At 72.4% G+C, this 55,455-nt stretch carries 56 protein-coding genes (2 of these 56 cut by a window edge); 18 read left to right on the forward strand and 38 right to left on the reverse strand.

Annotation, left to right across the window (positions count from 1 at the left end; translation table 11 throughout):
- A protein-coding gene (locus ACFWY5_RS24510) for an MmgE/PrpD family protein (RefSeq protein ID WP_379626552.1) crosses the window boundary here: on the forward strand, window positions 1–330 show its final stretch. 1,077 nt of this gene lie to the left of the window's left edge; only the last 330 of its 1,407 coding nucleotides appear in the window; its start codon lies beyond the left edge, outside the window; its stop codon occupies window positions 328–330.
- Here ACFWY5_RS24510 and ACFWY5_RS24515 read toward each other — a convergent pair.
- Window positions 327–800: an NUDIX hydrolase gene (locus ACFWY5_RS24515; protein ID WP_379626554.1), complete on the reverse strand. Its 474-nt coding sequence runs from the start codon at window positions 798–800 to the stop codon at window positions 327–329. The two genes, ACFWY5_RS24510 and ACFWY5_RS24515, sit on opposite strands and share 4 nt — an antisense overlap.
- 16 nt (window positions 801–816) lie before the next feature.
- Entirely contained in the window at window positions 817–1,413 is a 597-nt protein-coding gene (locus ACFWY5_RS24520) for a TetR/AcrR family transcriptional regulator (protein ID WP_379626556.1), read from the reverse strand.
- Between the two features lie 64 nt (window positions 1,414–1,477).
- Here ACFWY5_RS24520 and ACFWY5_RS24525 point away from each other — a divergent pair, with 64 nt between their 5' ends.
- Window positions 1,478–2,503 (forward strand): FAD-dependent oxidoreductase, encoded by a 1,026-nt coding sequence (locus tag ACFWY5_RS24525; protein ID WP_379626558.1) that lies wholly within the window; start codon window positions 1,478–1,480, stop codon window positions 2,501–2,503.
- Between the two features lie 9 nt (window positions 2,504–2,512).
- Here the strand turns inward: ACFWY5_RS24525 and ACFWY5_RS24530 are convergent, their stop codons facing one another.
- From ACFWY5_RS24530 to ACFWY5_RS24585, 12 genes are all read right to left on the reverse strand, one after another.
- Window positions 2,513–3,676 (reverse strand): acyl-CoA dehydrogenase family protein, encoded by a 1,164-nt coding sequence (locus tag ACFWY5_RS24530; RefSeq protein ID WP_379626560.1) that lies wholly within the window; start codon window positions 3,674–3,676, stop codon window positions 2,513–2,515.
- 6 nt (window positions 3,677–3,682) lie between these two features.
- Window positions 3,683–3,997 carry a Zn-ribbon domain-containing OB-fold protein gene (locus tag ACFWY5_RS24535; RefSeq protein WP_379634552.1) on the reverse strand — a complete coding sequence of 105 codons (315 nt, stop codon included), beginning with the start codon at window positions 3,995–3,997 and terminating at the stop codon, window positions 3,683–3,685.
- A complete protein-coding gene (locus ACFWY5_RS24540) occupies window positions 3,990–5,132 on the reverse strand; it encodes an acetyl-CoA acetyltransferase (RefSeq protein ID WP_379634554.1) in 1,143 nt (380 codons plus the stop codon). The genes ACFWY5_RS24535 and ACFWY5_RS24540 overlap by 8 nt, the downstream gene beginning before the upstream one ends.
- The gene (locus ACFWY5_RS24545) at window positions 5,129–5,509 is read right to left on the reverse strand and encodes a MaoC/PaaZ C-terminal domain-containing protein (RefSeq protein ID WP_379634556.1); all 381 of its coding nucleotides are present in this window, start codon (window positions 5,507–5,509) and stop codon (window positions 5,129–5,131) included. The genes ACFWY5_RS24540 and ACFWY5_RS24545 overlap by 4 nt, the downstream gene beginning before the upstream one ends.
- Complete coding sequence (locus ACFWY5_RS24550) at window positions 5,506–5,952, reverse strand: MaoC family dehydratase N-terminal domain-containing protein (protein WP_379634558.1); 447 nt, start codon at window positions 5,950–5,952, stop codon at window positions 5,506–5,508. Before ACFWY5_RS24550 ends, ACFWY5_RS24545 begins: the two co-directional genes overlap by 4 nt.
- On the reverse strand, window positions 5,949–6,953 hold the full coding sequence (locus tag ACFWY5_RS24555) for a RidA family protein (RefSeq protein WP_379626569.1): 1,005 nt from the start codon (window positions 6,951–6,953) through the stop codon (window positions 5,949–5,951). The genes ACFWY5_RS24550 and ACFWY5_RS24555 overlap by 4 nt, the downstream gene beginning before the upstream one ends.
- Window positions 6,950–8,449, reverse strand: a complete 1,500-nt coding sequence (locus ACFWY5_RS24560) for an MmgE/PrpD family protein (protein ID WP_379634560.1) — start codon at window positions 8,447–8,449, stop codon at window positions 6,950–6,952. The genes ACFWY5_RS24555 and ACFWY5_RS24560 overlap by 4 nt, the downstream gene beginning before the upstream one ends.
- The gene (locus tag ACFWY5_RS24565; protein WP_379626573.1) at window positions 8,446–9,645 is read right to left on the reverse strand and encodes a CaiB/BaiF CoA transferase family protein; all 1,200 of its coding nucleotides are present in this window, start codon (window positions 9,643–9,645) and stop codon (window positions 8,446–8,448) included. The genes ACFWY5_RS24560 and ACFWY5_RS24565 overlap by 4 nt, the downstream gene beginning before the upstream one ends.
- Entirely contained in the window at window positions 9,642–10,727 is a 1,086-nt protein-coding gene (locus tag ACFWY5_RS24570; RefSeq protein ID WP_379634563.1) for an LLM class flavin-dependent oxidoreductase, read from the reverse strand. Before ACFWY5_RS24570 ends, ACFWY5_RS24565 begins: the two co-directional genes overlap by 4 nt.
- Window positions 10,724–11,242, reverse strand: coding sequence for a MaoC family dehydratase (locus ACFWY5_RS24575; RefSeq protein WP_379634565.1), 519 nt, complete (start codon window positions 11,240–11,242; stop codon window positions 10,724–10,726). The genes ACFWY5_RS24570 and ACFWY5_RS24575 overlap by 4 nt, the downstream gene beginning before the upstream one ends.
- A gap of 292 nt (window positions 11,243–11,534) precedes the next feature.
- Window positions 11,535–12,146, reverse strand: coding sequence for an ACT domain-containing protein (locus ACFWY5_RS24580; RefSeq protein ID WP_379634567.1), 612 nt, complete (start codon window positions 12,144–12,146; stop codon window positions 11,535–11,537).
- Window positions 12,147–12,237: 91 nt separating this feature from the next.
- Window positions 12,238–13,614, reverse strand: coding sequence for an ROK family protein (locus tag ACFWY5_RS24585; RefSeq protein WP_379634569.1), 1,377 nt, complete (start codon window positions 13,612–13,614; stop codon window positions 12,238–12,240).
- A gap of 58 nt (window positions 13,615–13,672) precedes the next feature.
- Here ACFWY5_RS24585 and ACFWY5_RS24590 point away from each other — a divergent pair, with 58 nt between their 5' ends.
- Complete coding sequence (locus tag ACFWY5_RS24590; RefSeq protein ID WP_379634571.1) at window positions 13,673–15,334, forward strand: beta-N-acetylhexosaminidase; 1,662 nt, start codon at window positions 13,673–13,675, stop codon at window positions 15,332–15,334.
- Between the two features lie 155 nt (window positions 15,335–15,489).
- Here ACFWY5_RS24590 and ACFWY5_RS24595 read toward each other — a convergent pair whose 3' ends face one another.
- From ACFWY5_RS24595 to ACFWY5_RS24620, 6 genes are read right to left on the reverse strand one after another with little or no spacing between them, the layout of a single operon-like run.
- Window positions 15,490–15,963, reverse strand: a complete 474-nt coding sequence (locus tag ACFWY5_RS24595; RefSeq protein WP_379634573.1) for an SRPBCC domain-containing protein — start codon at window positions 15,961–15,963, stop codon at window positions 15,490–15,492.
- Window positions 15,960–16,298 carry an ArsR/SmtB family transcription factor gene (locus ACFWY5_RS24600; RefSeq protein ID WP_379625411.1) on the reverse strand — a complete coding sequence of 113 codons (339 nt, stop codon included), beginning with the start codon at window positions 16,296–16,298 and terminating at the stop codon, window positions 15,960–15,962. Before ACFWY5_RS24600 ends, ACFWY5_RS24595 begins: the two co-directional genes overlap by 4 nt.
- A 37-nt stretch (window positions 16,299–16,335) precedes the next feature.
- On the reverse strand, window positions 16,336–17,334 hold the full coding sequence (locus ACFWY5_RS24605; RefSeq protein WP_379634575.1) for a LacI family DNA-binding transcriptional regulator: 999 nt from the start codon (window positions 17,332–17,334) through the stop codon (window positions 16,336–16,338).
- Window positions 17,331–18,179, reverse strand: coding sequence for a sugar ABC transporter permease (locus ACFWY5_RS24610; RefSeq protein WP_379625407.1), 849 nt, complete (start codon window positions 18,177–18,179; stop codon window positions 17,331–17,333). The genes ACFWY5_RS24605 and ACFWY5_RS24610 overlap by 4 nt, the downstream gene beginning before the upstream one ends.
- A complete protein-coding gene (locus ACFWY5_RS24615) occupies window positions 18,176–19,099 on the reverse strand; it encodes a carbohydrate ABC transporter permease (RefSeq protein ID WP_379625405.1) in 924 nt (307 codons plus the stop codon). The genes ACFWY5_RS24610 and ACFWY5_RS24615 overlap by 4 nt, the downstream gene beginning before the upstream one ends.
- 30 nt (window positions 19,100–19,129) lie before the next feature.
- Window positions 19,130–20,419 (reverse strand): extracellular solute-binding protein, encoded by a 1,290-nt coding sequence (locus ACFWY5_RS24620; RefSeq protein ID WP_379625403.1) that lies wholly within the window; start codon window positions 20,417–20,419, stop codon window positions 19,130–19,132.
- Between the two features lie 216 nt (window positions 20,420–20,635).
- Here ACFWY5_RS24620 and ACFWY5_RS24625 point away from each other — a divergent pair, with 216 nt between their 5' ends.
- From ACFWY5_RS24625 to ACFWY5_RS24635, 3 genes are read left to right on the forward strand one after another with little or no spacing between them, the layout of a single operon-like run.
- Window positions 20,636–20,950 carry a hypothetical protein gene (locus tag ACFWY5_RS24625; RefSeq protein WP_379634577.1) on the forward strand — a complete coding sequence of 105 codons (315 nt, stop codon included), beginning with the start codon at window positions 20,636–20,638 and terminating at the stop codon, window positions 20,948–20,950.
- Window positions 20,951–20,957: 7 nt separating this feature from the next.
- A complete protein-coding gene (gene pulA / locus ACFWY5_RS24630; RefSeq protein WP_379634579.1) occupies window positions 20,958–23,573 on the forward strand; it encodes a pullulanase-type alpha-1,6-glucosidase in 2,616 nt (871 codons plus the stop codon).
- 9 nt (window positions 23,574–23,582) lie between these two features.
- A complete protein-coding gene (locus ACFWY5_RS24635; RefSeq protein ID WP_379625397.1) occupies window positions 23,583–24,143 on the forward strand; it encodes a TetR/AcrR family transcriptional regulator in 561 nt (186 codons plus the stop codon).
- Here ACFWY5_RS24635 and ACFWY5_RS24640 read toward each other — a convergent pair.
- From ACFWY5_RS24640 to ACFWY5_RS24695, 12 genes are all read right to left on the reverse strand, one after another.
- Window positions 24,103–24,411 (reverse strand): hypothetical protein, encoded by a 309-nt coding sequence (locus ACFWY5_RS24640; RefSeq protein ID WP_379625395.1) that lies wholly within the window; start codon window positions 24,409–24,411, stop codon window positions 24,103–24,105. The two genes, ACFWY5_RS24635 and ACFWY5_RS24640, sit on opposite strands and share 41 nt — an antisense overlap.
- A 113-nt stretch (window positions 24,412–24,524) precedes the next feature.
- Window positions 24,525–25,217 (reverse strand): Crp/Fnr family transcriptional regulator, encoded by a 693-nt coding sequence (locus ACFWY5_RS24645; protein WP_379625393.1) that lies wholly within the window; start codon window positions 25,215–25,217, stop codon window positions 24,525–24,527.
- Window positions 25,214–25,633 carry an ester cyclase gene (locus tag ACFWY5_RS24650; RefSeq protein WP_379625391.1) on the reverse strand — a complete coding sequence of 140 codons (420 nt, stop codon included), beginning with the start codon at window positions 25,631–25,633 and terminating at the stop codon, window positions 25,214–25,216. The genes ACFWY5_RS24645 and ACFWY5_RS24650 overlap by 4 nt, the downstream gene beginning before the upstream one ends.
- Before the next feature lie 39 nt (window positions 25,634–25,672).
- Entirely contained in the window at window positions 25,673–26,620 is a 948-nt protein-coding gene (locus ACFWY5_RS24655; protein ID WP_379625389.1) for an ABC transporter substrate-binding protein, read from the reverse strand.
- Between the two features lie 10 nt (window positions 26,621–26,630).
- Complete coding sequence (locus ACFWY5_RS24660; RefSeq protein WP_379625387.1) at window positions 26,631–27,389, reverse strand: ABC transporter ATP-binding protein; 759 nt, start codon at window positions 27,387–27,389, stop codon at window positions 26,631–26,633.
- Complete coding sequence (locus tag ACFWY5_RS24665) at window positions 27,386–28,198, reverse strand: ABC transporter permease (RefSeq protein WP_379625385.1); 813 nt, start codon at window positions 28,196–28,198, stop codon at window positions 27,386–27,388. Before ACFWY5_RS24665 ends, ACFWY5_RS24660 begins: the two co-directional genes overlap by 4 nt.
- On the reverse strand, window positions 28,195–29,040 hold the full coding sequence (locus tag ACFWY5_RS24670) for an ABC transporter permease (RefSeq protein WP_379625383.1): 846 nt from the start codon (window positions 29,038–29,040) through the stop codon (window positions 28,195–28,197). The genes ACFWY5_RS24665 and ACFWY5_RS24670 overlap by 4 nt, the downstream gene beginning before the upstream one ends.
- Window positions 29,037–29,546, reverse strand: a complete 510-nt coding sequence (locus tag ACFWY5_RS24675) for a DoxX family protein (RefSeq protein WP_379625381.1) — start codon at window positions 29,544–29,546, stop codon at window positions 29,037–29,039. The genes ACFWY5_RS24670 and ACFWY5_RS24675 overlap by 4 nt, the downstream gene beginning before the upstream one ends.
- Window positions 29,547–29,559: 13 nt before the next feature.
- On the reverse strand, window positions 29,560–30,618 hold the full coding sequence (locus tag ACFWY5_RS24680; protein WP_379625379.1) for an LLM class flavin-dependent oxidoreductase: 1,059 nt from the start codon (window positions 30,616–30,618) through the stop codon (window positions 29,560–29,562).
- 23 nt (window positions 30,619–30,641) lie between these two features.
- Window positions 30,642–31,145 carry a flavin reductase family protein gene (locus ACFWY5_RS24685; protein WP_379625377.1) on the reverse strand — a complete coding sequence of 168 codons (504 nt, stop codon included), beginning with the start codon at window positions 31,143–31,145 and terminating at the stop codon, window positions 30,642–30,644.
- Window positions 31,146–31,210: 65 nt separating this feature from the next.
- The gene (locus ACFWY5_RS24690) at window positions 31,211–32,437 is read right to left on the reverse strand and encodes a dihydrolipoamide acetyltransferase family protein (protein ID WP_379625375.1); all 1,227 of its coding nucleotides are present in this window, start codon (window positions 32,435–32,437) and stop codon (window positions 31,211–31,213) included.
- Window positions 32,438–32,443: 6 nt separating this feature from the next.
- Window positions 32,444–34,615 (reverse strand): thiamine pyrophosphate-dependent enzyme, encoded by a 2,172-nt coding sequence (locus ACFWY5_RS24695; protein WP_379634581.1) that lies wholly within the window; start codon window positions 34,613–34,615, stop codon window positions 32,444–32,446.
- Between the two features lie 45 nt (window positions 34,616–34,660).
- Between ACFWY5_RS24695 and ACFWY5_RS24700 the strand changes: the two genes are divergently transcribed.
- Window positions 34,661–35,152 carry a VOC family protein gene (locus ACFWY5_RS24700; RefSeq protein WP_379625371.1) on the forward strand — a complete coding sequence of 164 codons (492 nt, stop codon included), beginning with the start codon at window positions 34,661–34,663 and terminating at the stop codon, window positions 35,150–35,152.
- Here the strand turns inward: ACFWY5_RS24700 and ACFWY5_RS24705 are convergent.
- The 3 genes from ACFWY5_RS24705 to ACFWY5_RS24715 are packed head-to-tail and all read right to left on the reverse strand — an operon-like array spanning window position 35,142 to window position 38,714.
- Window positions 35,142–36,560 (reverse strand): NAD-dependent succinate-semialdehyde dehydrogenase, encoded by a 1,419-nt coding sequence (locus tag ACFWY5_RS24705; protein WP_379634583.1) that lies wholly within the window; start codon window positions 36,558–36,560, stop codon window positions 35,142–35,144. The two genes, ACFWY5_RS24700 and ACFWY5_RS24705, sit on opposite strands and share 11 nt — an antisense overlap.
- Before the next feature lie 14 nt (window positions 36,561–36,574).
- Window positions 36,575–37,813, reverse strand: a complete 1,239-nt coding sequence (locus ACFWY5_RS24710) for a M24 family metallopeptidase (protein ID WP_379634585.1) — start codon at window positions 37,811–37,813, stop codon at window positions 36,575–36,577.
- A complete protein-coding gene (locus ACFWY5_RS24715) occupies window positions 37,806–38,714 on the reverse strand; it encodes an NAD(P)-dependent oxidoreductase (protein ID WP_379625365.1) in 909 nt (302 codons plus the stop codon). Before ACFWY5_RS24715 ends, ACFWY5_RS24710 begins: the two co-directional genes overlap by 8 nt.
- A gap of 117 nt (window positions 38,715–38,831) precedes the next feature.
- Here ACFWY5_RS24715 and ACFWY5_RS24720 point away from each other — a divergent pair, with 117 nt between their 5' ends.
- From ACFWY5_RS24720 to ACFWY5_RS24740, 5 genes are all read left to right on the forward strand, one after another.
- Window positions 38,832–39,674, forward strand: coding sequence for a hypothetical protein (locus ACFWY5_RS24720; protein ID WP_379625363.1), 843 nt, complete (start codon window positions 38,832–38,834; stop codon window positions 39,672–39,674).
- Window positions 39,671–40,831, forward strand: a complete 1,161-nt coding sequence (locus ACFWY5_RS24725; protein WP_379625360.1) for an MFS transporter — start codon at window positions 39,671–39,673, stop codon at window positions 40,829–40,831. The genes ACFWY5_RS24720 and ACFWY5_RS24725 overlap by 4 nt, the downstream gene beginning before the upstream one ends.
- Window positions 40,828–41,856 (forward strand): LacI family DNA-binding transcriptional regulator, encoded by a 1,029-nt coding sequence (locus ACFWY5_RS24730; protein WP_379625358.1) that lies wholly within the window; start codon window positions 40,828–40,830, stop codon window positions 41,854–41,856. Before ACFWY5_RS24725 ends, ACFWY5_RS24730 begins: the two co-directional genes overlap by 4 nt.
- A gap of 90 nt (window positions 41,857–41,946) precedes the next feature.
- Window positions 41,947–43,326, forward strand: a complete 1,380-nt coding sequence (locus ACFWY5_RS24735; protein ID WP_379625415.1) for a sensor histidine kinase — start codon at window positions 41,947–41,949, stop codon at window positions 43,324–43,326.
- Window positions 43,327–43,358: 32 nt separating this feature from the next.
- Window positions 43,359–44,180: an SAM-dependent methyltransferase gene (locus ACFWY5_RS24740; RefSeq protein ID WP_379625356.1), complete on the forward strand. Its 822-nt coding sequence runs from the start codon at window positions 43,359–43,361 to the stop codon at window positions 44,178–44,180.
- A 110-nt stretch (window positions 44,181–44,290) separates the two neighbouring features.
- Here the strand turns inward: ACFWY5_RS24740 and ACFWY5_RS24745 are convergent, their stop codons facing one another.
- Complete coding sequence (locus ACFWY5_RS24745) at window positions 44,291–45,628, reverse strand: cation:dicarboxylate symporter family transporter (RefSeq protein WP_379634587.1); 1,338 nt, start codon at window positions 45,626–45,628, stop codon at window positions 44,291–44,293.
- 100 nt (window positions 45,629–45,728) lie between these two features.
- Here ACFWY5_RS24745 and ACFWY5_RS24750 point away from each other — a divergent pair, with 100 nt between their 5' ends.
- The 6 genes from ACFWY5_RS24750 to ACFWY5_RS24775 are packed head-to-tail and all read left to right on the forward strand — an operon-like array spanning window position 45,729 to window position 53,153.
- Complete coding sequence (locus tag ACFWY5_RS24750; RefSeq protein ID WP_379634590.1) at window positions 45,729–47,177, forward strand: ATP-binding protein; 1,449 nt, start codon at window positions 45,729–45,731, stop codon at window positions 47,175–47,177.
- Window positions 47,174–47,839 (forward strand): response regulator, encoded by a 666-nt coding sequence (locus ACFWY5_RS24755; protein WP_379634592.1) that lies wholly within the window; start codon window positions 47,174–47,176, stop codon window positions 47,837–47,839. Before ACFWY5_RS24750 ends, ACFWY5_RS24755 begins: the two co-directional genes overlap by 4 nt.
- A 60-nt stretch (window positions 47,840–47,899) precedes the next feature.
- Entirely contained in the window at window positions 47,900–49,948 is a 2,049-nt protein-coding gene (locus ACFWY5_RS24760; RefSeq protein WP_379634594.1) for an N-acetylneuraminate synthase family protein, read from the forward strand.
- A complete protein-coding gene (locus ACFWY5_RS24765; RefSeq protein WP_379625346.1) occupies window positions 49,948–50,925 on the forward strand; it encodes a glycosyltransferase family 2 protein in 978 nt (325 codons plus the stop codon). Before ACFWY5_RS24760 ends, ACFWY5_RS24765 begins: the two co-directional genes overlap by 1 nt.
- A complete protein-coding gene (locus ACFWY5_RS24770; RefSeq protein WP_379634596.1) occupies window positions 50,922–52,163 on the forward strand; it encodes a polysialyltransferase family glycosyltransferase in 1,242 nt (413 codons plus the stop codon). Before ACFWY5_RS24765 ends, ACFWY5_RS24770 begins: the two co-directional genes overlap by 4 nt.
- 42 nt (window positions 52,164–52,205) lie before the next feature.
- Window positions 52,206–53,153, forward strand: a complete 948-nt coding sequence (locus tag ACFWY5_RS24775; protein WP_379634598.1) for an FkbM family methyltransferase — start codon at window positions 52,206–52,208, stop codon at window positions 53,151–53,153.
- Window positions 53,154–53,434: 281 nt separating this feature from the next.
- Here ACFWY5_RS24775 and ACFWY5_RS24780 read toward each other — a convergent pair whose 3' ends face one another.
- Both ACFWY5_RS24780 and ACFWY5_RS24785 read right to left on the reverse strand, forming a co-directional pair.
- On the reverse strand, window positions 53,435–54,616 hold the full coding sequence (locus ACFWY5_RS24780) for a DUF6716 putative glycosyltransferase (protein ID WP_379634600.1): 1,182 nt from the start codon (window positions 54,614–54,616) through the stop codon (window positions 53,435–53,437).
- Window positions 54,613–55,455, reverse strand: the 3' portion of a protein-coding gene (locus tag ACFWY5_RS24785) for a hypothetical protein (protein WP_379625338.1). The gene runs 78 nt beyond the window's last position; only the last 843 of its 921 coding nucleotides appear in the window; its start codon lies off the right edge, out of view — the gene reads right to left on this strand; its stop codon occupies window positions 54,613–54,615. Before ACFWY5_RS24785 ends, ACFWY5_RS24780 begins: the two co-directional genes overlap by 4 nt.

The raw sequence follows: 55,455 nt of genomic DNA on the forward strand, positions 1-55,455 counted from the left end.
GACGACTTCGCCGAGCTGCACCCGGCGCGGCTGGCGCTGGCCGCGCGGGTGCGGTGCGTGGCCGACGCGCGGGCGACGGAGATCTTCCCGCGCGCCTTCGCGGCCGTCCTGCGGGTACGGCTGGCCGACGGCACCGAGCTGGAACACCGCGTCGACTCCTCCCGGGGCGGTCCCGAGCATCCGCTGACCGGGGAGGAGCTGGCCCGCAAGTTCCGCGACAACGCCCGCCGCGCCCTGCCGGAGGAGCGCATGGAGGCCCTGGTGGCGGCGGCCCGTTCCGGGGCCCCCGCCTCGGCCCTGCTCCCCCTGACCGTGGCCTGGAACACCTAGATCACCGCGGCGCGGCCGTCGGGCCCGTCCGGCCAGGTCCAGTAGCGGACCGGGCCGGCGGGCTCGCGCAGGCAGGCGGTCGCGGGCTCGCGCATGACGGCCAGCGGGAAGTCCGCCATCCGCGCCAGCGCCTGCCCGACCGGCACCCAGGCCGCCTCCAGCACGTCCCCGTCGGGGTCGGCGGGCGCGAGGTCCTGGCCGCGCGGCCGCTCGAAGGCGAAGTACAGGGCGGTCAGCGTCGCGGGAACCGGGAACTGCACGACCGCCACCAGGCGCGTGGGCGGGCCCACCTTCAGCCCGGTCTCCTCGGCGACCTCGCGGGCCGCCGCCCGGTCCGACAGCTCGCCCTCCTCGGCCATGCCGCCCGGCAGGCCCCAGATCGGGTGCGGGTCGCCGGCGTTGCGCTGGTGGACCATGAGGACCTCGCCGTCCCCGAGCACGACCGCGCTCACGGCCAGAAGTGGTTTCACCCCCGCATTGTCCTTCCTAGAGTTCCGTATCCGGGTAGGCCGCCCGTAGCACGCCGCGGACGAAGGCGGCCGGATCGGCCAGCCCCGCCGCCGCCAGCGTGTCCGCGCCGCCCGACAGCAGGTGCGGCAGCGCCCCGTGCAGGGCCAGCGTGACCAGCGCGGCGCGTTCGCGGGTGACGGGCAGCCCGGCCGCCCGCTGGGCTCGCTCGAACCCGGTGAAGTCCCCGGCCGCGATCGGGTCGAGGATCTCCGCCAGCCACGGCCGGCGGGCCGACTCGGCCTGCAGTTCCAGGTAGGCGAGCAGGCGGTCGCGGCCGGGCCCCGCCGCGTCGCGCAGCAGCGCCTCGAACATGGCGATCAGCCCGGCCGCGTCGGCGGGCGGAGCGGCCGGGACGGCGCCCTGGTAGAGCTCCAGGCAGCGCTCGGCGACCGCGCGCAGCAGGGCCTCGCGGGCCGGGAAGTAGTTCTTCGCCGTGCCGCCGGGCACGCCCGCCTCGGCGTCGACCGCGCGATGCGTCAGGCCGCGCCCGCCCTCGCGCGCCAGCACGTGGATGGCCGCGTCGCGCAGCAGGTCGCGCCGGTCCTGGTTCGCCATGCTCCGCCTCTCGCTCACGTTTTGCCGATACTACCCCAAACGTGGTACCACAGATGTGGTAGTCGAGTCGTGGAGGTGTGACATGGCCGGAAAGGCTGTGGTGGTCGGGGCGGGCGTGGGCGGGCTGGCCACCGCGATCGGGTTGCGGCGCGCGGGCTGGTCGGTGCGGGTGCTGGAGCGGCGGACCGAGATCGAGAGGTACGGCACCGGCTTCGGCATCCACCCGACCGCCCAGGGCGCGCTGGAGCGGCTGGGTGTGGGGCAGGGGTTCCGGGAGCGGGCGGTGCCGTACCGGGACGGGCGCATCCGGACCCCGGACGGCACGGTGATCGCGAACCTGCCGCTGGAACGCATCGAGCGCAGGGCCGGGCGGCCGGAGCTGCTGATCGCGCGGCCGTACCTGCTGGATGCGCTGACAGGGGCGCTGGACGTGCCGATCGAGTTCGGCAGCCGGGTGCGCGACGTGGAGGATCTCGCGGCCGGTCACGACCTGGTGGTCGGCGCGGACGGCATCCGCAGCGCGGTGCGGGAGGGGCGCTTCGGCGGGCGCAGCGGCCCGCGCCACGTGGGGACGGTGGCATGGATCGGCATCGCCGGATTCGACAGCGGCATCCACGGCGAGACGTGGGGCACGGGGCGGTTCTTCGGGATGACGCCGGTCGAGCCGGGCAAGACCAACTGGTACGCGACGGTGCCGGAGGCCACCACCGCCGGGGAACTGCGTGAGCTGTTCCGCGGCTGGCACGACCCGATCCCCCGCATCCTGCACGAGACGGATCCCTCGGAGTGGATCCGCTACGAGATGCGCCACCTCCACCCCGCCCTGCCCTCCTTCACCAGCGGCGGGAACGTGGCGCTCGTCGGCGACGCGGCGCACGCGATGACGCCCAACCTGGGCCAGGGGGCGTGCACGGCGATCCTCGACGCCGAGGCGCTGACCAGGGCGATCGCCACGCACGCCACGCTGCCGGCGGCGCTGCGGGCCTACGACGCCGAGCGGCGGCGCAGCGCGCAGCGGGTGGCGTTCGGCTCGCGTAGCCTGCACCGGTTCATGACGGTACGGCGCACCGGGCTGCGCGACTCGCTCCTGCGCCTGCTGCCGGCGTGAGCCGGGCGCTCACCAGCCGACCTTGCCCTTACCGCTGATCAGGGCTTTGGCGATCACCAGGCGCTGCACGTCGTTGGTGCCCTCGCCGATGGCCATCAGCGGGGCGTCGCGGTAGAGGCGCTCCACGACGTACTCCTGGCTGTAGCCGTAGCCGCCGTGGATGCGCATCGACTCCAGCGACGCCTTCAGCGCCACCTCGGAGGCGAAGTACTTGGCCATCGCGGCCTCCATGTCCACCCGCTTGCCGCCGTCGGCCTGCGAGGCGGCCCAGTAGGTCAGCAGCCGCGCGGCCTGGATCTCCGTGGCCAGGTCGGCGAGCTTCAGCTGGACCGCCTGGAACTCGGCGATCGGCTGCCCGAACGCCTCGCGCTGACGGGAGTAGGAAAGGGCGGCGTCGTAGGCGGCCTGGGCCACCCCGACGGCCCTGGCGGCGATGTTGACCCGGCCGATCTCCAGGCCGGACAGCACCTGCTGCATGCCCCTGCCTTCCTCGCCGCCGAGCAGGGCCGAGACCGGGACCCGGACGTCCTGCAGCGCGACCTCGCAGGTCTCGGTGCCCTTGTAGCCGAGCTTGGGCAGGTCGCGGCTGACCGTGAACCCGGGCGTTCCGGCGTCCACGAGCAGCACTGACATGCCCTTGTGCGCGGGCTCGGTGATCGCGGTCTTGACCAGCACGGGAAGCGGGTCGGCGTGGCGGGCGTTGGTGATCCAGGTCTTGACGCCGTTGACGACGTAGTGCTCGCCGTCGCGGACCGCGCGCGTCTGGATGCCCTGCAGGTCCGTGCCCGCTCCCGGCTCGGTCAGCGCCAATCCGGTACGGCGGGCGCCGCTCGCCAGATCCGGCAGGTAGCGGCGTTTCTGCTCCTCGGTGCCGTGGCGGGCGATCATCCAGGCCGACAGCGAGTGGGAGCCGATGGTCCCGGCCACGCCCATCCAGCCTCTGGCGATCTCCTCGAAGACCAGGGCGAAGGTCACCATGTCGGCGTCGAGCCCGCCGTACTCCTCGGGGACGGTCAGCCCGAACAGGCCCATCTCCTTCATCTTCGCCACGATCTCGGTGGGATATCTCCCGGAGTGCTCCCACTCGGTGGCCACGGGGACGATCTCCTTCTCGACGAAGGCGCGCAACGTCTCCCTGAAGGCCCTCTGGTCGTCGGTCAGCTCGAAGTCCATGGCGCGTTACTCCTTCTCGAAGACGGGCAGCCCTTGCCACCAGGTGAGCCGTACCCGCTCGTCGCAGGCCCACGGGCCGGGGCCGGCCAGGCGGGTGAGCAGGACGGGGCCCTCGTCCAGGCGGACTCGGGCGATCACGTACGGGGGTTGGAAGTCCTCGGACGGGGCGCGGCGGACCTCGGTGAAGGTGTCCACGGAGCCGCCTCCCTCCGCCTCGCGCGGGGCCAGGTCGGCCGAGCCGCAGCCGAGGCACAGCGGCCTCGGGTAGTGCTGGCGGCGGCCGCAGGCCCGGCACTCCTGCAGTTCCAGGCGGTCAGCCACGGTCGGCTCCCAGCAGCACGGTGGCGTGTGTGGACAGGATGCCGCCGGTGCCGTGGGCCAGCGCCACCTCGGCGCCGGGCGCCTGGCGCGGGCCGCACTCGCCGCGCAGCTGCCGGACCGCCTCGACCAGCAGGAACAGGCCGAACATGCCCGGGTGACAGTGGGACAGGCCGCCGCCGGTGGTGTTCAGCGGGAACGCGCCGCCCGGCCCCGCCTCCTTCACGAGGTCGCCGGCGCGGCCCGGCTCGCAGAAGCCCAGGGCCTCCAGGGTGAGCAGGACCGTGATCGTGAACGAGTCGTACACCTGGGCCACGTCCACGTCGCCCGGTGAGAGGGCGGCCATGGCGAAGGCCCTCCGGCCCGCTTCTGCGGCACCGGTGTCCAGGATGTCGGGGGCCTGGGACATGCTGGCCGTCGCGGTGGCCTCGCCGTACCCGAGGACCGTGACGGGGAGCTTCGGCAGGTGGCGGGCGCGGTCGAGGGCGGTGAGCACGATCGCGGCGCCGCCGTCGGTGACCAGGCAGCAGTCCGCGGCGGTGAGCGGCGTGGAGATCATGGGCGCGGCGAGGACCTGCTCGACCGTCAGGGGACCGGCGGCGTGGCGGTAGGCGCGCGGGTTCAGCAGCGCCCACTCGCGGGCGGCCACGGCGACCTGGGCCAGGTCGGCCCGGCTTCTGCCGTACTGGTGGAGGTAGCGCTGGGCGGCCATCGCGTAGTAGGAGATCGGGTAGAGCGGGCCGTACGGGGCCTCGTGGGTGGTCTGCGGGACGTCGCCCTCGTGGACGCCGGACAGGGAGCGGGTGCGGGCGCTGCGCTGGTTCGAGCCGTAGGAGATCAGCACCGTCGCGCACTGCCCGGCCTCGATCGCCTGTACGGCCCGCGCCACGTACATCTCGAAGGCGGACCCGCCGGCGAACGTGGAGTCGGTCCAGGCCGGGCGCAGCCCCAGGTACTCGGCGACCTGGGTGGCGGCGAACCTGCCCACGCCCGCGGTGGCCAGTCCGTCGACGTCGCGCAGGGTGAGGCCGGCGTCGGCCAGGGCGCGGGTGGCCGCCTGGGCCTGGAGTTCGAGCGCGCTCCTGCCGGTGACCCCGAGATCGGACTCGGCCGCCCCGACGATGGCCACCGCGGTCATGGCCGCCTCTTCACCACGGACGTCGCGGGGGCCACGGCGACTCTGGGGTTGTCGCCGATGACCTCGACCTGCTGTTCCACCGTGAGCAGGCCGTCCTGCTCGGCCACCACCCGCCCGGTGCAGCGCACGGTCTCGCCCGCGAACACCATCGAGCGAAGCCGGAAGCTCATGCGGGTGATCCGCGCCCTCGGGCCGAGCCAGTCCTGTAGGTGCTCGGCCAGGAGCGCGCCGAAGAGCTGGCCGTCCACGACCGGCGCCGGCAGGCCCCTGTCCGCGGCGTAGGCGGAGTCGTGGTGGAGGCGGTGCCAGTCCCAGGTGGCCCCGGCGTACGCGATCATGCCGGCCCGGTCGATCTCGCGTTCCAGAGGGGGGATCACGGGGCCTCCAGCGGCACGTAGATCAGGGTCTCCTCGTTGACGGCCAGCAGGTCGGCGTGCTGGTTGGTGTAGGTGGCGGTGGACGTCACGAAGATCTTGCCCGCCTTGCGGACGATGTCGCCCAGGCGCCAGGTGACGGTGATGACGTCGGCGGGCCGTACCGGCTGGTGGAATTCGTAGGTGTTGCCGCCGCGCACGAGGCGGGTGCCGGGGAAATCGAGGTCCCAGGTGTGGCCGCAGTAGCCGTCGGGGTCGCGGGACAGGCCGGTGAACTGGTTCGTCTCGAAGATCAGGGTGGGCGGGGCGATGACGCCGTCGTAGCCGTGCTCGCGGGCGTAGGCGTCGTCGGTGTAGAGCGGGTTGGCGTCGCCCACGGCCTGGGCGAAATAGCGGATCGCGGCGCGGCCGAGCTCTTCTGGGGCGGTGTAGGTGACCTCGTTCACCGGAGTACCGCCGTGGGGACGACCTCGATGAGGAACTCGGGGCGGAGCAGAGCCGTGCAGACGACTGAGGTGAGGGCCGGGCGGTTGGGGAAGTGGCGCTCCCTGACCGCCACTATTTCCGGATATTTCGTGATGGCGGGTGGGGTGATGTATTCGACCAGTCTGACCACGTCCGAGCCGGTCAGGTTCTCCTCGCGCAGCACGGCGGCGATCGCCGTGTAGGTGTACTCGGCCTGCGCCACCAGGTCCCCCTCGAACAGCGAGCGCTGGGTCGCCGGCTCCAGCGCGCCGAAGCCCGACATGAACAGCGTGCCGCCCGCCGCCACCCCCGGCTTGTACGTGAGCGTGTCGTAGCGTGTCCAGCCGGGGTTGACGGCGCGCAGCGGCAACCGCGAGCCCACCGCGTCCAGCGTGACCTTCGCGCCCTCCACGGCGGCGCGGTCCACCAGAATCCCAGCCGCGCCCGGATGCACGGGCCGCCCGTCGCTACCCTCGCCGCCCAGCAGGTCCTTGCGGGGGCGGCCGCAGCGCGGGTAGTCGGCCCGGGTGGCGGTCGCGGTGTAGTCGGTGGTCTGCACCAGCCCCTCCGGCCCGATCCCGGCCACCTTGAGCAGCTCGGCCGCCACCTCCAGGCAGGAGCGGTACTGCTCGCCGAACCCCGCCGACAGGTCGGCCGGGACGACGGCGGGCAGATACACGATCTCCCCCGCCACGGTCACCACGCCGCGGCCGGTGGCGAACCGCTCGCCGCCCCCTCGGCAGGCCGTCACCTCGACGGCCACCTCGTGCCCGTCCTCCAGCACGCCCTCGACCGCGATCGCCGACAGCGTGACCCCTTCCGGCCTGGCCGCCGGGTCCGGCCGGGCGCTCGCGTACTCCCGCACGTGCACCGCGTCCGCCCACGTCAGCCCGAGCGCGCCCAGCGCGACGCGGGCCCGTTCGTAGGCGTCGCGGGCGTCGGTGCCGGTCAGCGCGGGCAGCCGCACGGTCCTGTCCCTCACATCGGCTCCTCCATCACGCTCAGCTCCTTCACCAGGTCGTCGAGGGCGGGCAGTTCGTGCAGGCGCAGCGCGAGGTTCACGGCGCGCTCGCTCAGCCCGTTTTCCAGAGCCTTGCCGGTGACCAGGCGGTCGATGCGGGGATCGCCGGGTCCGCCCGAACCGCGCGCCACCTCCGCGACCACCCTGCGCCCGTCCGTCAGCAGCGCGCGCAGCCGTCCGTGCTGGTCGGCCGCGGGGCCCCGGCGCCCGGATGGCACGTGCCGTACCCTCGCGGCGAGATCACACACGTCGGCGCGTCCGGGCCGGGCGAACGTGCGCGCGGTCAGCTCGCCGTCGACCAGCATCGCCGCCACGCACCAGGCCAGGCTGAACTTCGCCGCGTACGGCGTGCGCGGCCGCTCCTTGCCCGCCCCGCACACCAGCGCCGCGGCGTCGTCGTGGACCTCCGCCTCGATCTCGGCCACCTCCTCCGCGGCGGCCAGCCCCCGCAGGACCTTCGCGGCGTCGACGGCCGCGTGCAGCAGCCGGCAGGCGGGATACGGCTTGATCGTGATCCGGCCGACCTCCCAGCCGCGCCCCAGGTCGCCGAACGGGTCGACGCCCGGGCGGCCGAGCAGCGCGCCGTACAGGCCGTGCTCGCCCTCCACCACCGTCGCGGGCCCGCTCGCCCCCGCCCGCGCCAGCCGCGCGGCCAGCACCCCCGCCTGGGCGGCGAAGCCCGGGTGGAGCTGTTTGGTGGAGGCCCCGGTGTTCAGGAACTCCAGCAGGCCACCGGACATGCTGCCCGCGATGCCCAGCGCGGCGACCGCCTCGCGGTGCGCGAGCCCGTACAGCCGGGAGGCGACGAGCGCGGCGGCCAGGGGTCCGCAGGCCGAGGTGGCGTGCAGGCCACGAGCGTGAAATCCATGCGGTACGGCACCGCCGAGCCGGCAGATCGCCTCATACCCGGCGAGGGCGGCGGTGAGCACCTCGGCCCCGCTCGCCCCGGTCTCCTCCCCCACCGCGAACGCCACCGGCAGCACCGGGGCGGTGGCATGAACCAGCCCCCGGGCATGGGTGTCGTCGAAGTCCAGCGCGTGCACCAGCGCCCCGTTGGCCAGCGCCGCCGCCACCGCCCCTACCCGGCGCCCGGTCCCGAACACCGTCGCCTCCGGCGGCCCGCCCATCTCCCCGGCAACCCGAACAGCAGCCCAAGCCCCGCCGTCCCGCACCACCCCGCCGTCCCGCACCACCCCGTCGTCCCGCGCCGCTCCGTCTTCTCGTGCCGTCTCCCCCGCGGCCCCTCCGGGCCACGCCCTTGTGTCCGCCCCGGGCCACGCCCTGTCCCGCGCACCGTCTTGGGAGGCTGCCTCCGGCCGTTCGCCTTGCCCCGCGGCCGCGGCGGCGCAGCCGAGGCCGTCGAGCAGGTGCCGCAGGGCGGCGGCGCGCGCCTCGTCGGGGACGTCGTCCAGCCGGAGCCCCAGCCCCCACGCGACCAGCGTCTCGGCGGCCGTCATCCCGGCTCCCCGAAAGCGCCCGCCCCGGCCAGGGCTTTGACGTGCGCCTGCGTGTATCCGAGCAGCCCTCGCAGCACCTCCTCCGCGTGTTCTCCCAGCCGGGGCGCCCGGTGATGCCCGGCCGGCTCGCCGCCCACCCGCACCGGCGACCGGAGCTGCAGCACCCGGCCGTAGCGGGGATGGGCGGTCTCCACCACCAGCCCCCTGGCCGTGGTGTGCTCCTCGGCCAGCGCCTCGTGCACGGAGTTGACCGGCCCGCACGGGATTCCGGCCGGCCGCAGCACCGCCAGCCACTCGTCCACGGTCCTGGTCAGGAAGACGTCGGCGAGGGCGGGCAGCAGCCGGTCGGCGTTGCGCCTCCGGCCGGCGAAGTCGGCGTACCCGGGATCGGTGTCGAACGGCGCTCCGAGGATCGCGGCCAGCCGCCGCCAGAACTTCTCCTTGGCGCATCCCACGACCAGCCACCCGTCGGCCGCGGCGAAGTTCTGGAACGGCACCAGCGACGGATGCGCCGACCGCGCGGTCCGGGCGGGCTCGTAGTCCGTGTTCAACGCCCAGGTCCCGACATAGGTGAGCATGGTGATCGCCGTGTCGTACAGGGACAGGTCGCAGTCCAGCCCCACCCCGTCCCTGCGCGCCGCGTGCACCCCGGCCACCAGCGCGAGCGCCGCGACCAGCCCGCCGGAGTAGTCCACCAGCGAGAGCCCGGACTTGGCCGGCGGACCGCCGGGTTCGCCGGTCAGCGTCATCCATCCGGCCAGGCCCTGGAGGATGTAGTCGTAGCCGGGCTCGGCCGCACGCGGCCCGGTCATCCCGAACCCGGTCAGCGAACAGCAGACCACGCGGGGGTTGAGATGCCGGAGATCGGCGTAGGTGAGCCGCATCTTGGCCGGGACGTCGCCGCGCAGGTTGGAGTAGACGGCGTCGCCGTGCCGTACCAGATCCTCGAGGACCTCCCGCCCCGCCGCGCACCCCAGGTCCAGCGCGATCGACTTCTTGTTGCGGTTGAACGTCTCGAAGAACAGCGAATCCCCGCCCTCCGCATACGGCGGAACGTACCGCCCCACATCGCCTCCGGCCCGGGGGTCCTCGACCTTGATGATCTCCGCGCCGAGGTCGGCGAGGTGCACGCTCCCGAACGGCCCGGCGCCGTACTGCTCCAGGCTGATGACCCTGACGTCCTCCAGCGGCCTCATGTCAGCTCCTTGATGAGCGCGATGATGCGGGCCTGCGACTCGCGCACGGCCTCGGGCGGCCGGCCGTACACGGGCGGGGTGAGCTTGATCGTGGTGGCGAGCCCGCGGTAGGCGTCGATCCCCGCCGCGACCTGCGCGGGCGTGCCGGCCAGCGCCAGCCGCTCCACCATCCGATCCGGTACGGCTGCCGCCAGCCCGTCGGCCGGCGTCCCCGAGCGAAAGGCCTCGATGACCGCCTCCTGCTCTTCGGCCAGACCGTGGAAGGCGAAGAAGTCGCGGTAGGTGGCGACGCTGGCGTAGAAGCCGAGGACGCCCTTGGCCTGCCGGCGCGCCTCGGCAGGGTCGGCGTCGATGGCGCAACAACCCGAAACCACCACATCCACCCCCGGCCCGGCGGGCAACCCCGCTCCCGGGTCCGCCCACACACCGGGCGGCACGTCCGCCCCCGAGTCCTTTCCTGGATCCGGGCTGTTGCCGTGGTCAGGGGCTGGCGCCCGGCTCAGGTTGGGCAGGACGTGCTCGCGGACGTAGGCGGGCGAGCACAGCTCATGCGAGATCCACCCGTCGGCGATCCGCCCGGCCAGGCGGGTGAGCTGGGGCCCCACGGCGGCCAGGTAGATGGGGATGGCGGCACGGACCGGCCGGTGCGGCCGCCGGAACCCGCGCAGGTCGGCGCGCCGCGTCTCCCCCTCGACGACCGGCGGCGTACCCGCGACCACGGCCCTGATGATCTCGACGGTCTCGCGTAATCGGGTGACGGGACGGTCGGCCGCGACGTGATGCCAGCGCTCGTTCAGGCGGCGCGCCCCCACGCCGAGGCCGAGCACGAACCGTCCGCCGGTCAGCTCGTCCAGGTCGAGCGCCTCCAGGGCCAGGGTCAGCGGGCTGCGGGTGAAGGCCAGCGCGACCGCGGTGCCGACGCCCGCCCGGCTCAGCACCGGCGCGACGGCGGCGGCGGTCACGGTGGCGCTGCGGTGCAGCTCGGGCAGCCACACCACCTCGGCCCCGGCCTCCTCGGCGGCCCGCGCCGCCCCGGTCAGTTCGGCGAGCGTCTCGCCCCACGGGCCGTAGGTGATCCTCATGTGGTCATGGGACCGTTCTTGGCCTGGGGGAAATAGTCCTTGTCGTGCGGGGCGTCACGCTTGTACACCATGACCGTCCTGGTCCAGGACATGATCTCGTCGCCGTCCTGGTTGAGCCCGCGCGTCCGTGCCGTGACGATCCCCGCGTACGGCCGCGACCGCGACTCCCGCTTCGCGGTGACCAGCGATTCTGCGTAGACGGTGTCGCCGATGAAGACGGGTTGGGTGAGCTTGATGTCCTCCCAGCCCAGGTTCATGATCGCGGTCTGGCTGACGTCCATCACGGACAGTCCCAGCACGATCGCCACCGTCAGGCCCGAGTTCACGATGACCTTGCCTACGGGGGCTTTGGCGGCGAAGTGGGCGTTGAAGTGGTTCTGGTTCGTGTTCATCGTGAGCAGCGTGAACCACGTGTTGTCGGCCTCGCTGATCGTGCGCCCCAACGGGTGCTGGTAGACGTCGCCGACCACGAAGTCCTCGTAGTAGCGGCCGATGGCCGCCTCATGCACGGTCACCTTCGCCACGTTAATCGTCAGACGTTTTCCCGGTCAACGCCCCACACCCACCCCCTCCCCACCACGCCGAACCCACCACCCCCGAGAACCCACCCCCAGCCCCACCGGCACCCGCACCGGCAGACACCGCAGTCGATCACGGCCCGCCACCCAAGCACGTGTTCCTCCCACGCGGGCCACACCCCGCACGAGCGCCCATCCAACGCAGGATCCACCCGCGCAGGAGCCGTCCCTCGCGTGGACACACCTCGCACCGCCCCGGGGCCGGCTTGTGTGCGTGGGGCCGGTGGGCTTAGGGCTGGTGGGTGGTTTCTGGGGTGCGGCCGGACAGCTTGGCCACTACGTCGGCGATGCGGGTGGCGCGGTGGAGTTCGGCTCGGTGGAAGGCGGGGCCGACGGAGCGGGCCACCACGATGTGGAGTTCGGCGACGGGCAGCACCATGAGGCGTAGGTCGGTGCCGGCTCGGGCGGCGGGGCGCAGGGGTGGGTCGGGCAGGTCGAAGGCGGAGGGGGCGGCCAGGCTGGCATGCCGTACCACTCCGTCGGCCAGCGCGAGCGCCCAGTCGGCCCCGCACAGGCCGGGCAGGGCGTCCACCAGCGTCGCGAGCCCGCGCGCGGGGTCGGCGGCCACCTGCGTGAGGACGTCGTAGTCGGGCGCGGAACCCGGGACCTCCTTGGTCGGCCAGCAGCCCTCCACGCGCACGCCGGGCGCGCCGGACAGGCGCTCGCTCACCTCGCCCGCGGCGGCCGGCCAGTTGACGGTGAACTCGTCCAAGGCCCGACCGGCCTCGCGTTCCAGGACGGTCACCTGAAGGATGTCGGCGCCGAGTGCGCCCAGTGCCCTGGCTACCTGGCCCAGTCCACCGGGCCGGTCCGGCAGGGACACTCTGATCCGAAGCAGCATCGTCCGCCCCCTTTCGTGAGGGTCCACGGTGCCGTGTCGAGGTTTCCACCACGTTCCACGGAGATGTCACGCATGATGCGGCTATCTCGCATTATTGCTGGTCGAACATCTGGGTGTAGAGCCGTTCCAAGGCCACCACGACCGCGCCGCGCAGTACCGGATCGCCCTCGACCGTTCCGGGCACCACCCGCGTGGGCAACGGGATCAGCGCCGCCAGCCGCTGCTCCACCCTGGCCGCCAGGTCTTCTCCTCCGGCCCTGCCGATGGTCCCCGCGAGGATCAGAACACCGGGGTCGAGCACCGCGCAGACGGCCCGCGCCCCGAACACGATCCGATCGGCCAGCGCGTCCAGAAACGCGGGTGGCGCCTGCCTGACGACCTCACCAAGCTCCTCCGCCCCCAGCCGCCCCACGGCCAAGCCACCTGCCTGTCGGGCATCGGGTGAAGGGGTGCGGGGCGTGCGAGCAGAAGGCCAGGAGATGGCGGCCGAACTGCCGAGCGTGGGGTCAGAAGCTCCGAGTGGTGCGACCGCGCCGCCGGGAGCGTGGGGCGCGGAGGAGCGTTCCGGCGACGCGGAGGTGCCGCCCGGCGGGTTGGGTGTGGCTTCGCGTGGGGTGGGAGGGGCCTCGGCGGGGGTGGAGGTACCGGTGGGTGGGGTGAGGCCGTGGGTTTGGGCGAGGGTCAGGAGGGCGGGGGCGGCTACCAGGTCGGGGAAGGTGGAGCCGGTCAGACCCAGGGGGAGGTAGGAGATTTCGCCGGCGCCGCCCGATCGGCCCCGGTGCAGGCGGCCGTTCAGGATGACGGCCATGCCGACGCCCGTGCCCAGCGACAGCAGCGCGAACGTGGTTTCGCCCTGGGCGGCGCCGAGGCGGTGTTCTGCCAGGCCCACCAGGTTGACCTCGTTCTCGACCAGGACGGGCAGGCCGCCCAGCCGGGCGCGCAGGCCCGGCAGGAGGTTGGCGTGCCAGGTGGGCAGCGCGCCGACGTAGGAGACGTCGCCGGTCTTCGGGTCGATGAGGCCGGGGGTGCCGACCACGACGCCGTCCAGGCGCCCGGGGTCCAGGTGGGCGTCCAGAAGAGCGGCGGTGATGGTGTCGAAGACGAGCTGGTCGGGTTCGGCGGCCGGGTCGAGGGGACGGCGGGCGGAACCTACCTGGTTGCCCGTCAGGTCGTTGACCGAGGCCAGTACCTCGCCCGCCCGCACCTCCACGCCCGCCACGTGCGCCCGGTCGGCGACCACGCCGTAGAGGACGGCGTTCGGGCCGCGGCGCCGGGCAGGGGACTCCCCCACCGGGGTGATGAGGTTGCCGGCCTCCAGGCGGTCCACCAGATCACCGATGGTGGCCCGGGAGAGCCCGGTGCGCTGCTGCAGCTCCGCTCTGGACAGACTGCCGTGCTCCAGCAGCAGGTCGAAGGCCGCCCGGTCGTTGATGAGGCGGGCGGTGTGGGGCGAGGCGGTGCGCGGCATGGGCCAAGATGTACCACATAGCCTTTCTTTCTGGATACCATCCTGTTAATTTGCTGGCATGAGCGATCGATACGCACTCCTCGTCCCTGCTCCCCGGCACGCCGCGGCCCGGCCCGGCTCGTTCACGCTCGACGCGGGCACGCTTCTGCACGCGGAACCCGAGGTCGCCCACCTGGTACGGCGCCTCCTGCACCCCCTGAACCTGCCCCTCGCACCGGGCTCCGCACCCGAGGGGGTGCTCTCGGTCCGGATCGAGGACGGCGGGCAGGCCGAGGGCTACCGGCTGCGCGTCTCCGGCGACGGCATCGCGATCACGGCGACGGACCTGGCCGGCGTACGGCATGCCGTACAGGCGCTGAAGCAACTGCTCACGGCGGACGCGTGGCGGGCGGCGGCGCTGCCGGGACGGTGGGAGGCGCCGTGCGGCGAGATCGAGGACGCGCCCGCGGTCGGCTGGCGCGGCGGGATGCTCGACGTGTCACGACATTTCATGACTAAGGGGGCGGTGCTCAAGTACGTCGACCTCCTCGCCATGCACCGCATGAACCGCCTCCACCTCCACCTCACCGACGACCAGGGCTGGCGGGTCGAGAGCCGCCGGCACCCGGCGATCAACCGCAGGTCCACGCACCGGCCCGACACGCTCATCGGCCACCGGCGCCACTCCAACGACTACGACGGCACCCCGCACGGCGGCTACTACACCCTCGACGACCTCGCCGAGATCTCCGCCTACGCGGCGGAGCGCGGCATCACCGTCGTGCCGGAACTGGACCTGCCCGGCCACGCCTCCGCCCTGCTGGCCGCCTTCCCCGAACTGGGCACCGGCAGCCGCGAGGTGCTCGGCGGCTGGGGCGTCTCGGCCGGGGTGCTCAAGCCGATCCCCGCGGCCGTCACGCTGGTGTGCGAGCTTCTGGACGAGGTGCTGGAGGCCGTCGACACCCCGTACGTGCACCTCGGCGGCGACGAGTGCCCGACCGAGGACTGGCCGCTCGACCCCGAGGTGTCCGCGCACATGGCCGCGCTCGGCGTCACGCGGGCACGCGAGATGCACGGCTGGTTCCTGCGCGAGATCGCCGAGCACCTGGCCACGCGGGGCAAGCGCATGATCGTCTGGGACGAGGGCTTCCAGAGCGGCGGCGTGCGCGCGGACTCGATCGTCATGTGCTGGCGCGGCGACGCGATCGCCCGCCAGGCCGCCGCGGCCGGGTACGACGTGGTCCGCGCCCCCACCTACCCCACCTACTTCGACTACGACCAGTCCACGCTGCCCAGTGAGCCGCTGTCCATCGGCGGCCCGATCACGCTGGAGGACGCGGCGACGTTCGAGGTCCTGCCCGGCGCCTGGTCGGAGGAGGAGCGCGGGCGCGTGCTGGGCGGGCAGTTCCAGGTGTGGCGCGAGTACATCCCGGACGACCGCCACCTCGACTACATGACCTTCCCGAGGGCGTGCGCGATCGCCGAGGCCGTGTGGTCCGGCCGCCCCGCCGACTTCGCCGACCTGACCCGCCGCCTGAGCGAGGCCCACCTGGCCCGGCTGGAGGCCGCGGGCTGCGAGTACCGCCCGCTCGACGGCCCGCGCCCGTGGCAGACCGGCGGCACCGGCCGCCGCACCCGCGAGACCGACGACCCGCACCGCACCCGCGAGAACTGGCTGGCCTGGCGCGCCCAGCTTCCCCCCACCGACGTGCACGTCTCCGCCGTCGACCGTCCCTCCTAAACCTCTCCCATAAGTTACGGCCCAGCCGCCCCGCCCCCACCCCGCGCACGGGGCTGGGGGCACTCCAGGAAAACGGCAGCCAGGCCGCGCGGGGCGGGCCGCCGTAACGCCCGCCCCGTGGACCGGCCAGGTGGCCAAGGCAAAAGAGCAGTGGGTCAGGGCTTCAGGCCGGTCAGGACCGCGTCCAGGCGGCGGTAGCCCTCGCCCACCCCGCGTTCCATGGGTGACCGGAGCGCCACATCCCGCACCTCCCGCGACGAGTACGTGATCGTCGTGGTCAACGTGGTCCGCCCGCCATGCTCGTCCAGGGTCTGCGTGGTCAGCGACTCCCCCTCCACCCACTGGTCGTCGTACGACTCGGTGAACACCAGCCGCGACTCAGCCACGATCTCCCGATAAATCCCGCCATGCGCCATCTCCGCCCCACCGGGCCCGGCCGACACGAACCGCCACGCGCCGCCCACCCGCAGGTCGATCTCGCACCGCACGATCTGCCACCCCTGCGCCCCCATCCACCGCGGCACCAGCGCGGGATCGGTCAGCGCCGCCCACAGCAGGCGCCGCGGCGCGTAGAACGGGCGGATCATGATGATCTCGGTCTCGCCGAGCGCCTCGACGGTGAGCGTCACGGCCGCTCCTTCAGCTCGTCCAGCAACGCGTCCAGCCGCGCGTAGCTCTCCTGCCAGAAGTCCCGGTAGTTCTCCAGCCAGTCGGTGGCCTCCTTGAGCGGGCGGGCCTCCAACCGGCAGGGACGGCGCTGGGCGTCGCGCCCGCGCGAGATGAGCCCGGCCCGCTCCAGCACCTTCAGATGCTTGGAGATCGCGGGCTGGCTCATCGCGAACGGCTCCGCCAGCTCGCCGACGGTCGCCTCCCCCGCGCGCAACCTGGCCAGGATGGCCCGGCGGGTCGGATCGGCCAGCGCGGCGAACGTGGCGTCCAGATGTTCATAACTGTCCAGTTCCATAACTAGACGGTTTTATATGACGTCCGCATGCCGTATGTCAAGCGGATCTGACCACCTGCGGACCCGAGCCGGTCGAGCCGCGCACGATCAGCTCCGGCTGGAAGACCAGCTCGGAGTGCCGCGGCGGCGCGCCGCCGAACGCCTCCATCAACGTCTGCACCGCCGCCGTCACCATAGCCCTGATCGGCTGCCGGACCGTCGTGAGCGGCGGGTCGGTGAACGCGATCAGCGGCGAGTCGTCGTAACCGACCACCGAGACGTCGCCCGGCACCGAAAGGCCGCGCTCGCGGCAGGCGCGGATCGCGCCGAGCGCCATGAGGTCGCTGGCGCACACGATGCCCGTGCAGTCCTGGTCGAGGAGCTGGGCGGCGGCGGCCTGACCGCCCTCCACCGAGAACAGCGAATGGGCCACCAGGCCGGGACCGCCCACGGCCTCCCGGTAGCCCTCGATCTTCCTGATCACCGGGACGAACCGGGCCGGCCCCGCCGCCAGGCCGATGCGCGCGTGCCCGAGGTCCACGAGATGCTGGACGGCCAGCCGCGCCGCCAGCCGGTCATCGGGGGAGATGAAGGGCGCCGGCACGTCGGCCGCGTAGCCGTTCAGCAGCACGATCGGCACGCCCTGGCCGATCAGCTGCACATAGCGGTCGGAGCGCGCGGCGGTGTCGGCGTGCAGGCCGGACAGGAAGACGATGCCGCTCACCCCGCGCTCGACCAGCAGTTCGGTGAACTCGTCCTCGGCCGCGCCGCCGGGTGTCTGGGTGCACAGCAGCGGCGTGTAGCCGTGCTGGACCAGGGCGCGCTCGAAGGCCTGGGCGAACGCAGGGAAGATCGGGTTCTCCAGTTCGGGCGTCACCAGCCCGACCAGTCCGGCACTGCGCCGGCGCAGGCGGGGCGAACGCTCGTACCCCAGCACGTCGAGCGCGGCGAGGACGGCCTGCCGGGTCGCGGGCGAGACGCCCGGCCGGCCGTTGAGCACTCTGCTCACCGTGGCCTCGCTCACCTCGGCCTGGGCGGCGATGTCGGCGAGCCTCACAGCTTCGTGGCGCCCGCGGTCAGCCCCGTCACCAGGTGGCGCTGGACCAGCAGGAAGACCGCCGCGGCCGGGATCGCGATGAGCGCGGCGGCCGCGGTGAGCAGCCCCCAGTCCGACCAGTGCTGCCCGACGAACTGCTGGAGGCCGACACCGAGCGTGCGCTTCTCCTCCTGTGACATGAACACGGTCGCGTAGGCGACCTCGCCCCAGGCGGTCATGAAGCAGTAAAAAGCGGTGACGGCCAGGCCGGGGCGGGCCAGAGGCAGCACCACCCGCCAGAACGCGCCGAAGGGGCTGAGCCCGTCGACCATCCCGGCCTGGTCGATCTCCTGCGGGATGGTGTCGAAGTAGCTCTTCATCATCCAGGCGCAGAACGGCACCGCCACCGTCATGTACGCGATGACCAGCCCGGGAAGCTGGTTGAGCAGCTTGAGCGAGGCCATCAGGTTGTACAGGGGCACGATGAGGATCGCCACCGGGAACATCTGGGTGATCAGCAGCAGCCACATGACGCCCCGGTAGCCGGGAAAGCGGAAGCGGCTGATGGCGTACCCGGTGGTCGCGGCCAGGAACACGCCGAGCAGCATGGTCAGCCCGGCGACGAGCACCGAGTTGAGCAGCCACGTCGGGAACGCGGTCTCCGACAGCACCCGGCCGTAGTTGCCGAGCGAGGGGCTGTTGAACAGCTCCAGCTCGGTCGAGAGCCAGCCGTCGCGCGGCTTGAGCGAGGTCAGGATCAGCCACACGACCGGGAAGATCGAGATCAGCGAGGCGACGATCAGCGTCGCGTGCAAGGCGATCGACGCCAGCGGGCCTCTCTCGCCCCTCTTATGCTGCTTTTTCACCACACCTCCCCGGTCTTGCGCAGTGCCCGCCGGTAGCCGAACGCCATGAGCACGAGCAGCAGCAGGATGATGACGCCCCAGGTGGCCGAGCCGGAGTAGTTCCTGACGCCGGTGAAGGCCTCGCGGAAGGCGTAGGTCACCAGGATCTCCGTCTCGCTGCCCGGTCCGCCGCCGGTGACGAGGAAGATGACGGGGAACATGTTGAACGTCCAGATCGTGCCGAGCAGGATCACCGTGCTGGAGACGGCCCGCAGCGACGGCAGCGTGATGTTGGTGAACCGCTGCCACGGCGAGGCGCCGTCCACCTCGGCCGCCTCGTACAGCTCCTTGGGGATCGACTGCAGCCCGCCGAGCATGGCGACCATCATGAACGGCACGCCGAGCCACACGTTGACCGCGATCACCGCGATCCTGGCGGTGAACGGGTCGTTCAGCCAGCCCACCGCGCCGATCCCGGCCGCCTCCAGCATCGCGTTGATGACGCCGTAGTCGCTGTTGTAGAGGTAGCGCCAGATGAACGCGGCCACGAACGCCGGGATCGCCCACGGCAGGATCAGCAGCACCCGGTAGACCGAGCGGAAACGCAGCTTGCGGTGCAGGAGTACGGCCAGCCCGAGCCCCAGCCCGTAGTGCAGGGCCACGCAGGCCACGGTCCAGGTGACCGTCCAGCCGAGCTTGGCCCAGAACAGCCCGCTGCCGAGGATGTCCAGGTAGTTGTCCAGTCCCACGAACTCGTAGCGGGACGGGATGACGTTGACCCCGATCGTCCGGCCGACGTTGGCCTCGGTGGCGTCGGTGAGCGACAGGTAGACGCCGCGGGCCAGCGGCCAGCCGATCAGCACCGCCATGACGATGAGCACGGGGGCCACCATCGCCCAGGCGTACCAGTGGCGCAGCCAGGCCCGCCGCCCTGCCGGCACACGCTCAGATGTGCCCGAGTCCGGCACCGGTCAGCTCCAGTCCTTGAAGATGCCGCGGTACTTCTCGTCGACCGTCTTCACCATCTGCTCGGGCGTCTCCTTGCCGCCGACCAGCGCCTGGTAGCCCTCGAGCAGCGGCTGGAACAGCTGGCCGCCCTCGGGGATCCACGGCCGCGGCACGGCCGAGTCGAGCACCGGCTTGAACACGGTGACGTCCTTGTTCGCGGTGACCGCCGGGTCGGTGAAGGCCGAGGTACGCGGCGGCAGCAGGCCGAGCTTGCCGGACATCTTGGCCAGGCTCTCCTTGGAGGTCATGAACCTGACGAACTCGGAGCTGGCCGGGATGTTCTTGGACCCGGCGTAGATCGCCAGGTTGTGGCCGCCGGTCGGGGAACCGGCCTTGACGCTGCCCGCGGGGACCGGCGCGATGCCCAGGTTCGCCTTGTCCTTGAACTCCGCGCCCTGGTAGATCTCCGACAGCGCCCACGGGCCGTTGTAGATCATCGCGGCCTTGCCGTCCTTGAAGGCGGTCATGGCGTTGACGTAGCTGTCCTGTACGGCGGGCTTCGCGGCGGCCCCCGAGGTCACCAGGTCGGAGATGGTCCGCATGGCCTTCACGTTGGCCGGGGAGTTGACCACGATCTTCTTGGCGGCCACGTCGAGGGTGTCGCCGCCCTCGCCGTACATGAAGGGGAGCAGGAAGTAGGCGTCGACGTTGAGCGCCAGGCCGGTGACGCCGGCCTTGGACTTGACGTCGAGGGCGAACTGCTTGAGCTCGGTGACGTTCTTGGGCGGCTCGGTGTGGCCGGCCTTCTCCAGGAGCTTCTTGTTGTAGAGCAGGGCGAGGGTGTCGGTGACCTGGGGCACCGCATACGTCTTGTCCTGATATTTCGTGCTACTGAGGGGTCCGGGGAGGAAGTCCGCCTCGTTGTCGATCGCCCGAGATCCGTCGAGCGGCTGCAGGTAACCCAGCGAGGCGAACTGCGACGTCCAGGCCACCTCGGCACGGATCACGTCGGGCGCGCCGGTGCCCGCCTGGGCGGCGGTCTGGAACTGGTTCTGCGCCTGGTCGAAGGGCACGTTGACGTACTTGACCTTGATGGCCGGGTACTTGCCCTCGAACTCCTTGATCAGCTCCTGGAAGACCGGCCCTTCGCTGTCGGGCCTGGTGGTGTCCCACCAGATGATCTCGCCGCTGATCTTCGACGGGTCGGCGGCCGACTGCGCCGGGGCGGGAGCCGCGCTCTCACCACCACCACAGGCGGAAACCGCCAGCGCAAGGGCCGCCACGACCGCCGCAGCAGGGAAGGCTCGCCGCATGGTCCATCTCCTCAAGTACTCGAAACCGGGGTCAAGCAACCGGGACGTTACGCTCGCATGACCAATTTCGGAAGAACTTTCTGCAAGGTCTGCAAACTTGTTACATCTGAGGCCTCGATCTTCGGCGCTCTTGCTGCAATCTCCTGCAAGGCATTGCAAGGCCCTCCGCAAACGCGTACGTTCCGGGCAACGTCCTCCCTTTCTCCTGGAGTGCCTGTGAGCTCCCGCCCCGCCTTACGCACGCTCACCGCCCTCGCCCCGGCCGCCGCGCCGCTCGCCGTACCGGCGGGCAGAGGTATCGCGGGCAGAGGTACGGCGGCGCCGGCCGGCGGACCCGTGACGACCCCGCCGAGCGACCGGGCGCAACCGGGAGACGAGTCGCCGGCCAGGGACGCCGCGCGGAACGAGCTGTCACGCGAGCGCTTCTCCTTCGCCATGACCGAGAGTGGAACGCCCCGCTGCCTGCGTCCGGTCGCGACGCCTTCGGTGTCTACTGGAGGGTGCCGCCGGCCGACGGCGCGAAGGGACTGAGTACATCGTGCACAAGGGCGAGGAGACGGACCAGCCCGCCGACCAGCGCCTGGACGGCGACGAGGTGTGGAAGCTGTCCGGTGCCGACGGGTACGTTCTGCCGCAGCGGGCGGGCGGCGCGGACGTGGACCTGAAGAAGCTGCGGGCCCACTGGATCGCCCGCGACACCGTCGTCTGGCGGCCCCGCGACGACCAGGCCGGCGACGACACCCTCAAGGCGATCGAGTCGACGACCGGCACGGTCAAGCGGCTCATCCGGCTGCTGCCCGGCACGCTCACCGACGCGCAGAAGGCCAGGTGGCCGCATCTCAAGGCGCTGCCCGCGTACACCGTGGACCCGCGCGACGCCGCCCTGGTGCCCGAGGCGCTGCGCGGCCAGGTGGCGGCGGTCGAGCGCGACGCGGACGGTCGGCTGCTGACCGCGACCGGCGTCCAGCTGCCCGGCGTGCTCGACGACCTGTACGCCACCGACGAGCCGCTCGGCTACACCGGCGACCGCCTCGCCCTGTGGGCCCCGACCGCCCAGCGGGTAGGGCTGGCCCTGTACGACGGCGACTCGCAGGCGTACACGGAACACGCCATGCGGCGGGAGGCGAAGACCGGCGTGTGGTCCGTGCGCGTCCCCCGGTCCTGGCGCGGGCGCGACTACACCTACCTCGTCACCGTCCACTCCCCCGCGCACGGCGGCGTCGTCACCAACGAGGTCACCGACCCCTACAGCCTGGCGGTGGCCGCCGACGGCGTGCGCAGCAGGCTCGCCGACCTGGACGCGCAGCGCCCGCCCGGCTGGACGGACCTCGCCAAACCCCCGCCCAGACCCGCCAAGACCATCTACGAGCTTCACGTACGCGACTTCTCGGCCGCCGACGCCACCGTCCCGCAGGACCTGCGCGGCACCTACCGGGCGTTCACCGGCGACGGCGCGGGCATGCGGGCGCTGCGCGACCTGGCCCGCGACGGCCTCACGCACGTGCACCTGCTGCCCGTCTTCGACCTGGCCACCGTGCCGGAGCGCCGCGCCGACCGGAGCGAGCCGCCCTGCGACCTGGCCGCGCTGCCACCGGACTCGCCGCTGCAGCAGGAGTGCGTCGCCAAGACCGCGGCCAAGGACGGCTTCAACTGGGGCTACGACCCGCTGCACTACACCGTGCCCGAGGGCTCGTACGCCACCGACCCCGACGCGCGTACCCGCGAGTTCCGCTCGATGGTGGCCGGGCTCAACCGGTCGGGGCTGCGCGTGGTCATGGACGTCGTCTACAACCACACCCACTCCACGGACGTGCTGGACACGATCGTGCCCGGCTACTACCACCGGCTTCTGCCCGACGGCACCGTCGCCACCTCCACGTGCTGCCCGAACACCGCGCCCGAGCACGCCATGATGGGGCGGCTCGTGGTCGACTCGGTCGTCACCTGGGCCCGCGACTACAAGGTGGACGGCTTCCGCTTCGACCTCATGGGACACCACCCGAAGGCCAACATCCTGGCCGTGCGCCGGGCCCTGGACGCCCTGACGCCCGCCAAGGACGGCGTGAACGGCAAGGACATCCTGCTGTACGGCGAGGGCTGGAACTTCGGGGAAGTGGCCGACGACGCCCGCTTCGAGCAGGCCACGCAGGCCAACCTGGCCGGGACCGGGATCGCCACCTTCAACGACCGGCTGCGTGACGGGGTGCGGGGCGGCGGGCCGTTCGACGCCGACCCGCGCGTGCAGGGTTTCGGCTCCGGCCTGGCCGGCGATCTCAACGGCGGCCCGGCCAACGGGGACGCGGCGGCGCGCCTCGCCCACTACCGGGACCTCATCATGCTCGGGCTGACCGGCAACCTGCGCGACTACGTGCTGCCCGACGGGCGTACCGGCGCGGACGTGCTCTACAACGGCCACAAAGCCGGATATGCCGCCCACCCCTCCGATGTCGTGACTTATGTGGATGCGCATGACAACGAGACGCTCTACGACGCACTCGCCTACAAGCTCCCGCCCGCCACGGACATGGCGGCGCGGGTGCGGATGCAGGCGCTGTCGCTGGCCACGGCGTTGCTGGGGCAGGGGACCGCGTTCGTGCACGCCGGCAGCGAGCGGCTGCGCTCGAAGTCGCTGGACCGCAACTCCTACGACTCCGGCGACTGGTTCAACCGCCTGCACTGGGACTGCGCGCGGGGCAACGGGTTCGGCGCTGGGCTGCCGCCGAAGGCGGACAACGAGGTCAGATGGCCCTACGCGCGGCCGCTGCTGGCCGATCCGGCACTGCGGCCGGACTGCGCGGCCATCTCCGCGGCGCGCGAGCGGTTCGGGGAGTTCCTGCGCATCCGGGGCTCCTCCCCGCTGTTCGCGCTGGGCGCGCGGGCGCGCGAGCGGGTCTCGTTCCCGGCCGCGCCGCCCGGCGTGATCGCCATGCGGCTGGACGGCACCGGCCTGGATCCGCGCTGGACCGCGATCACCGTCGTCTTCAACGCCACCCCCGAGACGCGCGGCGTGACCGTGCCGGAGCTGATGGGCACCGCGACCACGCTCCACCCGGAGCAGGCCGACCCGGTGGCCGGGCGGTCCCGCTTCGACGCCGCCACCGGCACGCTCGCCGTACCGGGCCGGACCGCCGCGGTCTTCGTGAGCGCCCCCTAGAATCCGCCTGTGGACCACCGGCTCATTCAGGCGGCGCTGGAATGCATCGCCACCTACGGCTACCGCAAGACCTCCCTGAGCGACGTGGCCGCCAAAGCCGGGGTCTCGCGGGCCACCGTCTACCGCGCGTTCGGCTCCAAGGACCGGATGGGCGAACTCGTGGTACGCCACGAGGGGGCCAGGTTCATCGAGCAGATCGAGGAGATCTTCGCCTCCGAGGAGCCGCCCCAGGAGCAGATCGCGCGCTCGGTGGAGTTCGCGCTGGAGTTCACCGGCAACCACGACGTGCTGCAGCGCATGCTCATGGAGGAGCCGGAGGAACTGTTCACGATGCTCATCGAGCGGCCGGGGCACACGGCGTTCATCACGTTCCTGACCGAGGGGATGGCGCCGTTCCTGGCCGCCGGTCCGAACGCCCACCTGCTGCGGGTCACACCCGAGCAGGCCGTGGAGTTCACCACCCGGGTGATCCTCAGCCTGATCGCCCACCCGACCACCTCGCTCGGCGGCAGCGCGGAGATCGCCCGGTTCATATGGGCAGCGATTGGCCGCCCAGCGTCACCCGCATGAACCATTCCTCGGTCCGCGCCACGGCCGGATGGTCGCGGTGGGCGTCGAGCACCCAGCGCCACGTGGGGTCGGCCCGCGCCTGCTCGTCGTAGGCCCGCCGGACGACGTCGGGCGGGGCTCCGTCCTCCAGGAGCGTGTCCATGCGGGCCCCGAGCGCGGCGTACCACCGCCGCGCCAGATCGCTCAGCACGTCCTCGGGAACCGCCGGATCGCCGCTCGCCCTGACCCTCGCCAGGACGGCCTGGAGTTCCTCTCGCCGGGTCTGCATCGACCCTCCTCAACCGAGACGCTGAGACGAATGGATCTAGCTGTCTCATGTCTACTACACCGGAGAGGGCGGCGGGCGGCGATCGCCCGTGAGCCCCGTCACACGCGGCCCCCCTACGGCAGCGACGGGCGGCGGGAGCGGTGGCGGGCGCGGCGGGTGAGCTGGCGGGCGTCGAGGATGAGAAGGTCACCGCCGTCCCTGGTGATCCAGCCCCGGCGGGTGAAGTCGCCGAGGATCTGGTTCACCCGCTCGCGCGAGGCCCGTACGTGGTGGGCGAGGTCGTCCTGGCTGAGGTCCAGCGTCAGGCGCAGCCCCACACTGGTACGGCGGGCGAAACGGGCCCCCTGCTCCACCAGCACCCTGGCCACCCGGGTGGCCACGTCCACGCCCGCGGCGTCCTCGATGCGGTCGTTCATGCGCCGGATGCGCGCGGCCAGCAGGCACATGACCCGGCGGGCCGCCTCGGGATGCCGGTCGACCCAGTCCGACATCTCCTTGACCGGAGCGCGGTAGGCGGTCGTGTCCTGGACGGCGGTGGCCGTGGCCTGGCGCGGGGCCGTGTCGAACAGGCACAGCTCGCCCAGGAGTTCCCCCGGCCCGGCCATGGTCAGCAGGATCTCGCCGCCCTCCGGGCTCGGCCTGGTCGCCTTCACCTTGCCGCTCAGCAGGACCAGGACGCAGTCACCCGGCTCCCCCTCGGTGAACAGCCGGGCGCCGCGCGGGAAGACGGCCCGCGCGGCCAGCGACAGGAAATCGGCCACCACCTCCTCCGCCAGCCCGTCCAGCAGCGGGATCCCGCCGGTCATGGCAGCAGTCCGAAGGTCTCGGCGAGTGCGTACTCGTCGGCCAGGAACCAGGCTTCCACCACCTTGCCTCCGGCCAGGCGCCAGATGCCGACCTCCAGCACCTCCACCGGCCGACCTGTCGGCTCATGGCCGAACAGCGGGCCGCCGTGGGTGGCGTGGATGGTCCACACCGCCCACACCCGGTCCCCCTTGGCGATCATCGCGTGAATCTCGTCGGCCCGGTCGGGCAGGCCCTCCGGCGCGTAGGAGGCGCCGGAGCGCGCGGCCAGATGGGCCATGCCCCGCCGGTGGATCCGGGCGCCGGGCGCCATGTAGGCCTGCCGGCCCGCCACGGTGGCGTGGCGCAGGGCGCGGACGACCTCCAGGTTGCGCAGCTCTTCCTCGGTGTGGGCCTGCGCGGCGGGCTCTGCCAGCAACAGCGTGCTCCTCTCACGGGCTCACCTGAATCCAGCCTCTCACGGGCTGGTCAGGAAATATCCGGACACGTCGATGGGCTTTTCGGCCAGGCCGTAGGTGCGCATGGCGTCGGCGATGCGCTGCACCTGCGGGCGCAGCGTGGCGACGTCCGCCGTCTCCAGGTACCTGTTGATGACGACCTTGTTCGCCACCGCCGCGTCGATCGTGGTGAACTTCGGCAGCGCCGCCTTCACCTCCGCCGGATGGGCGTTGGCGTAGGCGGTCGCCTTGAGCAGCGCCCGCTGGAACCCGGCCAGCGCCCTGCCGTTGGCCGCGGCGTACTTCTCCGAGACCAGGTAGCCGCCCACCGCGTAGCCCTCCAGTTCCCCGGAGGAGGTGTCGTAGACCGGCCTGGCCCCGAGCTGGTCGATCATGAGCGTCCTGAACGGGTCGCTCGTGCAGGTCGCGGCCACCTCTCCGGACTCCAGCACGTTCGCGTGCTCCGGCGGCGCCACCGGCGTGAACGCGATCGTGTCCGCGGGCAGCCCCTTCGCCTTGAGCTCCGAGCGCACGTTGAGGATGCAGACCGTGCTCGGCGACAGCACGGCCAGTTTCTGCCCCTTCAGGTCGGCCAGGCTCCGGGCGCGCGAGCCCTTGCCCACGAGCACCTGCTGCGACCCGGTGACCGCGGTGTCGGTCAGGGCGACGAGCTTGACGCCGAGGCCCTTGGAGTACGCGCTCAGCCCGCTCACCACGTTGGACCAGGCCATGTCCACCTGACCGCCGACGACCGCCTCGACGGTGCTGCCCGAGCCGAGGTCCACGTCGGCTTTGACGGTCAGGCCCTCGGCGGCGAAGAAGCCCTTGTCCATGGCCAGGTGCAGCGGAACGTTGCTGACGTTGGCCGGATTGCTGATGGTGATCGAGACGGGACCGGCCGGCGTGGGCCCGCCCCCGCAACCGGCGACGAGCAGGGCTGCCACGCAGAGGACGATGGTGCGTTTCACGAGGCTCTCCTCAGGACGCGTCTTTGATGTGCTGGGCCACGACGCTGCGCTGGCGCACGAACGCCGGCAGCGACTTGGTGACGATCTGATCGCGTACGCGAGGCAGCTCGATGACGAGCTCGGCCAGCACGCTCCCCGGCGACCTGCGCAGGACGACGAGCCGGTCGGCCAGATAGACCGACTCGTCGATGTCGTGGGTGACGAACAGGATCGTCATCCCGAACTCCAGATGGACCCGGCGGGTCAGGTCCTCCAGGCCCGAGCGGGTCTGGGCGTCGACGGAGGCGAACGGCTCGTCCATCAGCAGCACCTTCGGCCGGTAGGCCAGCGCGCGGGCGATGGCCACGCGCTGCTGCATGCCGCCGGACAACTGCCAGGGGTAGCGCTCGTGCTTGCCCTCCAGCCCGACCGCGGCCAGCGAGCGTTCCACCCGCTCCTGGCGCTCGGCCTTCGGCAACCGCAGCGTCTCCAGCGGGAACTCGACGTTCTGTCCCACCTTCATCCACGGGAACAGCGAGCGCCCGTAGTCCTGGAAGACCACGGCCAGGCCCTCCGGTACGCCGCTCACCTCCTCGCCGTGCACCCGCACCGCGCCGCGCGTGGCCGGGACCAGCCCCGCCACGCACTTGAGCAGCGTCGTCTTGCCGCAGCCCGACGGTCCGACGATCGACAGCAGCTCGCCCTCCCGCACCTCGAAGGAGAGGTTGTGCAGCGCCGGGTTCCCCTCCCCGTAGGTCTTGGACAGGTTGCTCACCTGGAGTGCGGTCATGAGGGGCGACTCCTTAGAACGCGCCGCTCGGCGGCGAGGAAGAGCACGTTGAGCAGGTATCCGAGCAGGCCGAGCAGGACGATCGCCGCCCACACGTCGAGGATCTCGAAGGTGCGCTGGGCGGTGATGAGGAAGTGGCCGAGCCCGTGGTCGGCCAGCAGCCACTCCGACAGCACCATGAGGATGAGCGAGAGCGACAACGTCACCCGCATGCCCGCGAAGATCTTCGGCAGCGCGGCCGGGATCACCACCCGCAGGAGCTGGGTGCGGGGCGGGATGTGGAAGGCGCGGGCCGTCTCCAGGTACATGGGGTCAACCGACCGCACCCCCTGCATGGTGTTGAGCAGCACCGGCCACACGCAGCCGAAGGTGATCAGCCCGATCCGCATGAGGTCGCCGGAGCCGAAGACCAGCAGGAACACCGGGACGATCGCCGGCTTGGGCAGCGAACGCAGGAAGTTGACCGGCGGATCGACATATCCGGCGGCGGCCTTCCACCGACCGGCGGCCAGCCCGACGACCACCCCGGCCGCCGCCCCGGCCAGCCAGCCGGTCAGCGCCCTGAGCACGCTGGGCCCGGCGTCCTGCCAGAACCGCTCGGTCAGCAGCGGCTCGCTGAACCACAGCTCGGCCACCCGCCCCGCGATCCGTCCCGGCGGCGGGAAGAACGGCGAGCCGGCCGCCACCGCGGCCCACTGCCAGAGCAGCACGGCCAGCACCACCGGACCGAACCGGGCGAGCGCCCCCCGCGCCGGCTCGCCCGCGCCCCTGCCGGCCGGGGCGTGCGCGGGCGCCTGCGCCACACTCATGAGGGTCCCTTTCCGTCCCAGACCACCAGGCGGTTCGTCACCGCGACGGTGATCCCGTTCATCAGGTAGCCGAGCACCCCGGCGAGCGTCACCGCGGCGAAGACGGTGTCGGCGTGGAATCCGGCATAGCTGGCGCGCAGGATGAAGTAGCCGACCCCGTCGCGCGTGCCCACCGCGATCTCGGCGGCGATGCCCACGGTCAGCCCGGTGGCCAGCGCCAGCCGCAGCCCGGTGAGCATGAGCGGCAGCGCGCTCGGCAGCACGACCCGCCACCAGGTCCGCGGCACCGGCACCCGGAAGGCGCGGGCGGTCTCCATCGCGACCGGGTCGACGCCGCGCACGCCGTAGACGGTGTTGAACAGCAGCGGCCACACCGCCACGAACGCCACGATCGTCACCTTCATCGACAGCCCCTGGCCCATGACCAGGACCAGCAGCGGGATGATCGCGATCCCCGGCACCGACCGCAGCGAGTCGATGATCGGCGTCAGCCCCAGCGCGACCAGCCGGTAGGAGCCGATGAGGACGCCGAGCGGCACCGCGATCGCCGCGGCCAGCGCCACACCCCCGAGCACCGCCACGAGCGTGGCCCACACCTCGACCAGGAACGCCGGATCCACCAGCAGCCGCAGCGCCTCGCCCAGGATCACCCCGGCGGGCGGCAGCAGCCGCGGATCGACCAGCTCCAGCCGGGCGAACACCTCGAAGGCGAGGGTCAGCAGCGCGGCGCCCGCCGTACCCCTGAGGAAGGCGGCGAGCGCGCCGCGCGGGGAGGTGCGGCGGCGCACGCCGGGACGGCGCGGCTCGGCGCGCACGCCGGTGGTGGTGACGGGCGCGTTCACGGCGCCCCCGCCGGTCCCGCGGAGACCTTCCCGGTACGGCTGGCCGAGACGATCACCCCCGCCAGCAGTCCCGCACCCACGAGCACCGCGCCCCAGGTGGCGCCGGCCAGCGAGAGCCCCAGCAGCGCGTCCACGGCCAGCGCGCCCGGCCCGGTGAAGGCGAGGCAGCAGGTGGCCGCGAGCAGCACCAGCTCGTACTCGAAGCCGTTGCGGCGGCGCGAGAGCCCGTTCGGCAGGTGCAGGATGACGATGTTGGCGAACGTGCCGGCCAGCATCAGCACCGCGAGCGGGGTCAGCGCCCCGGCGGCCAGCAGCAGCCCACCGGCGGTCTCGGCCAGACCCGCCACCGCCGCCATCAGCAGCGGCGGCCGGTAGCCCATGCGGCCGAAGAACGCGGCGGCGCCCTTCAGCCCGTCGGCGCCCCACCAGCCGAACAGCTTCTCCGTGCCGTGGTAGACCATGACCAGGCCGACCGCCAGGCGGAGGATCAGCAACCCGATGTCCATCACCGTGCTCCGTTCAGCTGAAGGCGGGAAGTACCTGGTCGAGGAACAGGCGCAGCGACCGGTCGGAGACCTCGGGCGACATGAACCCGTAGTTGAACAGCAGCGCCATATGCCGGACTCCGGCCGCCTCGTACTCCCTGATCTGCTCGGACACCGAGCCAGGGTGGCCGATGAGCATGGCCTGGTCGAGGAACTCGTCGGGGTTTTGCGGCGAGACTCCGACGACGCTCTTGAGGTGGGCGGCGTCGCGCACGTCCTTGACCATGCCGAAGCTGCGCCGCTGGTGTTCGGCCATGAGCACGAGACGCTCGCGGATCTCCCGCTCGGCCTGCTCGCCGGTGTCGGCCACGTAGACCTGCTTCTGGACCATGCTCCAGTCGAGCCGGTCCTGCACGGCCTCCTCGCCGAGGCCGCCGTCGCGCAGCGCCTGTTCATAGACGCGCCAGCGGGTGGTGAGCGGCTGCGGTTTCTCCCGGGCGGTGAACAGGTACCAGCCCTTGCGGCCGGTCCACTCGGCGCCGGAGTCGCTCTGGGTGGCGCGGGCGAAGGCCGGGGCGGAGCGGTGATGGGCGGCGGGCATGATGCGGGTGTGCAGGGTGCCGCGCTCGAAGGCGGTCTCCCACTCCAGGGGCGGATCGCCGGGTCGCTTGGCCAGGGCGGCTTCGAGGATCTCCAGGTTGTGCATCATCTGGGCGTGGCGCTGGGAGGGGTCGCGGCCCATGCCGGCGTACTCCAGCGGCGAGCCGCCGGCGGCGAAGCCCACGATCAGCTCGCCGCCGGTGAGGATGTCCAGCAGGTTGCAACGCTGGGCCAGCCGCATGGGGTTGTGCAGCGGGGGCACCGCCACGGCCAGGGAGAACCGGGTGCCGCGGGGTGCCATGGCGGCCAGGTGGGCGGCGTACATGAAGTTGTCGCCATAGGTGTTGTAGCCGGAGAAATGGTGCTCGGTGAGCACGATGCCCCGGACGCCGGCCCGGGTGGCCTCAAGGGCCTGGCGGGTGAGGGTCTCGATGATGCCGACGTCCTCGTGCGGGCCGCGGGTCTGGGCGTTCAGGTAGATGGAGAAGCGCATCCGGGGTTCCTCCTTCGTGGTCGCTAGGCCGGGAATCCGGCGTAGCGGCGGCGGTGGTAGAGCAGCGGGGCGGCCTCCCGCTCGCGGGCGCCCTCGACGACGAGGCCGATGACGATGAGGTGGTCTCCGCCGCCGACGGTCTCCAGCACCTCGCAGATCGCGTGGGCGACGGTGCCCCGGGTCAGCACCGGCACGCCGTGGCGCCCCGGCCGCCAGGCGATGCCGTCGAACTTGCCGTCCCCGCCGCCGGCGAAACGCTCCGACAGCGAGGCCGAGCCGGCGTCGAGGACGTTCACGCAGAAGGCGCCGGACCGTTCGATCGCCGTCAGCGTGCGCGAGCCGCGGCCGATGCACACGAGCATCAGCGGCGGGTCGGCCGACAGCGCGCAGACCGCCCCCGACGTCAGGCCCGCCGGGCGCCCGGGTCCTGCAAGGCTCGTCACCACCGTGACCCCGGTCGGCAGCGAGCCCGCCAGGGTCTTGAACAGCTGCGCGGGCACCGCCGCGGCGTCGTCGGTGAGGCTCATGCGGCCATCCTGCGTGACCTGCGGCGACGCGGGCCAGCGGATGTGGAACATGCAACAACCGCTGGTCAGGCCAGGATCGCGAGCGGATTTTCCAGCAGCGACAGGAAGACGCGCAGCCACTCGGCGGCCACCACGCCGTCCACCGGACGGTGGTCCACCGACAGCGTCACCGTCAGGACCGTGGCCGCCACGACCGCCCCGTCCCGGACCACCGGCGCCTGCCTGGCCGCGCCGACGGCCAGGATCGCGGCCTGCGGCGGGTTGACGATCGCGGTGAACTCCTCCGGTCCGTGCATGCCGAGGTTGGTGACCGTGAGCGTGCCGCCCTCCAGCTCGTCCTGGCGCAGGCGGCCGGCGCGGGCGCGCTCGCCGTACTCGCGCAGGGTGCCGGCCACGAGGGAGACGGGCGCGCGCTCGACGGCGCGCAGGACGGGTGTGAGCAGGCCGCCCGGGGTGGCGACGGCCACGGCGATGTCGACCTGGGTGTGGGCGCGGACGGCGGTGTCGGTCCAGGTGACGTTCATCGCCGGGACCCGGACGTGGGCGTGGGCGGCGGCCTTGACGATCAGGTCGTTGACCGAGACGCGGGGGCCGCCGCCCTGGTTGAGCTGGGCGCGCGTCGCCAGCAGGGCGTCGGCTCTGGCGGTGCCGCGCAGGTAGAAATGCGGGGCGGTGCGTTTGCTCTCGGTGAGCCGGGCGGCGATGGCCCGGCGCATCGGCGTGTGCGGGACCTCGATGTAGACGGGCGTCCGCGTGGCCTTCACCTTCACCGAGGCGGCCACGGCCGCTTCCACGTCCCTGCGGACGACCCGGCCATTGGGTCCCGAGCCGGGGATGTCCTCCACCCGCAACCCCGCCTCCTTGGCCAGGCGTCTGGCCAGCGGACTGGTGAAGACCCGCTCTCCGGTACGGCCCGCAGACGCCCGCCCGGAGGCGTGCGGACCGCCGGGCGAGTCACCCGCAACGGGCTTGTCGGCCGGAAGGGCGCCGACCTCCGGTGCCAGGGCCTCCGGGACCGCCAGGGCCTCCGGGACCAGTGTGTCGGGGGGCTCGCCCGGGGTGCCCAGGACCGCGATCGGCGCCCCCACCTCCACCATGGCCCCGTCCTGCACCAGCGTGCGCAGCAGGACCCCCGCCTCCTCGGCCTCCACCTCCACCACCGCCTTGTCCGTCTCGACGGTGGCGATCACCTCCCCCTTCCCGAACGGGGCGCCGGCCGCGACCGCCCACCCCCGCAGGATCGCCTGGATCGCGCCCGCCGCCACCTCGGGCATGCGCAGGACTCTGGCCATGGCTTGTCAGCTCCTCGTCATCTCGGCCAGCGCCGCGGACACCTCGGCGGCTCCGGCGATGGCGGCGCGTTCGAGCACCTTGCTGATGCTGGGCGAGGCTTCTCCTCCGGTCACCCGCCGCACGGGCTGGTCGAGCCAGTCGAAATAGCGCCGCTGGATCTCATCGGCCAGCCAGCCGCCGTAGGAGGTGCCGAGCGCCCCCTGTTCGGCGATCAGCACCGCGCCGGTCTTGCGGACGCTGGCCCCGACGGTGTCCCAGTCGAGGCTGGCCCGGTCCAGCCAGCGCAGGTCGATCACCTCCGCGTCCGCCTCGCCGGCCACCTCCAGCACCAGGGGGGTCATCGCGAGGTAGGTGAGCACGGTGACGGCGTCGCCGGTACGGCGGACGGCGGCGCTGCCGACGGGCAGGCAGTAGTCGAGGTCGCCCACGGGCCCGTCGCCGACGGTGCCGTAGAGGTCCACGTGTTCCAGCACGAGGACGGGGTCCTGGCAGCGCAGGGCGCTGTTCATCAGGCCGACGTAGTCGTAGGGGGTGGAGGGGGCGGCGATGCGCCAGCCGGGGGCGGTGGCGAAGATCCCGGCCGGGTCCATGGAGTGCTGCGAGCCGTACCCGGTGCCCATCGCGACCTTGCTGCGCAGGACGAGCGGCACCGGCCCCGCGCCGCCGAACATGTGCCTGGCCTTGCCGATCTGGTTGAAGAGCTGGTCGGCGGCGACCCACATGAAGTCGGCGTACATGAACTCGACCACGGGGCGGAAGCGGCCGTCGAGCGCGATGCCGCCGCCGAGGCCGGAGAAGGCGTTCTCGCTGATGGGCGTGCCGAGCACGCGGTCGGGGAAGCGTTCCTTGAGCCCTCGGGTGGCGCCGTTGGTGCCGCCGCCGAGGCGGTGCACGTCCTCGCCCAGCACCACCACGCCGGGGTCGGTCTCCATGCGCCGGGCCATGACGGCGGCCACCGCGTCGATGAACTTCTGCCCGGCCAGCGTGCCCTCGAAGGTGAACCGGGCGTCGCCGAACTCGCTCAGGTCGCCCCTGACGCCCACGTCGGCGAATGACGGCCGCGGCCACTCGGCGGGCTTGATCCGCCGCACCGCCGTCCCTTGGCGGCCGGCGGCGCCGGGGTCGGGCTCCAGCAGCGTGTCCGCGATCCCGGCCATGAGCGTGGTGGCCGCGGCGCGGGCCTTGTCCAGTTCGGCGGGGGTGAGCAGGCCGCGGCGCTCCAGGTGCCGCGCGACCTGGTCGAGCGGGTCGCGGGCGCGCCACTGCCGTTCCTCCTCCTTGGTGCGGTAGCCGAACGCGCTGCCGGGGAAGGGGCCGTTCTGGTGGAAGTACCGGTAGACGTCGGCTTCGATGAGGACCGGGCCGCGGCCGGACCGCAGCAGGGCCAGGGCCTCGCGCATGGTCTGGTGAACGGCCAGCGGGTCCATCCCGTCCACCTTGAAGCTGGCGATGCCGAAGCCGGGCCCGCGCGCCGACAGCCGCGGCTCGCCGGTGGCCTCCCGCACGCCGGTCGAGACGGCGTAGCGATTGTTCTCGACGAAGAAGCACAGCGGCAGCTTCCACGCGGCGGCCAGGTTGAACGTCTCCAGCGTCGAGCCGATGTTGATCGCGCCGTCGCCGAAGTAGGTGACGGCGACGGCGTCGGTGCCCGCCTGCCGGTGCGCCCACGCCGAGCCCGCGGCCAGCGGCACCCCGCCGCCGACGATCGCGTTGGTGCCGATGGCTCCGGCTTCGGTCCACTGCAGGTGCATGGAGCCGCCCCTGCCGTGGCTGAAGCCGCGCTCCAGCCCGCAGATCTCGGCGAGGCCGCGCAGCAGGACGTCCCGCGCCCGCGGCGAGAGGTCCACTCGCGGGTCGAGGCCCTCGGGCTCCACGTGGCACAGCGCCTTGGCCAGGAACTGGTGGTGTCCCCGGTGGGAGCCGTTGACCGTGTCGCCGGGGGCCAGGGCGAGGACCGAGCCGACCGCCCCGCCCTCCTGCCCGATGCTGGCGTGGGCGGGGCCGTGGACGAGGCCGGCCTTGGCCAGTTCCAGCACCTGCTCCTCGAAGGCGCGGATGAGGACGAGCTGGCCGTACATGGTGGTCAGCAGGGACGGGTCAGCGGCGTCCCAGTCGGCCTCCGTGGCGACGACCTCGATCCAGGGGACGACGGGTTCTAGCCTGTGGTGTTCGCTCATGTTAGTCTCCGCAATCGATTGCGTCCCGCGACGGAAAGGGTCACGATGCTCCCCGGACTGGCAAGGCTCGATCACATCGGCTTCACCGTGCCCGACATCGACGAGGCCAGGGCGTTCCTGGTGGACGTGCTCGGCTGCGAGTACATGTACAAGCTCGGCCCCTACGAGCACGCCGACGACTGGATGGCCGAGCACCTGAACGTGCACCCCCGCGCGGTCATGCGCGAACTGCACTTCTTCCGCTGCGGCGGCCAGGCCGTCTTCGAGGTCTTCCAGTACGAGGCCCCCGGCCAGAGCAAGACCCAGCCCCGCAACAGCGACGTCGGCGGCCACCACATCGCCCTGTACGTCGACGACATGGACGCCGCCGTCGCCTACCTCAAGGACCGCGGCCTGACCGTGCACAGCGGCCCGACCGCGAGCAAGGGGCCCAGCGAGGGCCAGCGCTGGATCTACTTCCTGTCCCCGTGGGGCATGCAGTTCGAGCTCGTCTCCTACCCGGACGGCAAGGCCTTCGACCGGGGCCTCACCAGCTGACCGCCACATACTGGGTCTCCAGGTAGTCCAGCAGTCCCTCGTGGCCGCCCTCCCGGCCGACGCCGCTCTGCTTCATCCCCCCGAACGGCGCGGCCGGGTCGCTGACCAGTCCTCGGTTGAGGCCGATCATCCCGGCCTCGATCCGCTCGCCGACCCGCAGCCCGCGAGCCAGGTCGCCGGTGTAGACGTAGGCGACCAGCCCGTACTCGGTGTCGTTGGCCAGCCGCAGCGCCTCCTCCTCCCCGGTGAAGGCCACGATCGGCGCGACCGGGCCGAAGATCTCCTCGCGCAGGATCGGCGCGTCCGGGCGTACCCCCGCCAGAACGGTCGGCTCGTAGAAGAAGCCGGGACGGTCCGGGCGCCCGCCGCCCGCCAGGGCCTTCGCACCGCCCTCCAGCGCCTGCCGGACCAGGCCGTCCACTTTGTCCACGGCCTCCTGGTTGACCAGCGGGCCGACCTCGGCGCCGGGGTCCGTACCGGGGCCGAGGCGCAGCGCCGACATCCGGGCGGCCAGGCGGCGGGCGAACTCCTCGGCGACCGGCTCCTCGACATAGAAGCGGTTGGCGGCCGTGCACGCCTCGCCGGCGTTGCGCATCTTGGCGATCATCGCGCCCTCGACCGCGGCGTCCAGGTCGGCGTCGGCGAAGACGAGGAAGGGGGCGTTGCCGCCGAGCTCCATCGAGCTGTTGATCACCTGGCCTCCCGCCTCGCGCAGCAGCAGGCGGCCGACCTCGGTGGAGCCGGTGAAGGAGAGCTTGCGGACGCGCGGGTCGCGCAGCATGGTCGCCACGACCTCGCCGGAGCGGCGGGCGGGCAGCACGTTGACCACGCCCGGCGGCACGCCGGCCTCCTCAAGCAGCCTGGCCAGGGCCAGCGCGGTGAGCGGGGTGTCGCTGGCGGGCTTGAGCACGACCGTGCACCCGGCCGCGAGCGCCGGGCCGATCTTGCGGGTGGCCATGGCGGCGGGGAAGTTCCACGGGGTGACCAGGACGCAGACGCCGACCGGGCGGCGCAGCACCAGGATGCGGTTGCCTCCCGATGGCGCGGTCAGCACCGATCCGCCGGCGCGCACGGCCTCCTCGGCGTACCAGCGGAAGAACTCGGCGGCGTAGGCCACCTCGGCGAGGGCGTCGGGCAGGGCCTTGCCGTTCTCACGGGAGATCAGCGCGGCCAGGTCGTCGGCCTGCTCGCTCATGAGCTCGAACGCCTGGCGCAGGACCTCGGAACGGTAGCGCGGCGTCGTCGCCGACCAGGACTCGGCCGCGTCGGCGGCGGCGGAGACCGCGGTGAGCGCGTCGGCCGGCGTGGCGTCGGCCACGGACGCGATCACCTCGCCCGTGGCGGGATCTGTGACATCGAACCGGCCGCCGTCGCCGGCGGGCGTTGATCGACCCCCGATGTGAAGCATGGGAACCTCCCGGTTCAGTACGGGCTGGCGATGACGAGGTCCTGCGCGGGGAAGAGCGTGAGCAGGCGGGCGCCGTCCTCGGTGACGACGACCTCCTCCTCGATGCGGGCGGCGGAGAAGCCGTCGCTCGCCGGGCAGTACGTCTCCAGCGCGAAGACCATGCCGGGACGCAGTTCGACCGGCTCGCGCATGCTGTTGAGCCGCGAGATGATCGGCCGTTCGTGCAGGCCCAGGCCCAGGCCGTGGCCGAACTGCAGGCCGAAGGCGGCCATCTCGCTCTCGAAGCCGAACTCCTCCGCCCTGGGCCAGAGCGCGGCGATCTGGTCGGTGCCCGCGCCCGGCTTGACCGCGGCGATGGCGGCGTCCATCCATTCGCGGGCCCTGGTGTAGGCCGCGCGCTGGGCGGCGGTGGCGCTGCCGACGCCGAAGGTGCGGTAGTAGCAGGTCCGGTAGCCGTTGAAGGAGTGGATGATGTCGAAGAAGGCCTGGTCGCCGGGGCGGATGAGGCGGTCGGAGAAGTTGTGCGGGTGCGGGTTGCAGCGCTCTCCGCTGACCGCGTTGACCGCCTCGACCTGGTCGGAGCCCATCTCGTAGAGGCGTTTGGCGACCAGGGCGACGATGTCGTTCTCGCGTACGCCGGGCCTGAGCGCCTGGACCACGTCGTGGTAGACGCCGTCCACCATGGCGGCGGCCTGGTTGAGCAGCGTGATCTCGTCGGCGGACTTGATCTCGCGGGCGGTCAGCATGTGCTGCTGGGCGTCGCGTACCCGCAGGCCCTGGCGCTCCATCTCGAACAGGAACGGCGGCTCCACGAGGTCCACGCCGACCGGGGCGGACGGGTCGTCCAGCAGGTCCTTGAGCTGGGTGACCGCCTCCCTCATCAGGCCGGCGCTCGGCGCGATCGCGCCGCGCAGGCCCAGCATGCCCGCTTGGCAGTCGGCCGGGTCCAGCCACGGGCTGAACAGGCGGTGGTGGCGGGCGGCCGAGCCGAAGTCCCAGAGCATCGGCGGCTTGTCCCTGGTCAGCAGCGCGTATCGGGTCATCTTGTCCCCCAGCGCGCCGCCGATCCAGGTCTGCGTGACGTAGCGGATGTTGTAGAAGTCGAACAGCAGGAACGCGCCGCACTCACTGGCCTCCAGGGCCGCGCGGGCCCGTTCCAGCCGGTAGGCGCGTAAGCGATCGAAGTCGACGCGCTGCTCGAAGTCGACCGCCATGTGTCCGGGCGCGGGCAGCGGCCGCGCGTGCTCAGGCATGGCCCAGCCCGTCGTCCACGGGCACGTTCTCCGGCTTCAGCTCCAGGCCCGAGGCGGCGGCCTGCAGGTCGAGCAGGATCGCGAAGTCCTCATCCACCCGGCCGGTGCTGACGCCGGCCTGCACGAGCTGGGCGGTCAGCGCGGCCAGCGGCATGGGCACGTCGAGCTCGCGGGCGGAGGCCAGGCCCAGGTCGAAGTCCTTGCGCAGCAGGACGGGGGTGAAGGTCGGGGTGTAGTCGAGGTTGACGAAGGCCGGTGACTTGTAGCGGGTGAACACCGAGCCCATGACGCTGTTGTTGAGGAACTCCAGGAAGGCGTGGCGGGGCACGCCGCCCTTCTCGGCCAGCACGGTGATCTCCGCCAGGCACTGGGTGACCACGCCGAGCATGAGGTTGTGCGCGATCTTCACCAGCCGGGCGCTCTCGCCCTCTCCGGCGTAGGTGACCGCCTTGCCCAGGCGGGCCAGCAGCGGCGCCACCCGGTCGTAGTCCTCGCGCGGCCCGGAGACGACCAGGCTCAGCCCGCCGGAGGCGACCACCTTCGCGTTGCCGCTCACCGGCGCCGCCAGGAAGGCCGCGCCGCGCTCGGAGCAGGCGAGCCTGGCCTGCGCGGAGGCCCGCGTGGAGACGGTCGAGCAGTCCACGACCAGTCCGGGCGCCCGCTCGCCGCCGAGCAGCTCGCCCAGCACTTCGGTGAGGTCCTCCGAGGTGGACAGCATCGTGAACACCACCTCGCGATCGCGTAGCCGGGCGATCGAGGACGCCAGCGTGGCGCCGAGCTCCGTGAGCGGCTCGGCCTTGGCGCGGGTGCGGTTCCAGACGGCCAGGTCCGTGCCGGGCCCGGCCAGGCGTGCGGCCATGGCGTATCCCATGCGGCCGGTGCCGATCCAGCCGACTCTCATCGTGCCTCCTCGTCGCTACGCAATCGATTGCGTTGCCAGCAGCATGGGAGTATATTCCCCAACATGTCAAGAGCAAAGCAATCGACTTCGCTGACATTAGGAGCCTTCAGTCCCTCGGTGCCGTTGCGGGTGTGCCGCCGCCTCGGGCTGCTGGACGCGTACGGCCTGACCGTGGCCGAGGAGCCGGTCGCCTCCTCGCCCGCGCAGTTCCGCGCACTGCTGGACGGCCGGGTGGGCGCGGTGCTGACCAGCCCTGACAACGTGCTCGCCTACCGCTTCACGGCCGGCAACCCGCTCGGCGAGACGGCCGACGTGCGCATCGTCTCGGCGGTCGACCGCGGCCTCGGCCTCGGCCTGTACGCCCATCCGGCCCTCCGCCTGCCCACGCCGTCCAGGCTGGTGACCGCCGGGGTCGACGTTCCCGGATCGGGGTTCGCCTTCGGGCTCTACACGCTGATGGAGCACGTGGGCCTGCGCGCGTACCGGGTCGAGGCCATGGGCTCCACTCCCCGCCGCCTGGAGGCGCTGCTGGCCGGGCGGTGCGAGGTCACGATGCTCAACGCGGGCAACGAGCTGATCGCCGAGGACCGGGGCATGGTACGGCTGGCCGGGCTGGCCGAGGTCTGCGGGCCGTACCTGGGAACCGTGCTCGCCGCCAGGGGCGCGGACCTCGCGGCGGCGCGGGCGCTGGCCGGAGCGCTGCGCGAGGCCTGCGACCGCATTCTGGCCGGGACGGCCGACGCGCTCGTGCTCGAAGAGGCCGGGGCGGCGCTCGGCCTGACCGATCCCCTGGCCCGCCGCTACCTTCAGCGCCTCAAGGACCCGCTCGAAGGGCTGATCCCCGGCGGCGCCGTCGACGCGGGCGCGCTGCGCACCGTGCTCGGCCTGCGGCTGCGCCATCTCCCCGACGAGGGGCTGGAGGGCGCCCTCGATCCCGCTCGTGGTCTGATCGAGGTATGACCCCCGCCCCCCGACTGCTCCTGGCCGTCCCGTTCGTCAGCACGCTGGACCGCTTCGCCATGCCGCCCATGATGGTCTCGATGGCCGCCCAGCTCGGGCTGCCGTTGTCGCAGGTCGTGCACGCGGTCGGCGCCTACGTCCTGGCGTACGGGATCATGCAGCCGGTCTGGGGGATGGTCTCCGACCGGACGGGACTGGTCAGGACCATGCGGGTGGCGCTCGCGCTCGGCGCGGTGAGCACGATCGCCTCGGCGTTCACCGGCTCGGCGCTCGCGCTGGCCCTGACGCGCGGCCTGGCCGGCGCCTGCTTCGCAGCGGCGATCCCCGGCAGCCTGGTCTACCTGGGCGACACCGTCCCGGCCCAGCGCCGCCAGCGGGAGATCACGAACCTGATGGCGGGCGTGGCCGTGGGCACCGCGGTGGCCTCGACGGCGGCGGGCGTGCTGGTCCAGTACGCCACCTGGCGGGTCGTCTTCGGCGCGACCGGCCTGGCCGCGCTGGCCCTGGCGTGGGCGCTCGGCCGCCTGCCCGCTCCCCCGCGCTCGCGCGCCCACCTCGGTCTCCTCTCCCCGCTGACCGCCGTCACGCGCTCGCGGCCCGCGCTGCTCGTGCTCGCGCTCGCGTTCGTCGAGGGCGGCGTGCTCATCGGCGTGCTGACGCTGCTGCCCGCCGCGGTCGAGGCGGCGGGCGTGAACGCCGCCGTCGCGGGCGCCGTCACCGCCGCCTATGGCATCGCGGTCCTGGCGTTCTCGCAGCTCGTCGGCTTTCTCTCGCGCCGCGTGCACGCCTGGCGGCTCATCGCGTACGGCGCCGCCGCCGCGGTGGCCGCCTGCGCGCTGGTGGCGTTGTCCCGTTCGCCCGCCGCCGCGCTCGCCGGAGCCACGCTGCTCGGCGCGGCGTGGGCCGCCATGCACTCCTCGCTGCAGACCTGGGCCACCGAGGTGCTGCCCGCGGCAAGGGCGACGGTGGTGTCGGCGTTCGCCGGGTCCCTCTTCCTCGGCAGCGCGGTGGCCGCCGTCGTGGTCGCCGGTCTGGCCGAGCAGCAACGGTATGCTCAGATCTTCGGCTGGGCAGCGGCGCTGGCCGCCCCGCTCGGCCTCTTCGGGGCCCTGGGACGCAAACGATGGATCCGACCAGAAGGAGAGCCCGGCCGATGAAAGCCAACCGGCCATCCGCTCCGACGCTGCGCGACATCGCCGAGGCCGTGGGCGTCCACACCACCACCGTCTCCCGGGCACTCAACCCCAGGACACAGAACCAGGTCGGCGCCGACACCGTGCGCCGGGTGCGCAAGGCCGCCAAGGACCTCGGCTACCAGCCCAACCCGATCGCGCTCAGCCTGCGCACCTCCCGATCGCGCACGGTCGGCCTGGTCATCCCCGACATCACCAACCCGCTGTTCCCGCCGATCGTGCGCGGCATCGAGAGCGCGCTGGAGGCCGGCGGCTACAGCGGCTGGATCGTCAACACCGACAACGACCCGCAGCGCGAGCGCAAGCTCATCGAGTCGCTGCGCTCGCGGCAGGTCGAGGGGCTGATCGTGGCCACCGCGCGGCTCGAACACCCGCTGCTGTCCGAACTGCACGCGGCCGGGGTGCCGCTCGTGCTGGTCAACCGGCGGGTCGAGGGCATCGACGTGCCGTGCGTGACGGCCGACGACGCGGCCGGGGTGAGCGCGGCCGTCGCCCATCTGGCCGGGCTCGGGCACACGCGCATCGCCCACCTCGCCGGGCCGCAGACCACCTCGACGGGGGCGGCCAGGGCCAGGGCGTTCCGGCATGCCGTACGGGATCTGGGACTGTCCGACGAGCCGGGGCTCGTCGTGGAGTGCGCGCAGTGGAGCGAGGAGGCGGGGGCGAGCGCGGCGCGCTCGCTGCTGGACGCGCGCACGGACGTCACGGCGGTGGTGGCGGGCAACGACCTGATCGCCCTGGGCTGCTACGACGTCTTCGGCGAGCGCGGGATCGACTGCCCCGGCGACATCAGCGTGGTGGGCTTCAACGACATGCCGTTCCTGGACAAGCTGCGCCCGCCGCTGACCACCGTGCACGTGCCGCACCACGACGTCGGGGTGGAGGCGGCGCGCATGCTGCTCGAGGGCATCGAGGATCCCGAGCGGCCCGCCCGGTCGCTGCTGCTGCCGGTCTCGCTGGTCGTCAGAGGTTCGACGGCACCCCGCTGAACCGGTCTTTTACCGTATGGATCGCGCAAACCTTTCGTCTCTTCGGCGTACACGACAAATCACACTTAGTAGCCTCAGGACGTGTCACGCATGTGGGCGGGGTCCCTGCGCGGACGGGTCACGCTCATCGCCACCGCAGTGGCCGCGTCCGTGCTGATCCCGGCGGGGGTCGGCGGCGTCGCGGTGGCCAGATCCGTGGTGGAGAACGGCCTGTGGCGCTCCACCCGCGAGGCGGCCTCGCAGGTGTCGGCCAAGGTCCGCGACGGCGGGCTGCGCGGGGGCACGATCCCGCTGACGGATGCCACCGTGAACCTCGTGCAGGTCGTCCAGCCGGGCGGACGGGTCGTCGCGCGCAGCGCCGCCGCCGCGAACATGCCGCCGCTCACCACGCTGTGGCCGCCGCCCGACAACCGCATCATCAGCACCACCAGGTGCCGGGACGAGGAGTGCGTCCACCTGAGCGCCATCCGGATCGACACCGCCCCCGACTCCCCCGTCGTCTACGCCGGCCGCGCCACCCCAGGCGTGCTGTCCACACGGGTGCTCGAAGCCGTGGTGTTCGCGCAGGTGGCGATCCTGGTGGGGCTGGCGTCCTGGGCCACGTGGCTGGTCACCGGCCGCGCGCTGCGCCCCGTCGCCGTGATGCGCGCCGAACTCGACGCCGTCAACGCCAGCGACCTCAGCCGCCGCGTCGCCCAGCCGCCGGGCGACGACGAGGTGGCCGAGCTCGCTCGCTCCATCAACAGCACGCTCGCCCGCCTCGAACGCTCGGCCGACCAGCAGCGCCAGTTCGCCTCCGACGCCTCCCACGAGCTGCGCACGCCCATCGCCGGCCTGCGCGCCCAGCTGGAGTCCGCCCAGCTCTACCCGGAGGACACCGACGTGAGCGAGCTCGTGTCCGGCGCCCTGCGCGACACCGACCGGCTGGAGGCCATCATCACCGACCTGCTCCTGCTGGCCCGCATCGGCTCGCGCGTGGACGTGGTCAAGGAGACGGTCGACCTGTCGGAGCTGGTGCGCGAGGAGCTCATGGCCCGGCACGACCTCATCCCCGTGCGCGACGCCCTGGCCGACGGCGTGATCGTGGAGGGGGTACGCATGCAGCTGTCGCGCCTGCTCACCAACCTCCTCGACAACGCCGAGCGCCACGCCGAGACCCACGTGACCATCTCCGTGGAGGCCGAGGAGGGTTACGCGGTCCTGGAGGTCTCCAACGACGGGGCCGAGATCCCGACCCAGGACCGCGAGCGCATCTTCGACCGCTTCACCCGCCTGGACGCCGCCCGCAGCCGCGACGCCGGCGGCACCGGCCTGGGCCTCGCGATCGCCCGTGACGTGGCCCTGGCCCACCGCGGCATCATCAGCGCCGAGGAGGCGATCGGCGGCGCCCGCTTCGTGGTACGCCTCCCGCTGGCCCCCGGCCACCGGGAAATCGGCCCCCCACAAGGGACAGATAACGCGAATCCATAGAAATCGCACGGCACTGCCGCGATCATGTGGGGATGACGGAGCAGGCTCCCCTGGGCGTGGACCCGCGGATCCCGAACGCGGCCCGCATGTACGACTACTTCCTCGGCGGCAAGGACAACTTCCAGGCCGACAGGGAACTGGCCGAGCTGGTGCTGGCCGTACTGCCCGAGGCCCGCGAGGGAGCGCTGCAGAACCGCCTGTTCATCGGCCGCGTGGTCCGCTACCTCGTGGACCAGGGGATCACGCAGTTCATCGACCTCGGCTCGGGGCTGCCCGCGCGGGAGAACGTGCACGAGGTGGCCCACCGGTACGCGCCCGAGGCCAAGGTCGTCTACGTCGACAACGATCCCGTCGTCTGCACGCACGGCCGGGCGCTGCTGGCCGATCCGGAACGGGTGCTGATGCTGGAGGCCGACGCCCGGCGGCCGGAGCGCGTCCTGGACGACCCCGGGGTCAGGAAGCTGATCGACTTCGAGCGGCCGGTGGCGCTGCTCATGATGTTCTTCCTGCACCTGATACCCGACTCCGACGACCCGCACGGGTTCGTCGCGGCGTACCGGGAGGCGATCGCGCCCGGCGGCTACCTCGCGCTGACCCACCTGAGCACCGACTGGAAGAGCGAGCGCACGCAGCGGATCGTCGAGGTGTACCAGCAGGCCAGCGCCCCATTCTGCCCCCGGCCCGGCAAGGAGATCGAGGCGTTCTTCGGCGACTTCGCGCTGATCCCGCCGGGGCTGGACACCGGCCTCGGCACCGTCTGGCCGTTCGCCGACCCCGAGGCCACGATGTTCCTGGACGAGGACCTGGCCCGCATGGGATACGCCGGCATCGGCCGCAAACCCACCCCCTCCTAGCGACCCGCAGGCGCGTCGGGCCGAGGGGAGCAACCGAAAGGGAGACCCCCAGGGCAACACCCCCGAGGTGTGACCCCCGGGGGTTGTGACCCGAGTGGGTGCCCCAGGGTCTAGCTGACGGGTTGCATCTCGGGGGTGCGGGCCTCGGACCTGCCGGGCGTGTGCTCGTCCTCGTCCAGCAACGTCGCCTCGTCGAACGGCGCCCGCCCCGCCAGCACGTCCAGGGCCCGCTCCCGGTCGAACTCCTTGGTCCACGTCCCCACCAGCACCGTCGCCACCGCGTTGCCCGCGAAGTTCGTCAGCGCCCGAGCCTCGGACATGAACCGGTCGATGCCGACGATGAGCCCGACCCCGTCCACGAGCTCGGGCCGGTGCGACTGCAGGCCGCCCGCCAGCGTGGCCAGCCCGGCCCCGGTCACGCCCGCCGCCCCCTTCGAGGCGATGATCATGAACAGCAGCAGGGAGATCTGCTCGCCCATCCCCAGCGGCGCCCCGGTGGCGGAGGCGATGAAGAGCGTGGCCATCGTCAGGTAGATGGCGGTGCCGTCGAGGTTGAAGGAGTAGCCGGTCGGCACCGTGATGCCCACGACCGGACGGCTGACGCCGAGGTGCTCCATCTTGGCGATGAGCCGCGGCAGCGCCGACTCCGACGACGACGTGGACAGGATGAGCAGGAACTCCCGCCCGAGGTAGCGCAGCAGCGACCACAGGTTGATCCGGGCGACCAGCCACAACATCGGCCCGAGCACCAGCCCGACGAACAGCAGGCAGGTCGCGTAGAAGCCGATCATGATGACGGCCAGCGACTGCAGCGCCTTCACTCCGGTCGAGCCGACCACCGCGGCGATCGCGCCGAAGGCGCCCACCGGCGCGGCCCACATGATCATGGCGAGGATCCGGAACACGAGCCGCTGGATGTGCCCGATGCCGTTGAGTATCGGCGTCGCCTTGGGGCCTATGGCCTGCAGGGCGAATCCGGCCAGCAGCGCGACGAGCAGCGTCTGCAGCACCTGTCCCTCGGTGAACGCCGACACGAGCGTGGTCGGGATGATGCCGAGCAGGAAGTCCGTCGTGCTGGCCTCGCCGCCCTTGGCCGCCTCCGCCGCCGCCGATTCCCTGGCCGCGTCGGTCAGCTGCAGCCCGGCGCCGGGGTCGAGCATGTTGCCCACGACCAGGCCGATGACGAGCGCGACGGTCGACATGGCGATGAAGTAGCCGAGCGCGAGGCCGCCGACCTTGCCGACCTTGGCCGCCTTGGTGACCGAGCCGACGCCGAGCACGATGGTGCAGAAGATGATCGGGCTGATCATCATCTTGATCAGCGCCACGAAGCCCGTGCCCAGGGGTTTGAGCTCCTTGCCGACGTCCGGCCAGACGAGTCCGATGGCGATTCCGGCCACCACCGCGACGATGACGGCCAGGTAGAGATAGCGGGTGCGATCACGCATGGGAGGTCTCCGGCTTTGGAGGAAACTTCTGGTTGTGCGAATATGCGCTGCACAGTGACCCAGGTCACCATTGCGTTCATTTCGTACACGGGAGGATCCGATGCGGCGCTGGAGCCTCGCAGGTCAGATGCTCCTGCTGCAGCTGGTGGTGGTCGCCGTCACCGTCGCGGGCGGGGCTGGGCTCGCGGTGGTGCAGGCCCACCACCTGCTCACCGAGGAGGCGGCGAACACGGCGAGCGCGGTCGCGCAGACCGTCGCCGCCTCGCCGGACGTGCTGGCCGCCCTCGGCGCGGCCGACCCGTCGGCGACGCTGCAGCCCTACGCCGAGCGGGTACGGCTGCGCGCCGGCGTCGACTTCGTGACCATCATGAAGACGGACGGCACCCGATACACCCACCCGAACCCGGCGGAGATCGGCAGGCGTTTCCTCGGCCACACCGCCCCTGCGCTGGCCGGGCACACGTTCACCGAGACCTACACCGGCACGCTCGGCCCCTCCAAGCGCGCCGTCACCCCGGTGATGCCCGACGGACGCGTCGTCGCGCTGGTCAGCGTGGGCTTCACGGTCGACCGGATCACCGCCCGGCTCTACGACCAGCTCGTCTGGGGTCTGGTGGCCCTGCTGGCGCTGCTCGCGGGCGGGGCGGGCACCTGGCTGGTCACCGCCCGGCTGCGCCGCCAGACCCACGGGCTCGGGCCGGTGGAGCTGGGGCGCATCCATGCCCACCACGAGGCCGTGCTGCACGCCGTACGGGAAGGGCTGCTTCTCATCGGCAGGGACGGGACGCTGACGCTCTGCAACGACGCGGCCCGCACGCTGCTGGAACTGCCGCCCGACGCGGAGGGACGGCCCGCGCCCGAGCTCGGCGAGGACCGCGTGCACCTGATCGGGGATCGGGTCCTGCAGGTCAGCAGCACGCCCAGCGAGCTGGGTGCGGTGGTGACCGTGCGCGACCACACCGAGCTGCAGGCGCTGGCCGGGCAGCTCGACGCCGAGCGGGGCTTCGCCGAGTCGCTGCGCTCGGCGGCGCACGAGGCGGCCAACCGCCTGCACACCGTGATCACGCTGGTGGAGCTGGGGCGGGCCGAGCAGGCGGTGGCCTTCGCGACCGCGGAGCTGCGCTCGGCGCAGGAACTCACCGACCGGGTGGTGGGTTCGGTGCGCGAGCCGGTCCTGGCCGCGCTGCTGCTGGGCAAGAGCGCCCAGGCCGCCGAGCGCGGCGTGGAGCTGGTGATCAGCGAGGACAGCCGGCTGGACGACGTGGAGATGGCGGCGCGCGACCTCGTGACGATCGTCGGCAACCTGCTGGACAACGCGATCGAGGTGGCCTCGCGCGTGGAGGTGACGGTGCGCACGGAACCGGACGGGATCGTGGTCAGGGTGAGCGACGACGGCCCGGGGCTGCCGGAGCCGGAGGCGTTCGCGAAGGGATGGACGACCAAGGGCGACGGCAGGGGGCTCGGCCTGGCGCTGGTCGGCCAGGCGGTACGCCGCCTGGGCGGCACCATCGAGGTGGACGGCTCGGCCTTCACGGTGAGGCTGCCATGATCTCCGTGCTCGTCGTGGAGGACGAGGAGATCACGGCCGAGGCCAACCGCATCTACGTGGAGCGTGTCCCCGGTTTCGAGGTGGCCGGGGTGGTCCGCTCCGGCGGCGAGGCGCTGCGCTTCCTGCGCGCGACCCCGGTGGACCTGATCCTGCTCGACCTCTATCTGCCCGACATGCACGGACTCGAGGTCATCCGCGCCGTGCGCGCCGCCGGCCTGCTGTGCGACGTCATCGCGATCACCTCCGCGCGCGATCTGGCGATGGTGCGTTCCGCCGTTTCTCTGGGCATCTCGCAATACCTTCTCAAACCGTTCACCTTCACCGCCCTCCACGAGAAACTCGAGAGGTACGCCAGATTTCGCCAGGACGCCGGGCAGATCATCGGCCAGGGCGACGTGGACCGGGTCCTGGGCACGTTGCGCGGGACCTCGCGCCTGCCCAAGGGCATGCAACAGGACACCCTGGACGCCGTCGCCGCGGAGCTGAGCGCGGCCGGGGAGGGGATGTCCGCGCAGGCCCTGGGCACGGCGGCGGGGATGTCCCGCGTCACCGCCCGCCGATATCTGGAGTATCTAGTAGAAATCGGCTCAGCGGTACGGCTCCCGCGCTACGGAGGCGTCGGACGGCCAGAACTTCTCTACCGGATGACCCCGCGCAGTTAATTCGGGGTTCAATTCGGGGGCCTAGCTTCGGGTGGCACCTACGTATCTCAAGGAGTCACCTTGCGAGTCCTGGCCGTCATTCCCGCCCGCGGAGGTTCTGTGGGCGTCCCCCTGAAGAACCTCGCCCCGGTGGGCGGCATCCCGCTGGTCACGCGGGCCGTACGTGCCTGCGTGCGCGCGGAGCTGATCGACCAGGTCGTCGTCAGCACCGACCACGAGGGGATCGCCACCGCGGCGCGCGAGGCCGGGGCCCTGGTCGTGGACCGCCCGGCGGAGCTGAGCGGCCCGTCGGCCTCCAGCGAGTCCGCGGTGCTGCACGCGCTCGACACCGCGCGGGAAGAGCCCGAGGTCGTGCTCCTGGTGCAGTGCACCAGCGCCTTCATCGACCCGGCCGACCTCGACGCGGCGATCTCCAAGGTCCTGGACGGCGGCGCGGACGCGGTCTTCTCCGCCACCGCGACCCACGAGTTCCTGTGGAACGCCGCGGGCGTCGGCATCAACCACGACCGCTCGGTCCGCCTGCCCCGCCAGCAGCTCGACCCGCAGTACCGCGAGACCGGCGCCTTCTACGTCATGCGCGCGACCGGCCTGCGCGAGCACGGCCACCGCTTCTTCGGCGAGGTCGCCGTCCAGCCGGTCTCCCCGAGCCACTCGGTCGAGGTGGACTCCGCCGCCGACCTGGAGATCGTGCGCGCGCTCGCCCCGTTCGTCGACACCCCGGAGCCGATCGACGTCGACGCCGTCATCACCGACTTCGACGGCGTGCACACCGACGACCGCGCCTATGTCGACTCCGACGGCCGCGAGATGGTCCTCGTCAACCGCTCCGACGGCATGGGCATCGCCCTGCTGCGCCGGGCCGGGGTCAAGCTGCTCGTGATGTCCACCGAGCACAACCCGGTCGTGGCCGCGCGGGCCCGCAAGCTCGGCGTACCGGTGCTGCAGGGCCTGGCCGACAAGGCGACGGTACTGCGCGACTGGCTGGCCATCGAGGGCCTCGACCCGGCGCGCGTCGCCTACGTGGGCAACGACGTCAACGACCTCGGCCCGATGGGGCTGGTGGGCTGGCCGGTGGCGGTGCCCGACGCGCACCCCCGGGTACGGGCCGCCGCTCGGGTCGTGCTGACCAGGGCGGGCGGGGCGGGAGCCGTACGGGAGCTGTGTGACCGGGTGACGGCGGCGCGGCCGGAGCCCGTGGGCGAGCCCGCGCAGGTCCGTGCGGCGCTGCGGCTGAAGTCGGCGCCGGTGGCGGTCGGCGACCTCCTGGTCGGCGACGACCAGCCCGTTTACATGATCGGCGAGATCGGCATCAACCACAACGGCGACCTGGAGCTGGCGCGCCGGCTCATCGACGTGGCGGCCGACGCGGGCTGCCAGGCGGTGAAGTTCCAGAAGCGCACGCCGTCGATCTGCGTGCCGGTGGAGCAGCGCTCGCAGATCCGGCAGACGCCGTGGGGCGAGATGACCTACCTGGAGTACAAGGAGCGGACCGAGTTCGGCCGCGACGAGTACACCCAGATCTCCAAGTACTGCGACGAGCGGGGCATCCAGTGGTTCGCCTCGCCGTGGGACGTGCCCTCGGTGGAGTTCCTGGAGGAGATGGACGTCCCGGTGCACAAGATCGCATCGGCCAGCGTCGCCGACCGGGAACTGCTGCGCGCGCTCGCCGCGACCGGCAAGCCGCTGATCCTGTCGACCGGCATGTCCACGCTGCCGGAGATCGACGAGGCCGTCGAGATCCTCGGCACCGACAAGCTGATCATCATGCACGCCACCAGCACCTACCCGCTGCCTCCCGAGGAGGCCAACCTCCGCACGATCACCACGCTCAAGCAGCGGTACGGCGTGCCGGTCGGCTACTCCGGCCACGAGCGCGGCCTGCAGATCTCACTGGCCGCGGTCACGCTCGGCGCGGTGGCGGTGGAGCGGCACATCACCCTCGACCGGACCATGTGGGGCTCCGACCACGCCGCCTCACTCGAACCCTCGGGGCTGGAGCACCTGGTGCGCGACATCCGCATCATCGAGCAGGCACTGGGCGACGGCGTCAAGCGCGTCTTCCCCGGTGAGGAGGCCCCCAAGGCCCGCCTGCGCCGCATCACCGTCTGATGGCGGCGCTGCTCACGGTGATCGTCCCGGTGCGGGACGGCGAGGCCTACATCGGTGACTGCGTGGCCTCGCTGGCCCGCAACGCGCGGCCGGACTTCGAGTTCATCGTCGTGGACGACGGCTCCGTGGACGCCACCGGGCAGATCGTCGAGGACGCGGCGGTGCCGGGGCTGTCGGTGCTGCGGCACCTGACGCCGGTGGGCCTGGCCGACGCCCGCAACGCCGGGCTGGCCGCGGCCACCGGCCGCTACGTGAGCTTCCTCGACGGCGACGACTGGCTGGCCCCGGGCTACCTGGCCGAGATGGTCGCCGCCATCGAGGGGCTCGGCTGCGACTTCGTACGCGCCGACCACGTGCAGGTCACGGGCCGCAACCGGGTCGTGCACCGCGCCCCCTGGGCACGGCGGGGCGTGGTCGTCGACCCGAAGGAGGCGATCCTGCCCGCCGAGGTGAAGACCATGGTCGACTACCCGTACGCGTGGGCGGGGGTCTACCGGCGCTCGCTGCGCGACCTGCTGCAGTTCCCCGGATCGCTGCACACCGCCGAGGACCGGCCGTGGATCTGGCGGCTGCACCGCGAGGCGGCCACGTTCGCGGTGGTGTCGGCGGCCGGCGTCTTCTACCGGCGGCAGGTCTCCGGCTCGCTCACCCAGGTGGGCGACGAGCGGCAACTGCACTTCTTCGACGCCTTCGACCTGGTCTTCAAGGATCTCGAAGCACGGTATCTGAGCAAGGCGGTGCGCAACTTCTGCGCCCTGCTCGCTCACCACCTGGAGCTGGCCGACCGCTTCACCCCGGAGCTGCGCGCCCGCTTCACCGAGCGCGGGGCCGCCATGGTGCGCGGCCTGCCCGCCGACCTCGTGGCCGACTCGGTCGCGCGGATGTCCGTCGAGCGCGAGGAAGTGCTGCGCGCGCTCGTCCCCGACCTGCCCGACAAGGCCGTGCGCCTGCGCCGGGACCGGGAGGAGCTGGCATGACGCAGGTGTTCTACGCCTCCACGCTCTACGGCGCGATGTCGCTGGCCGCGGCGATCGACGAGGGCGCCTTCGGCCCGCACGAGGACCGCAGGACGCTGCTGGTGTCGAACAACGCCGCGGTGCCCGAGGTCTCGCTGCCGCTGGACCGCACGCCCGGCTTCGCGGTGCTGCGCTCGCGCTTCGACGAGGTGGTGTCGTGGAACGAGCTGATCGCGCCGCTGCACCCGTCGGCGTGGAAGGCCCGCGTCATCGAGGTCCCGATGCTGGAACGGCTGCTGCGCACGCACCTCGAACTGGACCGGGTCGACGAGCTGGTGCTGGAGTCGATCGCGGTGCCGCCCGCGCGCACGATCGCCGGTCTGGTGCGCGACTGCCCCATCACCGTCTACGCCGACGGCCTGATGAGCTACGGCCCCACCCGCGACCCGCTGCCCGCCGAGATCTTCCGCCGCATCACCCGCCTGCTCCACCTCGACCTGCTGCCGGGCCTGTCGCCCATGCTGCTCAGCGAGTACGGCGTGGCCGCCTCGACCATCTCCGACGACGCGTTCCTGCGGGTCGTCACCGAGGTGGCCGCGACCGCCCCCGACATGCTGGCCGGTCAGGCGATGATCCTGGGCCAGTACCTGTCGGCGCTGGAGATCCTCACCCCGCAGGAGGAGGCGTCGCTGCACGAGTCGATGCTGCGCGCCCTGGCCGACCTCGGCTACTCCAGCGTCGTGTTCAAGCCGCACCCGGCGGCGGGACGCCGGCACGCCCGGCTGCTGCGCGCCGCTGCCGAGCCGCTCGGGGTGAAGCTGTCGGTGGCCGACGAGAGCGTGCCGGCCGAGGTGTGCTTCTCGGCGCTGCGGCCGGAGCTGGTCGTGGGCTGCTTCTCGACCGGGCTGGTCAGCGCCCGCCACTTCTACGGGCTGCCGGCCGCCGCGTTCGGGACCGAGCTGGTGCTGGAACGGCTGTCGCCGTACGAGAACAGCAACCGCATCCCCGCCACGATCGTGGACGCGCTGCTGTGCGACGGGCGGCCGCCGGTGGAAGAGGTGGTCCAAGCGGTCGGGTACTGCATGCAGCCCGAGTCGCACCCCGAGCTGCGTCCACGGGCAGCGGCGTTCATCGAGGCCCACGGCAGCGGCCGCTACTTCAAGAAGCAGCGCCTTTCCGCCGTCGGCCTGCTGCCCGGCTCCGAGCAGCCGAGCCCGCTGTCGCGGCTCAAGAAGAAGCTGAGCCGCGCCCTGTCCTGAGATCTCCTGACATCCGCCCTGGCTCCGTGACAGGGTGGAGTCATGATCGGCAGGTTGAAGCACAAGCTCGCCGTCACCACGATGCGCGCCGCCCGCGCCGCCAACCGCAGCCGGCTGGCCCGGGTCCTGCTGCGCGGACGCAGCGTGCGCAGGCTGCCGCTGGTCAACGTCGTCTACCACCGCGTCTTCCGCATGGGCGTGGCCCCGGGCGCCGTCGTGGCCTACCGCGGCGTACGCCTGACCGGGCCCGCGTGGGACAACACGATCATGCCGTCGATCTCGGGCGGCTACTACGAGGAGTTCGAGGTCTCGCTCTTCGAGGACCTGGCCGCCCTCGGCGGGCTGGTGGCCGACGTCGGCGCCAACATCGGTGTCTACGCCTGCGCGGGCGGCGCCCGGATGCCGTCCGGGCGGCTGATCGCCTTCGAGCCGGTGCCGGAGAACCTCGGCCACCTGCGCGCCAACGTCGAACGCAACGGGCTGGGCGAGCGGGTCGAGGTGGCCGGGACGGCCGTGGGCGCGGAAGCCGGGTCCCTTGAGCTGCACCTGTCGGCGGAGCAGTCCGGCAAGCACTCGGCCGACGTCCGCAACGCCGGTCCCGGCGGGCAGTCGGTGACGGTCGCGATGACCACGCTCGACGCCTACCTCGGCGGCCGGACCTGTGACCTGATCAAGATCGACGTCGAGGGTTACGAGGGCTTCGTGCTCAAGGGCGCCGCGGCCACGCTCGCGGGGCGCCCGGCGCTGCTGTTCGAGCTGCATCCGGAGCTGCAGGCCAACTGCGGCTGCGACACCGGCGAACTGCTCGACCTCGTCTACGCGCGCTATCCCCAGGTCTATCTGATCGACGAGCTGCACAACACGCTGGTGCCGTGCGAGCGCGCCTACTTCGACCGGCCCGACGCGGTGGGTCTCTACCGCTCGAACGTGATCGCCGCGGGCCGCCCGGAGCACCTGGACGTACTCCGGCCCCACATCACCCCAAGCTAACGCTTGGCGCGCCCGCCACACCCCACACGGACGCCACACCCCACACGAGCGCCACACCCCGCGCACCCCGGCCACACCCGCACGCGCGCCACACCCCGCACGCGCGACACGCCCGCCACACCCACACGCCCCGCACTCCCGGCACGGGCGCGCTTGGGGACACGCGCTTTGAGGCACTCCCTTGGCGCGCTTTCAGGGCGCGCCCCCACAGGTTTTGGGAGCGCGCCCCGAGCGTTTGAGGGCATGCGGGAGGCGCGTTTCGAGGGCGTGTGCCCGGTAAGTCAGCCGGTGCGCAGGGCGCGGGAGAGTCTGCGCTTGGTGCGGTAGCCGATGCGCAGCACCTCGGGCGGCACCTCCACCCGCAGCCGCGCCCGGCGCCGGGCGGCCAGATGCTCGGCGCCGTCCAGCAGCGAACGGGCCGGCTCGCGAGGACCCGCAAGCAGCTCGTCCAGCAGCCCCACCCACGTCCCCGCCGCGGCCGGGTGGAAGTAGTTCGCCGCCCGCCACGCCCCCCGCGCCTCGCGGAAGGCCCCGTCGGCCAGGTCGTCGAGCGTGCCCAGCAGCCCGCTGCCGGTGAAGACCAAGTTGATCATCTCGGCGCTGACGCCGAAGTCCTCCAGCACCAGCGACGGCACGTCCCGGGCGATCGCCTCCAGCGCCGCGGTCGAGCTCACCGTCACGAACCCCGCCGCCACCGCCAGGTGCTCGTCCATCGAACCGGCGGCGAAGCGCAGCCGTCCCGGCTCGCCGAGCTCCTGCCAGAGCCGCTGATAGGGGTGACGCTCGTTGTGCGTCTGCCGCTCGCCGTCCAGGGCGCGCAGCTTGACCACGACGTCCAGGTCGGGACGGCGCTCGGCCAGCTTGGCCAGGGCCAGCAGCACCTGCTCGCGCTCCTCGCGGCCGCGCGGCACCTTGGCCTGCGTGGCGAAGACCACCCGGTCGCGCTCGCGTCCGTCGGGCTCGAAGCGGGCCCCGTCCTCCGGAACGCGCAGGAACGGCAGGCGGGCGAGCCCCACCCGCCCCCCGCCACCGAGCCGGCCGGCCACCTCGCCGAACTCGGCCGCCTCCCGCTCGCTGTGCACGACGAACAGGTCACATCCGCTGCGGAACAGCCAGGCCTTGTCGGTGGCGGGCACCGAGATGCCGGGCAGTCCGGTGACGAAGACGGGCCGGGGCCGCAACTCGTCGAGCACTTCGGCGACCAGCACGTCCACCACCGGGCCGGTGCACGCCACGACGATCGCGTCGGGTCTGGTCCGCTGCGCCGTACGCCGCAATGACCGCGCCGACAGCACCGGCGGCAGGGGACCGTCGCCGACAGCGGCGGCGATCTGCAGCGGCGAGGGCACGATCGGCGTGCGGACCACCGCGAGATCGCGCTCCCAGTCCCCGGGCAGGTCGGCGAGCAGGCAGGACGCCCACTTCAGATACGAGTCAGAGTCGGCAACGGCCAGGATCCTCACCCGGCAACCCCCGTCAGATGTGAGCGAAGCGCCGGCGCGGCCCGGCTGGTCCACCAGTCGTCCGGCACCTCGACCGGTTCGACCGCGACCCCGCGGGTGCCGAGCAGCACGCGCAGCGAGGTGATGGCGGTCGAGGGCAGGCTCAGGACGCGCTGGCTCGCGTCCAGGCCACGAAGCGTGAGTTCGGCGGGCACACCGGCGTCGTGCACGGTGATGCCGGGCCGTTCCCTGATCACGGCCACGTCGACGGGGTCCTCGCGGCGGTGGGGAAAGTAGGCGAGCGGCTCGCTGGCGGCCAGCTCCGTCAGCCAGCGCAGGTAACGCTCGCGGTGCACGAGCCCGTTGCGCACCAGCGAGGTGCCGAGCACGACCGTGCGCTCGGCCGGGCCGGGCGAGCGCAGGGGTTGGGCGCGCAGCCAGCCGAAGTCGTGGCAGATGAGGTCGATGCCGCGCTCGCGCACGGCGCCGGCGAGGTCGTCCTTGACCGGCAGCGCGGTGAACACCGCCGTGCTGGAGGCGGCCAGCCGCAGCGCCGCCGCCGTCCCGAGGACCCTGCGCGGCAGTCCCGCCTTGTGCCTGGCCCTCAGCAGCGCCCGATACGGCCCCGCGGCCAGCAGTTCGAGCAGCCGGAGCGTGGCCAGCCCGTCGTCCACGATGACGATGCGGCCCGGCCGCGAGGTCAGCCAGCGTAGCTGCACCCGCCCGGAGAAGGCGTCACCGACCACCTGGACCGGCCGCGGCATCTCCTCGCTCGGCCTGGCCAGCTCGAGCCCGTCGGGCAGGTCGAGCCCGGCCAGCTCGCGGCGCGTGGCCACGAGTGCGCGCTGACGCGCCCTCGG

Source organism: Nonomuraea sp. NPDC059007 (genome assembly GCF_042740555.1).
In the GTDB taxonomy this organism is placed as follows: Bacteria; Actinomycetota; Actinomycetes; order Streptosporangiales; family Streptosporangiaceae; genus Nonomuraea.

Excerpts from the sequence above, each read along its gene's own strand:
- ACFWY5_RS24695 (WP_379634581.1), bottom strand. The coding sequence starts at position 34,615 with ATGAGCGAACACCACAGGCTAGAACCCGTCGTCCCCTGGATCGAGGTC.
- ACFWY5_RS24740 (WP_379625356.1), top strand. The coding sequence starts at position 43,359 with ATGACGGAGCAGGCTCCCCTGGGCGTGGACCCGCGGATCCCGAACGCG.
- ACFWY5_RS24580 (WP_379634567.1), bottom strand. The coding sequence starts at position 12,146 with ATGCTGCTTCGGATCAGAGTGTCCCTGCCGGACCGGCCCGGTGGACTG.
- ACFWY5_RS24775 (WP_379634598.1), top strand. The coding sequence starts at position 52,206 with ATGATCGGCAGGTTGAAGCACAAGCTCGCCGTCACCACGATGCGCGCC.
- ACFWY5_RS24665 (WP_379625385.1), bottom strand. The coding sequence starts at position 28,198 with ATGAGTGTGGCGCAGGCGCCCGCGCACGCCCCGGCCGGCAGGGGCGCG.
- ACFWY5_RS24730 (WP_379625358.1), top strand. The coding sequence starts at position 40,828 with ATGAAAGCCAACCGGCCATCCGCTCCGACGCTGCGCGACATCGCCGAG.
- ACFWY5_RS24750 (WP_379634590.1), top strand. The coding sequence starts at position 45,729 with ATGCGGCGCTGGAGCCTCGCAGGTCAGATGCTCCTGCTGCAGCTGGTG.
- ACFWY5_RS24745 (WP_379634587.1), bottom strand. The coding sequence starts at position 45,628 with ATGCGTGATCGCACCCGCTATCTCTACCTGGCCGTCATCGTCGCGGTG.
- ACFWY5_RS24765 (WP_379625346.1), top strand. The coding sequence starts at position 49,948 with ATGGCGGCGCTGCTCACGGTGATCGTCCCGGTGCGGGACGGCGAGGCC.
- ACFWY5_RS24700 (WP_379625371.1), top strand. The coding sequence starts at position 34,661 with ATGCTCCCCGGACTGGCAAGGCTCGATCACATCGGCTTCACCGTGCCC.
- ACFWY5_RS24565 (WP_379626573.1), bottom strand. The coding sequence starts at position 9,645 with ATGAGGCCGCTGGAGGACGTCAGGGTCATCAGCCTGGAGCAGTACGGC.
- ACFWY5_RS24570 (WP_379634563.1), bottom strand. The coding sequence starts at position 10,727 with ATGAGGATCACCTACGGCCCGTGGGGCGAGACGCTCGCCGAACTGACC.
- ACFWY5_RS24770 (WP_379634596.1), top strand. The coding sequence starts at position 50,922 with ATGACGCAGGTGTTCTACGCCTCCACGCTCTACGGCGCGATGTCGCTG.
- ACFWY5_RS24560 (WP_379634560.1), bottom strand. The coding sequence starts at position 8,449 with ATGACGGCCGCCGAGACGCTGGTCGCGTGGGGGCTGGGGCTCCGGCTG.
- ACFWY5_RS24690 (WP_379625375.1), bottom strand. The coding sequence starts at position 32,437 with ATGGCCAGAGTCCTGCGCATGCCCGAGGTGGCGGCGGGCGCGATCCAG.
- ACFWY5_RS24715 (WP_379625365.1), bottom strand. The coding sequence starts at position 38,714 with ATGAGAGTCGGCTGGATCGGCACCGGCCGCATGGGATACGCCATGGCC.
- ACFWY5_RS24680 (WP_379625379.1), bottom strand. The coding sequence starts at position 30,618 with ATGCGCTTCTCCATCTACCTGAACGCCCAGACCCGCGGCCCGCACGAG.
- ACFWY5_RS24600 (WP_379625411.1), bottom strand. The coding sequence starts at position 16,298 with ATGGAACTGGACAGTTATGAACATCTGGACGCCACGTTCGCCGCGCTG.
- ACFWY5_RS24755 (WP_379634592.1), top strand. The coding sequence starts at position 47,174 with ATGATCTCCGTGCTCGTCGTGGAGGACGAGGAGATCACGGCCGAGGCC.
- ACFWY5_RS24585 (WP_379634569.1), bottom strand. The coding sequence starts at position 13,614 with ATGCCGCGCACCGCCTCGCCCCACACCGCCCGCCTCATCAACGACCGG.
- ACFWY5_RS24710 (WP_379634585.1), bottom strand. The coding sequence starts at position 37,813 with ATGCCTGAGCACGCGCGGCCGCTGCCCGCGCCCGGACACATGGCGGTC.
- ACFWY5_RS24685 (WP_379625377.1), bottom strand. The coding sequence starts at position 31,145 with ATGAGCCTCACCGACGACGCCGCGGCGGTGCCCGCGCAGCTGTTCAAG.
- ACFWY5_RS24645 (WP_379625393.1), bottom strand. The coding sequence starts at position 25,217 with ATGACCGGCGGGATCCCGCTGCTGGACGGGCTGGCGGAGGAGGTGGTG.
- ACFWY5_RS24530 (WP_379626560.1), bottom strand. The coding sequence starts at position 3,676 with ATGGACTTCGAGCTGACCGACGACCAGAGGGCCTTCAGGGAGACGTTG.
- ACFWY5_RS24640 (WP_379625395.1), bottom strand. The coding sequence starts at position 24,411 with ATGCAGACCCGGCGAGAGGAACTCCAGGCCGTCCTGGCGAGGGTCAGG.
- ACFWY5_RS24675 (WP_379625381.1), bottom strand. The coding sequence starts at position 29,546 with ATGGACATCGGGTTGCTGATCCTCCGCCTGGCGGTCGGCCTGGTCATG.
- ACFWY5_RS24660 (WP_379625387.1), bottom strand. The coding sequence starts at position 27,389 with ATGACCGCACTCCAGGTGAGCAACCTGTCCAAGACCTACGGGGAGGGG.
- ACFWY5_RS24590 (WP_379634571.1), top strand. The coding sequence starts at position 13,673 with ATGAGCGATCGATACGCACTCCTCGTCCCTGCTCCCCGGCACGCCGCG.
- ACFWY5_RS24725 (WP_379625360.1), top strand. The coding sequence starts at position 39,671 with ATGACCCCCGCCCCCCGACTGCTCCTGGCCGTCCCGTTCGTCAGCACG.
- ACFWY5_RS24705 (WP_379634583.1), bottom strand. The coding sequence starts at position 36,560 with ATGCTTCACATCGGGGGTCGATCAACGCCCGCCGGCGACGGCGGCCGG.
- ACFWY5_RS24525 (WP_379626558.1), top strand. The coding sequence starts at position 1,478 with ATGGCCGGAAAGGCTGTGGTGGTCGGGGCGGGCGTGGGCGGGCTGGCC.
- ACFWY5_RS24735 (WP_379625415.1), top strand. The coding sequence starts at position 41,947 with ATGTGGGCGGGGTCCCTGCGCGGACGGGTCACGCTCATCGCCACCGCA.
- ACFWY5_RS24540 (WP_379634554.1), bottom strand. The coding sequence starts at position 5,132 with ATGACCGCGGTGGCCATCGTCGGGGCGGCCGAGTCCGATCTCGGGGTC.
- ACFWY5_RS24620 (WP_379625403.1), bottom strand. The coding sequence starts at position 20,419 with ATGCGGCGAGCCTTCCCTGCTGCGGCGGTCGTGGCGGCCCTTGCGCTG.